Source organism: Pedobacter sp. GW822-FHT03F06, assembly GCF_058801365.1.
The window spans coordinates 115344-173014 of the sequence record NZ_JBXANE010000003.1; the positions used below are offsets into that span (position 1 = coordinate 115344).

46 protein-coding genes and 1 tRNA gene (2 of these 47 cut by a window edge) are annotated in these 57671 nt (G+C 38.4%); 21 read left to right on the plus strand and 26 right to left on the minus strand.

The genetic code is table 11. The features are described 5' to 3' along the window. The 6 genes from AC1RJ8_RS05955 to AC1RJ8_RS05980 all read right to left on the minus strand — a co-directional run. Positions 1–972: the 5' portion of a sulfatase family protein gene (locus AC1RJ8_RS05955; protein WP_492953184.1), read on the minus strand. Its footprint begins 396 nt before the window's first position; 972 of the gene's 1368 nt are visible here — the first part of the coding sequence; it begins with the start codon at positions 970–972; its stop codon lies beyond the left edge, outside the window. Positions 973–1005: 33 nt separating this feature from the next. Next, on the minus strand, positions 1006–2880 hold the full coding sequence (locus AC1RJ8_RS05960; protein ID WP_492953183.1) for a RagB/SusD family nutrient uptake outer membrane protein: 1875 nt from the start codon (positions 2878–2880) through the stop codon (positions 1006–1008). A 31-nt stretch (positions 2881–2911) separates the two neighbouring features. Continuing rightward, positions 2912–6079, minus strand: coding sequence for a SusC/RagA family TonB-linked outer membrane protein (locus AC1RJ8_RS05965; RefSeq protein WP_492953182.1), 3168 nt, complete (start codon positions 6077–6079; stop codon positions 2912–2914). A 34-nt stretch (positions 6080–6113) separates the two neighbouring features. Continuing rightward, positions 6114–7034, minus strand: a complete 921-nt coding sequence (locus AC1RJ8_RS05970) for a ferritin-like domain-containing protein (RefSeq protein WP_492953181.1) — start codon at positions 7032–7034, stop codon at positions 6114–6116. 11 nt (positions 7035–7045) lie between these two features. Beyond that, positions 7046–7768 carry a ferritin-like domain-containing protein gene (locus AC1RJ8_RS05975; RefSeq protein ID WP_492953180.1) on the minus strand — a complete coding sequence of 241 codons (723 nt, stop codon included), beginning with the start codon at positions 7766–7768 and terminating at the stop codon, positions 7046–7048. A 505-nt stretch (positions 7769–8273) separates the two neighbouring features. After that, entirely contained in the window at positions 8274–9215 is a 942-nt protein-coding gene (locus tag AC1RJ8_RS05980; RefSeq protein ID WP_492953179.1) for an ROK family protein, read from the minus strand. A gap of 489 nt (positions 9216–9704) precedes the next feature. On the opposite strand from AC1RJ8_RS05980, the gene AC1RJ8_RS05985 reads away from it, so the two are divergent. The 3 genes from AC1RJ8_RS05985 to AC1RJ8_RS05995 all read left to right on the plus strand — a co-directional run bounded on the left by AC1RJ8_RS05985 (position 9705) and on the right by AC1RJ8_RS05995 (position 14614). Beyond that, positions 9705–10925, plus strand: coding sequence for a glycoside hydrolase family 88 protein (locus AC1RJ8_RS05985; RefSeq protein ID WP_492953267.1), 1221 nt, complete (start codon positions 9705–9707; stop codon positions 10923–10925). A gap of 10 nt (positions 10926–10935) precedes the next feature. Next, entirely contained in the window at positions 10936–12945 is a 2010-nt protein-coding gene (hepC, locus tag AC1RJ8_RS05990; protein ID WP_492953178.1) for a heparin-sulfate lyase HepC, read from the plus strand. A 109-nt stretch (positions 12946–13054) separates the two neighbouring features. Next, on the plus strand, positions 13055–14614 hold the full coding sequence (locus AC1RJ8_RS05995; protein WP_492953177.1) for a heparin lyase I family protein: 1560 nt from the start codon (positions 13055–13057) through the stop codon (positions 14612–14614). A 115-nt stretch (positions 14615–14729) separates the two neighbouring features. Here AC1RJ8_RS05995 and AC1RJ8_RS06000 read toward each other — a convergent pair whose 3' ends face one another. From AC1RJ8_RS06000 to AC1RJ8_RS06020, 5 genes are all read right to left on the minus strand, one after another. Beyond that, the gene (locus AC1RJ8_RS06000) at positions 14730–15632 is read right to left on the minus strand and encodes an alkaline phosphatase family protein (protein ID WP_492953176.1); all 903 of its coding nucleotides are present in this window, start codon (positions 15630–15632) and stop codon (positions 14730–14732) included. 163 nt (positions 15633–15795) lie between these two features. Further along, complete coding sequence (locus AC1RJ8_RS06005; protein WP_492953175.1) at positions 15796–16722, minus strand: sugar phosphate isomerase/epimerase family protein; 927 nt, start codon at positions 16720–16722, stop codon at positions 15796–15798. A 224-nt stretch (positions 16723–16946) separates the two neighbouring features. Further along, complete coding sequence (locus AC1RJ8_RS06010) at positions 16947–18053, minus strand: AAA family ATPase (protein WP_492953174.1); 1107 nt, start codon at positions 18051–18053, stop codon at positions 16947–16949. Further along, positions 18037–18747 carry an RNA ligase family protein gene (locus tag AC1RJ8_RS06015; protein ID WP_492953173.1) on the minus strand — a complete coding sequence of 237 codons (711 nt, stop codon included), beginning with the start codon at positions 18745–18747 and terminating at the stop codon, positions 18037–18039. The genes AC1RJ8_RS06010 and AC1RJ8_RS06015 overlap by 17 nt, the downstream gene beginning before the upstream one ends. 267 nt (positions 18748–19014) lie before the next feature. Beyond that, positions 19015–19578 carry a porin family protein gene (locus AC1RJ8_RS06020; protein WP_492953172.1) on the minus strand — a complete coding sequence of 188 codons (564 nt, stop codon included), beginning with the start codon at positions 19576–19578 and terminating at the stop codon, positions 19015–19017. Positions 19579–20030: 452 nt separating this feature from the next. On the opposite strand from AC1RJ8_RS06020, the gene AC1RJ8_RS06025 reads away from it, so the two are divergent. Then, positions 20031–20204, plus strand: coding sequence for a hypothetical protein (locus tag AC1RJ8_RS06025; protein ID WP_492953171.1), 174 nt, complete (start codon positions 20031–20033; stop codon positions 20202–20204). Positions 20205–20342: 138 nt separating this feature from the next. Further along, positions 20343–21941 (plus strand): solute:sodium symporter family transporter, encoded by a 1599-nt coding sequence (locus tag AC1RJ8_RS06030; protein WP_492953170.1) that lies wholly within the window; start codon positions 20343–20345, stop codon positions 21939–21941. Here the strand turns inward: AC1RJ8_RS06030 and AC1RJ8_RS06035 are convergent. Further along, positions 21934–22182 carry a helix-turn-helix domain-containing protein gene (locus AC1RJ8_RS06035; protein WP_492953169.1) on the minus strand — a complete coding sequence of 83 codons (249 nt, stop codon included), beginning with the start codon at positions 22180–22182 and terminating at the stop codon, positions 21934–21936. The genes AC1RJ8_RS06030 and AC1RJ8_RS06035 overlap by 8 nt on opposite strands. Before the next feature lie 256 nt (positions 22183–22438). Then, a complete protein-coding gene (locus AC1RJ8_RS06040) occupies positions 22439–22888 on the minus strand; it encodes an SRPBCC family protein (RefSeq protein ID WP_492953168.1) in 450 nt (149 codons plus the stop codon). A gap of 366 nt (positions 22889–23254) precedes the next feature. On the opposite strand from AC1RJ8_RS06040, the gene AC1RJ8_RS06045 reads away from it, so the two are divergent. Continuing rightward, on the plus strand, positions 23255–24088 hold the full coding sequence (locus AC1RJ8_RS06045; RefSeq protein WP_492953167.1) for a M57 family metalloprotease: 834 nt from the start codon (positions 23255–23257) through the stop codon (positions 24086–24088). A 108-nt stretch (positions 24089–24196) separates the two neighbouring features. Here the strand turns inward: AC1RJ8_RS06045 and AC1RJ8_RS06050 are convergent, their stop codons facing one another. Both AC1RJ8_RS06050 and AC1RJ8_RS06055 read right to left on the minus strand, forming a co-directional pair. Further along, entirely contained in the window at positions 24197–24898 is a 702-nt protein-coding gene (locus AC1RJ8_RS06050) for a hypothetical protein (RefSeq protein ID WP_492953166.1), read from the minus strand. A 378-nt stretch (positions 24899–25276) separates the two neighbouring features. Then, positions 25277–25350: transfer RNA gene (locus tag AC1RJ8_RS06055), tRNA-Ile, on the minus strand. Between the two features lie 225 nt (positions 25351–25575). Here AC1RJ8_RS06055 and AC1RJ8_RS06060 point away from each other — a divergent pair. Then, positions 25576–27669 carry an HRDC domain-containing protein gene (locus AC1RJ8_RS06060; RefSeq protein WP_492953165.1) on the plus strand — a complete coding sequence of 698 codons (2094 nt, stop codon included), beginning with the start codon at positions 25576–25578 and terminating at the stop codon, positions 27667–27669. Positions 27670–27676: 7 nt separating this feature from the next. Here the strand turns inward: AC1RJ8_RS06060 and AC1RJ8_RS06065 are convergent, their stop codons facing one another. Next, positions 27677–28645 carry a ligand-gated ion channel gene (locus AC1RJ8_RS06065; RefSeq protein ID WP_492953164.1) on the minus strand — a complete coding sequence of 323 codons (969 nt, stop codon included), beginning with the start codon at positions 28643–28645 and terminating at the stop codon, positions 27677–27679. A gap of 152 nt (positions 28646–28797) precedes the next feature. On the opposite strand from AC1RJ8_RS06065, the gene AC1RJ8_RS06070 reads away from it, so the two are divergent. Next, the gene (locus tag AC1RJ8_RS06070; protein ID WP_492953163.1) at positions 28798–30066 is read left to right on the plus strand and encodes an Hsp70 family protein; all 1269 of its coding nucleotides are present in this window, start codon (positions 28798–28800) and stop codon (positions 30064–30066) included. A gap of 1159 nt (positions 30067–31225) precedes the next feature. Here AC1RJ8_RS06070 and AC1RJ8_RS06075 read toward each other — a convergent pair. The 8 genes from AC1RJ8_RS06075 to AC1RJ8_RS06110 form a co-directional block, all read right to left on the minus strand. Further along, complete coding sequence (locus AC1RJ8_RS06075; RefSeq protein WP_492953162.1) at positions 31226–32644, minus strand: arylsulfatase; 1419 nt, start codon at positions 32642–32644, stop codon at positions 31226–31228. 2 nt (positions 32645–32646) lie between these two features. Then, a complete protein-coding gene (locus tag AC1RJ8_RS06080) occupies positions 32647–34149 on the minus strand; it encodes a RagB/SusD family nutrient uptake outer membrane protein (RefSeq protein WP_492953161.1) in 1503 nt (500 codons plus the stop codon). Between the two features lie 6 nt (positions 34150–34155). Beyond that, entirely contained in the window at positions 34156–37299 is a 3144-nt protein-coding gene (locus AC1RJ8_RS06085) for a SusC/RagA family TonB-linked outer membrane protein (RefSeq protein ID WP_492953160.1), read from the minus strand. A gap of 566 nt (positions 37300–37865) precedes the next feature. Then, a complete protein-coding gene (locus tag AC1RJ8_RS06090; RefSeq protein WP_492953159.1) occupies positions 37866–38642 on the minus strand; it encodes a helix-turn-helix domain-containing protein in 777 nt (258 codons plus the stop codon). Between the two features lie 129 nt (positions 38643–38771). Then, a complete protein-coding gene (locus AC1RJ8_RS06095) occupies positions 38772–38981 on the minus strand; it encodes a S1 domain-containing protein (RefSeq protein WP_493008033.1) in 210 nt (69 codons plus the stop codon). A gap of 105 nt (positions 38982–39086) precedes the next feature. Then, entirely contained in the window at positions 39087–39284 is a 198-nt protein-coding gene (locus tag AC1RJ8_RS06100; RefSeq protein ID WP_492953157.1) for a cold-shock protein, read from the minus strand. A gap of 7 nt (positions 39285–39291) precedes the next feature. Beyond that, positions 39292–39477: a cold-shock protein gene (locus tag AC1RJ8_RS06105; RefSeq protein WP_492953156.1), complete on the minus strand. Its 186-nt coding sequence runs from the start codon at positions 39475–39477 to the stop codon at positions 39292–39294. Between the two features lie 716 nt (positions 39478–40193). Next, a complete protein-coding gene (locus AC1RJ8_RS06110) occupies positions 40194–40418 on the minus strand; it encodes a cold shock domain-containing protein (RefSeq protein ID WP_492953155.1) in 225 nt (74 codons plus the stop codon). Between the two features lie 276 nt (positions 40419–40694). On the opposite strand from AC1RJ8_RS06110, the gene AC1RJ8_RS06115 reads away from it, so the two are divergent. The 4 genes from AC1RJ8_RS06115 to AC1RJ8_RS06130 all read left to right on the plus strand — a co-directional run bounded on the left by AC1RJ8_RS06115 (position 40695) and on the right by AC1RJ8_RS06130 (position 44798). Then, positions 40695–43403, plus strand: a complete 2709-nt coding sequence (locus tag AC1RJ8_RS06115; protein ID WP_492953154.1) for a PQQ-dependent sugar dehydrogenase — start codon at positions 40695–40697, stop codon at positions 43401–43403. A 205-nt stretch (positions 43404–43608) separates the two neighbouring features. After that, on the plus strand, positions 43609–43743 hold the full coding sequence (locus AC1RJ8_RS06120) for a hypothetical protein (protein ID WP_492953153.1): 135 nt from the start codon (positions 43609–43611) through the stop codon (positions 43741–43743). Positions 43744–43833: 90 nt separating this feature from the next. After that, positions 43834–44469 (plus strand): HAD family hydrolase, encoded by a 636-nt coding sequence (locus AC1RJ8_RS06125; protein WP_492953152.1) that lies wholly within the window; start codon positions 43834–43836, stop codon positions 44467–44469. Positions 44470–44477: 8 nt separating this feature from the next. Continuing rightward, positions 44478–44798, plus strand: a complete 321-nt coding sequence (locus tag AC1RJ8_RS06130; protein ID WP_492953151.1) for an Mpo1-like protein — start codon at positions 44478–44480, stop codon at positions 44796–44798. 689 nt (positions 44799–45487) lie between these two features. Here AC1RJ8_RS06130 and AC1RJ8_RS06135 read toward each other — a convergent pair. Further along, positions 45488–46672 (minus strand): proline dehydrogenase family protein, encoded by a 1185-nt coding sequence (locus AC1RJ8_RS06135; RefSeq protein WP_492953150.1) that lies wholly within the window; start codon positions 46670–46672, stop codon positions 45488–45490. A gap of 93 nt (positions 46673–46765) precedes the next feature. On the opposite strand from AC1RJ8_RS06135, the gene AC1RJ8_RS06140 reads away from it, so the two are divergent. The 9 genes from AC1RJ8_RS06140 to AC1RJ8_RS06180 all read left to right on the plus strand — a co-directional run bounded on the left by AC1RJ8_RS06140 (position 46766) and on the right by AC1RJ8_RS06180 (position 55998). After that, a complete protein-coding gene (locus tag AC1RJ8_RS06140; protein WP_029275915.1) occupies positions 46766–46972 on the plus strand; it encodes an RNA-binding S4 domain-containing protein in 207 nt (68 codons plus the stop codon). Beyond that, complete coding sequence (gene aroB, locus AC1RJ8_RS06145; protein ID WP_492953149.1) at positions 46972–48030, plus strand: 3-dehydroquinate synthase; 1059 nt, start codon at positions 46972–46974, stop codon at positions 48028–48030. The genes AC1RJ8_RS06140 and aroB overlap by 1 nt, the downstream gene beginning before the upstream one ends. A 1-nt stretch (position 48031) precedes the next feature. Continuing rightward, on the plus strand, positions 48032–48994 hold the full coding sequence (locus AC1RJ8_RS06150; RefSeq protein ID WP_492953148.1) for a sterol desaturase family protein: 963 nt from the start codon (positions 48032–48034) through the stop codon (positions 48992–48994). Between the two features lie 687 nt (positions 48995–49681). Then, positions 49682–50515, plus strand: coding sequence for a prephenate dehydratase (locus AC1RJ8_RS06155; RefSeq protein WP_492953147.1), 834 nt, complete (start codon positions 49682–49684; stop codon positions 50513–50515). Between the two features lie 123 nt (positions 50516–50638). Further along, positions 50639–51778, plus strand: coding sequence for a chorismate mutase (locus AC1RJ8_RS06160; protein WP_108201600.1), 1140 nt, complete (start codon positions 50639–50641; stop codon positions 51776–51778). Positions 51779–52007: 229 nt separating this feature from the next. After that, positions 52008–53276: a 3-phosphoshikimate 1-carboxyvinyltransferase gene (aroA, locus tag AC1RJ8_RS06165; protein ID WP_492953146.1), complete on the plus strand. Its 1269-nt coding sequence runs from the start codon at positions 52008–52010 to the stop codon at positions 53274–53276. A gap of 124 nt (positions 53277–53400) precedes the next feature. Then, the gene (gene aroC, locus AC1RJ8_RS06170; RefSeq protein ID WP_029275921.1) at positions 53401–54498 is read left to right on the plus strand and encodes a chorismate synthase; all 1098 of its coding nucleotides are present in this window, start codon (positions 53401–53403) and stop codon (positions 54496–54498) included. A 10-nt stretch (positions 54499–54508) separates the two neighbouring features. Beyond that, a complete protein-coding gene (locus AC1RJ8_RS06175) occupies positions 54509–55117 on the plus strand; it encodes a DUF1684 domain-containing protein (protein ID WP_492953145.1) in 609 nt (202 codons plus the stop codon). A gap of 125 nt (positions 55118–55242) precedes the next feature. After that, complete coding sequence (locus tag AC1RJ8_RS06180) at positions 55243–55998, plus strand: LytR/AlgR family response regulator transcription factor (protein ID WP_492953144.1); 756 nt, start codon at positions 55243–55245, stop codon at positions 55996–55998. A gap of 1 nt (position 55999) precedes the next feature. Here the strand turns inward: AC1RJ8_RS06180 and AC1RJ8_RS06185 are convergent, their stop codons facing one another. Continuing rightward, on the minus strand, positions 56000–57671 hold the 3' portion of the coding sequence (locus AC1RJ8_RS06185) for a tetratricopeptide repeat-containing sensor histidine kinase (protein WP_493008034.1). Its footprint extends 554 nt past the window's final position; 1672 of the gene's 2226 nt are visible here — the last part of the coding sequence; its start codon lies beyond the right edge, outside the window — the gene reads right to left on this strand; its stop codon occupies positions 56000–56002.

The window sequence follows — 57671 nt, forward strand, 5'->3', positions numbered from 1 at the left end:
TGTTCGGCTTTTTATAGAACCATCCATTTTCGCTATAATGAAAGGTATTTTAGCCGATTCTTCGTACAAAATCTGCTTTTGGTTCCAGCTGTGGCCGGCATAACCATCGCCATGGTCGGCCGTGAAAATGATGATGGTATTTTTCTCTACATCATATTTTTTGAGTGATGCCATTACCATTTCGATGTACTTATCTACTTTTTCTACCAATCGGTTATAGGCCCATCGGTATTGGCGCCATTTCTCTGGCGTATAGTTTACTGAGGGGTAGGTACGTAAGCCGACCGTTTTTTGCTGCTCTCGAACAATTTCAGGTTCATTAGCTGGAATTTTCCAGTTGGCTGGTAATTGTGGACATTGATCAACAGGGGGAACATCTTCCAGCACATCCATTTTTAAAGCTTCACCCCTTGCCCATTCGCAAATATCGTGTGGATTTAAAAAAGAGGCCACTAACAAAAATGGCTTGTCTTTATTTTCTTTAATAAAACGGGCGCAGTAAGAAGGGGTAGCACCATCATTATAATCTAAAAAATTGGTATTCTCTATATATTCAAAGCCGTGTTGACTTACTTTGGTTGTAGGCACAGGCAAATGCCACTTGCCTACATAACCTGTTTTATAACCTCCATTTTGTAAGATTTTGCCCATCATCAGCAAGCTATCAGGCCATTGACCGTCTTTTTCGGCGGCATTACCTACAAAGCCCGTTTCGAAAGGCATTTTACCACTAAAAATAGCAGTGCGCGAGGGTGTGCACAATGGCTGTGCGCAGTAAGCTTTAGTAAAACGAACCCCGTTTTTTGCCAGCTTATCCATAGCTGGGGTATGCAGATCTTTATTACCGGCAATACTCATCGCATCAGCAGTTTGCTGATCGGTCATGATGATGAGGATATTGGGTTTATTGGTGCTTTGGGCGTTGGCTACTGCAGCTAAAAAAAACAACAGGCTAAGGATGTTATATTTCATTTCTCGGATTATTTCTGATAAGGTTATTATAAATCAAAATCCCGGGTTTTGTCTGGTTATTTTTTTATTTACATCCATTTCGTTTGATGGAAAAGGATATAGTTCGTGTTTCCCTTTTTTGAAATTTGTAGCCGCTTCATAAGCATACTGTGTACGAATAGCTTTAACAGCATCCTGCGTGGCTTTAATTTTATCGCCCAATAAATTCCATCTGATTAAATCGGCACGGCGCATTCCCTCAAAACATAATTCCCAGGCCCTTTCATTCTGTATTCTTTGTAAAAAAGCATCTTTGCTCAATCCGGTAGGTAAATCAACATCAACGTTGTTTTTCTTTGGCAAAAGCGTTGCAGTAGCAGTAGCTCCTGTACCTTTGCCTTTAACATCGGTAATGGTAATGGTTGGTGCCGATGTATAACCACCACCCTGGTTAAGCACCGTTATTGCAGTAACTTTATCCCCAACTACTGTTGGTACTGCGTAAGCATCTGTACCTCCGCCTCCGCTAATGGTGATAGTGGTATTACTTAGCGCAGTGGTACTGAGTGAGTATCCTGTTCCACCAGTGGCGAGTGTAATGTTAATTCTGCTTCCAGCGGTATTAGTGCCGTAAGCCCTTCTTCTTACTGTATTTATGGCATCGTAAGCTTCAGCTGTAGGCCCATTGTTCAGTTCATTTTCAATTTCGGCTTTCATCAACAGCACGTCGGCATAGCGCATGGCTACATAATTAATATTGGTGTATGTTTTTTCCAATGTCGAATTGTTCTGATATTCCCTGCTCCATTTTCCCGGGCCCCACCGTTCATCGTCTCTATTGGTTAACAATGGTAATTTATTCCCGTTAGCATCTAAAATATATCTTGCTATAGAAAAATCGCGTCTTAAATCTCCGTCTGCAAAGCTGCTATAAAACGAAGAGGGTACAAAAACGCGGTTTAATGTACTGCCAAAAACTCCCGCATTGGTAGGTGGGGCATTAAAAGTACCCCAGCTAGAATTACTGGTATTAGTAACTGTAGGTGTATAAAAAGACATTTCGAACAAACTTTCTTTTGGTTCGAATACTTGCTGTGATTGGTTTTTGAAAACCTGGCTATAGCTATCATTCAGTTTATACAAACCTGAAGTTAGCACATCGTTTACCTGTGTTTGCGCTAGCTGATAGTATTTGGTATAATCAGTTGCCCTTTGCATCGTTCCATCTGGTCTTAAAGAATATCCACCTGCAAACAGGGCTACACGAGCCAACATCGCCTTCGCGCCAAACTTATTTATTCTTTCATTGGTAGCAATGGTTGCCGGCAAAACCGCAATGGCCTCCTGCATATCTTTAATTACCTGCTCGTAAATCGTAAATCTATCGGTTAGTGGCAAACTCAGGTCATCACCGGGGGCTGAGCTTTTGGTTTTAAAAGGCACATCACCCCACAAGCGTACCAGTTCTGAATAAAAAAATCCGCGGAGAAATTTAGCCTCGCCAAGCATACGGTTTAAATCGGTTTTTTCTGCTGCATTACCATTGGTATATTGGGTCATTTGTGGTATCCGCTCAATAACTAAATTGGCCCGGTCTATACCACTATATAAGGTAGTCCACGTACTGTAAAAATATGAATTGCCCGCCAGGTAATAATAGTGTGAAACCTCTCTAAAATCGTTTGTGGTAGTTCCTGCACTTAAAAATTCTACGTCAGTATCGGCATCATAAACCAATGGAACATACCAGGCGTAGGTATTTGGGCTTTTTAGTGTTTCGTAAACACCCAAGGTTGCCGCATAAGCCTCTGGCAATGATTTGAAAAAGTTATCGGTCGTAAATGAAGAGTAAGGGTCGGTTTCGACTGTTTTTTTACAAGAAACAAGTGTTGCTAGTATGATTAAGCCAACAAAAGTTGCGTTTTTCATATATATAAACTTAGCTTTCATATTGATTTTTTTATAACGATAAATTTAAACCAGCAATAAAAGACTTCCCTCTTGGGTAAGCACTAAAATCGACTCCTGGGGTTAAAGGGTTATTAATTACACTTACTTCTGGATCGTAGCCAGCGTATTTGGTAAATACATGTAGATTATATGCTGTAAAATAAATACGGGCATTGCTGATTTTTACTGCACTTAACCATTTTTTCGGCAAGGTATAACCTAAGCTGATGTTATTTAACCTTAAAAAGGACCCGTCTTCGATTGCAAAACGTGTTAACCGGCCTGTAGTGGTACCACCTATGGATGCAATGGTATTTTTTCCCTGATTTAATGCAGCAAGTTCTACCGGACTGGTTGTTAATTGCCCCGTAGCATTCACATTTGTCCACCTGTTTGCCTGAAAAGCCAGGTTACTGTTAAAATCGCCTGAAATACCCAGGTTATTTTGCACATTGGCATTATAAATATCGTTGCCATAAGTGAAATCTAAAAACACACTTAAATCAACCCCTTTATAACTAAAAGTATTATTGATACCACCTGTAAATTTAGGGTTTGCATTGCCAATAGCCGTTCGGTCGAAATCATTGATCAGGCCATCTGGTGTACCACTAGGACCGCTGATATCTTTGTATTTGGCATAACCGGGTTGCGCTACGTTACCATTATTAACCACTCCTGGTTTTAAAGTATAAGCATTGCTGGTTGGGTTATAGTTAAAATCGCTAACCTGATATAAACCATCGCTAATGTAACCATACATGATGCCTACTGGCTGTCCTACCTGTAGTATATAATCGTTAAATGCCGAATTATAACTGCTAGCCAGCAAAGAACTTTCGCCACTGCTTAACTTAAGTACTTTTGTTCTGTTAAACGCAATATTGAAATTGGTGTTCCATAAAAAATTGCTGTTTTTAATGTTAATGGTACTTAGCGTAAGCTCTACCCCTTTGCTAGAGGTTTCGCCTACATTTTGTAGTTGATTGCTAAAGCCCGAACTTGCAGGAATCCTGGTATTATAAAGCAAATCTTTTGATCTGTTATCATATAGTTCGGCGGTTAACATAATCCTTTGTTTAAACAAGCCAATGTCTAAGCCGACATTGCGTTGTACCACTGTTTCCCATTTTAAAAAAGGATTTTCAAGATTGGTACGGTACGCTGAAGAATAAACCTGGTTCATCAGTGGATAATTACCAGTAACAAATGTAGCTAGCGCAGCATAATTGGCAATACGGTTATTACCCGAACTACCATAACTTAAGCGAAGTTTTAAATCGGAAATCTCTTTAATGTTTTTGATGAAAGCTTCTTCTGAAATTTTCCACGAGAGTGCTGCTGAAGGGAAATACCCAAAAACGTTTTCTTTACCAAATTTGGAAGAACCATCTCTCCTGATAGAACCACTTACAAAATACTTTCCTTTATAAGAATAATTTGCCTTGGCAAAAAGAGAAAACAACTTATCATCTTCTGTATATGAAGATGGGAATGTAGCAATGGTACCTGCACCTAAATTATCAAAACCATTGTTAAAAACCGGAACACCGTTGGTGGTGGCAGCAAAATTTTCACCATAATTATAGATGTATTCCTGCCCTACCGATACGTCCATTTTATGGTCTTTTGCAAAAACATTAGCATAGGTGATTACGTTGTTATAATTTAAACGTTTGGTTAAAGCATCACTTATACCACCAAATGCCCCTCCGGTACGTATGGCCTGGATATTATTGGCATCTATAAAAGTTTTTATCTTGTTGGTCTGGTTGGTAAAGCTAACCAAACCATTGTAGCTTAAGTTTTTAGCAAAATTATATTTAACGGTTACACTTGCGTTTAAACTTTTTATCGATTGCTCTACTTTACGCGTGTTTAGTGCAAGCACCGGGCTTTGAAATGCAGGACTACCCTGGTTATCCAATGCATCTACCGCATCATTCAGCAGGTCTAGATCATTTCCATTTTTACTGGTGATTGGTCTGTATTGTAATAACGTTTGTAAAAAACTCAAACGGGCATTCCCACCGGTTTGTGTACCACCTGTGCCATAAATAAACTGATTGGAATAATTAACAATTCCGGTAACTACTGCCTTTTTACCAATGTTATTAGTTACACTTAATTTGGCAATATCCTTGTCTGCACCGCTGTTTAGTACTATACCCTCGTTTTTGTTCTTAGAATAAAACACATTGTATCTCATTTCGCCTGTACCCCCGTTAATACCTATCTTATGGTATTGGCTAATTGCTGTTTCGCCCATAACACGATCTTGCCAATCAATCCCTGGCCTATCGCCATATTTAACCTGTAGAGAATCGAACGGACCATAAGTGTTTAAAAAAGTTGCCTGCCTGCCAGCATTTGGTAATGCGTTTTCATAAACATACTTAACATAATCGTAGGTATTTAGTACCGGCAGAAAACGGCTGATAGATTTAGCACCAAAATATCCATCATAATTTATAGTGGTTTTACCGTTTTTTATCTTTTTGGTGGTTACCAAAACCACCCCGTTAGCTCCACGGGCGCCGTAAATTGCTGTTGCCGATGCATCTTTTAATACATCGATAGATTCTACATCGGTTGGATCTAAGAAAGCCAGTCCTTCGGTTTGTGGCACTCCATCAACTACATATAATGGTTCATTACTTTGGGTAATAGAGGTACCTCCCCTGATTTTAATCGATGGTACTTCGCCCGGATCGCCACTGCCCATTGTAACCTGCATACCTGCAATACGCCCCTGTAGGGCCTGTGCAACATTTTGTACAGGTACCTTTGCAAGCTCGGCACCACTAATTGAAGATATGGAACCTGTTAAATCGCCACGTTTTACTTCTTGACCATAGCCTACAACCACAACTTCGTTCAGGTTATTGGCATCGTCCTGCAATTTTGCGTCGATGGTAGTTCTCTTATTTACCTTTATCTCTACACTTTTAGTCCCCAAAAAGGTAAATACCAGGGTGGCATCGCTTTTAACCTTAATCTGGTATCTGCCATTGGTACCGGATACTACAGTATTTTTGGTTCCTTTTTCATAAATTGTTGCCCCAGGCATGGGCTGGTTTGTTTCGTCTCTTACTAAACCTGATACAGTAATTATATCCTGTGCAAAAAGCGTTTTACAGGTGCTGAATAGCAATAATAAGATTATAATTCGTTTCATATGATTTCTCCCTTATCGGTGAATTAAGTTGTCATTAGGTTAGTTGAAATCCCGTTTTAATAAACAGGTTGGCTGCTGTTTTAACTGTTGCAGTTAAAAGATATTCATCAAAAGACTCCGCTGCTGGTCCGGCGGTTAAATTGATATTTCCTCCGATGCCAATTAATTCTATACCTGCCTGGATAGTTTTCGTTTCTCTGTTCAACAAACCCGTATCAATATCATAAATAGGGTTTAATACCCCGATCATCGAATCGTTCCCTGTAATTGGAGTAACATTAGAACCATCGGCATCGTTTCTCCTGATACTTACCCATGGACGCATGTATTTCAGTGTTGCAAGCTGTAATTTATTCACCATCTGGCGCAATTGGGCCGAATGGCGGGCTTCTATTGTTTGTATGCGTACAATGGTGGCCAACACTGTAGTCCCCATTAATGTAATCAATTGGCCTTTATAAGCACGTTCGCTTAAATCTTCCAGCGCTACAGCGGTTCTTAAAAATGTACCGTAGTTGGTGGTTACGTTAGCATTAACCCGAGTATAGTCGAAATTGGCATAGGGCATTAAGGTCCTGGGTGTACCACCCAAATCGGTAATGGCTTTGGTTAATACATTAATATGTGCTTGCTCCTGATCGCGTAAGGTGGCAATAATGGGCTTATCGGCAACCGGTATTAAAGTTGGGGTAGCGGTTAGTGCATTATTATAAAATTGAAACTGCATATAACCTAAAGCCAAAACCAGATTAAGCGAATCGATTGCTGCTGTATTTGGTGTAGTTTGGCTGTATGCTTTTTGGAACATTGTACTTAATGTTAAAGGTATTGCTGCTAACGAAATTTTCTTGCCAACATTTAATAAGTGCTGCAATGCGCTGCGCCTTTGGCTCAATTGCTCGTAAACCGCTCCATTTACACTTTCCATTTCCTCAATGATATTTAAAATATTCATATTCGTGCGGTTTAAAGATTAATGATATTAAGTTTGGTTTTGATATATTTTGAAACCTGTTCTAAAACTTTGCCTGGTGCGAGCATAACATCAAGTGCATTAGTGGCATCGGCACCTAATGGAACAAGTTCCGTAAGATCCGCAAAACTCAGTGCGCTTACCTGACTGCGCACATAAGCCGCATGGCGTGCCTCTACTGTAGCCACCTGGCTTAAAAGAATCAGGTTGTAATCGTTTTTACATCTAACAATTGCATCGTTATAAGCAGCGACGCCCAAATCTTCTAATGTTTTGGCAGCATTTAAAACAGCAGTGGCATCGGTAAAATCGATACCCGAAAAATCCATTTCAAGCACGCCAATCGCTGCAATCCCTAAAAATCTCTTAAAAAATTCGCAGTGGGCAATTTCATGAAGTTTAATATCGTTAAAAAACAAAATCTGTGTAGGTGTAAAACTAGCTGGTAAACTTGCTGTCGCTTTAACATAAAAGGCAGTTTCAATCTGCTCCAATGCATATATATAGTTTAACAGCCCAGTGTCGTCTTTAAAATCTATGGTATTATCCGTATTAATATAAGGCGTAGTGGCAGGTATTTTTTCTTTTTTACAACTGATCAATCCCATTGTTAAAGCCGTAGAGGCACCTGCAAATTGCAAAAACTGCCTTCGCTGCATGTTGCTGATCGAAAAAGAATCTTTTTCAGCTATCGCTTCAGAATTATTTTTAGTCATTTTGTTAGTTGATTTATAATGTTCGGTTAGTCTCTTCTTATCAATACTTGGGTAGGTTAATCCCCATTTATTTTATTCGGTTATTTTTAAATCTTTTCAGGTTTGCTTAGTCTGTAAGCTTTTTAGGAAATTATAGGTGGGGATTCTTTTCCACAGATCGATTCCCATTCATCTTACTGTAACGAATTTAGCATTAGGGATATAAAAAGAGTTTCAAATTTGGCTAAAATACTATCAAATTTGGCTAAACATGCCTTAAACGGCTTATTTTGGCCTTTTATAAGGTTGTTTTGAGCAAAATAAAGGCAAAACGAACAAGATAAATGCTTAAAAATTTTGGTCGATTTATATTTTCCTGTAAGCGGTATCCTACATTATTCGACAGAAAAAAAGGATATTCTAAAAAATTAGAATATCCTTTCTGTTTAAATTCAATAATTTTGTTTCCTGCTAATCCTCGAAAAACAATGCAGATTTAGATTTGTACTATTCTTTTTCTGACGAACTATTTCACTGCATAATCAAAAGCTTTAAACTTTTGAAAAACATTTGCTGCACAGCCCAGTAAACCTGCTTTATTGCCCAACTTAGCAGCAACCACCAATTCGTTACCAGGTGCAATAGGTACTGCTAAAGTTTTTATTCTTCTTTCTATCTCGCGAACATAGAAGGCACCAGATTCGCTTATGCCTCCGCCAATTACAATTTTTTGCGGACTAAATACATTTATAAAACTAATAATGCCTGTAGCCAGATAATCGAAATGCGATTCCATAGCTTCAACGGCATATTCTTCTCTAGCCAGGTATTTTTCGACCATATATTTACCATCAATCTCTTCTGGTGGATTAGGATGGATAGACTGATAATGGTTAAGCAGGGCCGTTACTGATGCGTAAGCCTCTAAGCAACCACGTCCTCCACAGGCACAGGCAACCCCACGGTGCTGTACCACAATATGTCCTAACTCTGTACCTCTATTTCTAAATCCTCCGTAAAGCTTGTTATCAATCATCACAGCACCGCCTATTCCCGTGCCTACAGTAAGAAAAACCACATCGCTACAATCTTTGGCCGCACCATAAGTCATCTCTCCTAACCCCATTAAATTGGCATCGTTATCCATTACAATATTATAACGCGTTACTTCTTGCAGGATTTCGCCTAAAGCCAGTTGTTTAAATCCGGGTAAATTATCGGCACCGGCAATAATCTTGTTGTTATAAATAATCCCAGGAAAACCTATACCTACTCCCAGAATAGGGTTTTTAAATTTTTTAGCACAGGTATTGATCGCTTCTACAATAAGTGCAATAATGGCGCCCTGTGTTTTTGCATTTTTTAGTGATACAATAATGGAATATAAAATTTCGCCATTTTGGTTTACTACTCCACATTTTAGTGAAGACCCACCAACATCAATTCCGATAGCATACGATTGTTCCATGTTGAAATTATTTAAAGTAACCATATACCGAACCTAGTTTAAATCTCATTTGCATTTCTTTGGACATGTTTTTTCAATATCATTTTATTATTCTAATCTAATATAGGCTAAAAATAGAATTCGATAAGCTTCTGCCCGTTAGATTTCAGCTTAAAACCTTTTAATATTGATTAAAAAAGGAAATAAACTGCTAAGGCTATCCATTTTTGCCCTAAAAGAATCAAAACCGCAATGCCTGTTAGGCATTAACGACAAACGAAAGCTTAAACACAGATAAAAAGGATAAGCACAGATTCTATATTAATATCTGTGCTTATCTGTGTCCATCTGTGGTAAAAAGCTAAACGAACAACACTCCAGAAAATAGTCTATTAAAATGTGCTTTTAACCAAAATCAAAATATTTCTGATAATAATCAAAAGTGTTTTTGTTTCAACCCCCATAACTTCACTTTACAAAACAATTATCAAAGAATCAAACCACAACATGATGAAAAAAGCTTTTTGCTTAGTATTACTAACAGCCACATTTATACTTAACTGTTATGCCAGGCCAATACAACACAACCCGCCGCAAACCTGGTTAAAGAAAGTAAGTGATGTAATTGCATTTCAATTAAATAAAGCGGCAGCTACCTATAGGCCAGGGCAAAACCCACGTTCTATTAACCCTAATGGTACAGTAAGAACAGCAGGTGTAACCGATTGGACCACGGGATTTTTTCCGGGCAGTTTGTGGTATGGCTATGAACTTACAGGCGATAAAAACCTGGCCGAAGAAGCTAAAAAATTCACACTCGCACTTGATACCGTCCGCAACATTACCAATTCGCACGATTTAGGTTTTATGCTTTATTGTTCTTATGGAAATGCTTATCGTATTACCGGAAATAAAACCTATTTACCTGTATTGGCCGATGGCGCACAACACTTGTACAACCGTTTCAAGCCAAAAGTAGGTGTAATCAGATCGTGGGATTTTCCCTGGTGGCACTATCCGGTAATTATAGATAATATGATGAACCTTGAATATTTGTACTGGGCTGGTAAAGAATTTAAAAAACCAGGTTATATAAATGCAGCCAGCACCCATGCCACTACAACCATGAAAAATCATTTCAGGAAAGATTTCAGCTCGTACCATGTAGTTGATTATGATCCTGCAACGGGTAAGGTATTGGCCAAAAGAACTCACCAGGGTGTTACCGACGAGTCGGCCTGGGCACGTGGCCAGGGCTGGGGACTATATGGCTTTACCATGTGTTATGCCAATACTAAAAACCCTGTTTTTTTAACACAGGCAGAAAACATAGCTAAATTTATCATGAACCATCCACGTATGCCGAAAGATAAAGTTCCGGTTTGGGATTTAGACGTACATAATGCGATGGATACTGCAGAACGGGCACCTAGAGACGCCTCTGCAGCGGCAGTAATTGCATCGGCTTTATTGGATTTAAGTACACAGGTAAAAGATGGAAAAAAATATGTTGATTATGCGGAAGATATTTTAAAATCGCTTTCTTCTGATGCATATTTAGCCAAACCCGGCGAAAACCAATATTTTTTGTTGAAACATAGCGTAGGTGCATTTTTATACAATTCGGAGATTGATACACCGCTAGATTATGCCGACTATTATTATCTGGAAGCCTTAAAACGTTATGTAGCCATTAAAAATATAGATTTAAAAGATTTACTGAAATCTTAATTTATAACCCATGAAACTAAAATATATCATAAGCTTATTCGTATTGGTTTCTGCCTCTTTAAATACAAATGCCCAGGAAGTGGCCATTACTAAAGAAAGCTTCGACGAAATTAATCTTGCTTATCCGGGTTTAGAAAAAGTAAACAAACTCTTTAATGCCGGCGAATATAACGGTGCAGCCAAAGCACTGTTAACCTATTACCGTAACCGGAAAACGGTAAAACACCCTGATTTTAATGTTGGCGATGAAGCCCGCTTTAGGGGGAAAGATATTGGTAAAGCCAACCAGATAAAGGCCGACAATGCCCTGGAACACAAATTTCAGCCACAAAAAGGTTATGGCTATTATGATTATGGCACTGATATTAACTGGGATTTTTGGCCGGTAAAAGACAATGAAGTACGTTGGCAGTTACACCGTGTTACCTGGTGGCAGCCCATGGGTATGGCCTACCGCAGCAGTGGCGATGAAAAGTATGCTAAAGAATGGATTTTTCAGTTTAGAGATTGGGCCAAGAAAAACCCTTTAGGTAAATCGAAAGAAAACGACAGTTTTGCCTGGCGTCCATTAGAAGTATCAGAACGCACCCAAAGCTTGCCGGGTACCTTTAATTTATTTGTAGGCTCGCCGAACTTTACGCCGGCCTTTTTATTGGAGTTTTTAAACCTTTTTAACCAGCAAACCGATTACATTCTAAAAAACTACAGCAAAGAGGGCAATCATTTATTGTTCGAAGCACAGCGTGTTTTAGGTGCTGGCAGCATTTTTCCTGAACTTAAGGAAGCGGCGAACTGGCGCAAAAGTGGTATCGAGGTGCTTAACCGAGAAATTAAAAAACAGGTATATCCAGACGGAATGCAATGGGAACTTTCGCCAACTTACCATGTAGCCAGTATTGATATTTTCCTTAAAGCCTACAACTCGGCTAAATTGGCGGGTGCAGAAAAAGAATTTCCAGAAAGTTATATCAAAACGGTAGAAAATATGGTTGTAGCTACGGCCAATATGTCGTTCCCTGATTATAACAACCCAATGTTCGGCGATTCGTGGCCGGTCGAAAAAGCCTCAAGGATAAAGGCATTTGCGGCCTGGTCTAAGACTTTCCCAGATAATGAGGAGATAAAATATTTCGCTACTGATGGCGCAAGTGGTGCTTTACCCAACTATTTATCGTATGGGCTAACAACTGCCGGCTTTTACACTTTCAGAAATGGGTGGAGCGATAAATCAACCGTAATGATCTTAAAAGCCAGTCCTCCGGGAGAATTTCATGCCCAACCCGATAACGGAACTTTCGAACTGTGGATTAAAGGCAGAAATTTCACTCCTGATGCAGGATGTTATTTATATAGTGGTGATGCAGAAGTTACCAAAAAACGGAACTGGTACCGCCAAACCAGGATACACAGTACACTAACTTTAGATAACCAGAACATGGTAATTACCAAAGCGCATCAGGATAAATGGGAAACCAGCCCACCCCAACCCTCCCCTGGAGGAGAGGGAAAAGGAAAACTAGATATACTAACCTATACCAACCCTAGTTATGCCGATTTGAATCACCAGCGCAGTGTACTATTTATTAACCAAAAGTATTTTTTGATTATTGACAAAGCCATTGGTAAAGCTACCGGAAACCTGGGTGTCCATTTCCAACTAAAAGAGGATAGTAAACCTGTTTTTGATCAGGTTAAGAATAAGGTATATACTACTTACAATGATGGGAATAACCTATTGTTCCAATTGTTAAATGTGGATAAAGTTACGCTTAAGGAAGAAGAAGGTAAAGTTTCCTATGTCTATAACCAGGAAATGCCTCGCCCGGCTTTTGTATTCGAAAAGGCAAAAAAAGACGCCAATACACAACAATTTGTTTCGGTACTCTATCCTTTTGATGGAGATAAGGCTCCAGAAATTACCCTAAAAGAAAACGCTGGCAATAATTTTGAAAAAGGCGAAATTAACCTTGCGCTAACCATTGATGGTAAAAAGACTGAGATTAAAACAACTATTAAATAATAAACAGAGCGGTAATGATTAAAACATTACCGCTTTTTATTTACCTACTAAAACAGTTTACATGATATCATAAACATAATCAACCTTCAACTAACCAAAAAAGAACCACATGAAAAAAAAATCAGTTTATCTACAAAAGTATATGGCAATAGCCATATTATTTTTGGCTAGCGCCTGCAGTAAAATTGAAAATGGCCTGACCAGCCGAACCGAGACCGCAAAATTCTCTATTTCGAAAATGGCTACCGGCCCACAAGCAAATCTGGGCTATGGCGATACAATATTAGACGTAAATTACGAAAATGGAGCACTTAACTCTGGTATCACGGGCATAAATCCTACCAATGCCACTGCATCAGATGCCGCTTATATTGTATCACCCGGTGCATCACCATCAAACCATGCAATAGCGCATAAAGTAGTATATGGCGATTCGGGCTATAATTCAGACGGCAACTGGAGAAGTGAGAGCGATGCTCAACAATTTTTTCCAGCCCGTTATTTCCCTGGCGATGAACGCCGCTACGAATTTAGTGTGATGTTAAAAGATTGGCCGGTTTGGAATACCGGAGATCCAACTAACGAAAGCAACCTTTTTCAACTTAAAGTATCAGGCGGGGAAAATGTTCCTCTGATGATACGTGCACAAAGAAATGCGGTGAGGATTAGGTATCAGGACGTATCGACGAAAGACATCATAACTGACTTGCAGCCATATGTAAACCAATGGCTCCAATTTAGAATAGACGTACTCTGGGCCACTTCTACTACCGGCTATATGAGAACTTATATGAAACTCCCAGGACAAAGCGACTATGTTTTGGCAGATGAAAAAACAAACTATTCTACCTTTACTGGCAACGTTAGTGATGGAAACATAGGCTACATTAAATGGGGATTATATGTAGTACCGCCTAATAGTACCCGTACCGTTTATCATGATGATATCAGGATCATCAACCTTAATCAGCCACCCACTGCAACAGGCCTGATCTGGGGCAACAGTATTCCAGATGCTAATCCGGCTTATCTGGATGGCCCTTATACAATTGTATCAAACATTACCAATCCTACAGCTTATAATAATACCAGTCATGTTTATATCCATCCCAACATAAAATACCAGGCCCCACAAAACATTGTATATATTAACAGTACCAGTCCTGCGCCAAATGCAGTTGATAATGTTGTGGGCACACCACGGTCTGATTTTTCACGTTCAACGCTATCGGCAGCGGGTATATCCAGCGGTGCACCAGGCCCGGGTGGGCGATACCTGGTAAATGGATGGGTAAATGCCATATCTGCAACAACACCATCAGCCTTTGATGCAACAGAATATTACGAGCTGCACTTAGAACCAGTAAGTGGCTACTATTTTAACTTTAGCGACATTAAATTTACAGTACTAAGGGGCGGTACCACACACCCGAACACATTTGTGCTCCGCTCCAGCATTGATAATTTTGCCAGCAATATATCAGCCCCTGTTACAATCAGCGGCACCACTACGCCAACCATGATCTCATTCAATGCATCGGCACTTACCAATATCAATACCGCTGTTACCTTTAGGTTATATGCATATGGCGCCACTGCAACCAGCGGGAGTACCAGTGTTGGTGTTAACGATTTTCAAGTGAATGGGCAGGTTTTACCTATCCCTTAAATCGCCAAAAGGAATAGATCTCAATGTAATTAACCAATAAAAAACCGGGTAATGAAAATCCATTATCCGGTTTAATCTTTTGCTACCTTATTATACAGATCTTCTCCTTGTAAATCTATTTAAATACATTTTTTGGCACCGTTCCTGTCCATGCATCTGGCAATTTAGTGAGTCCGAAAATTTTTGCCAATACTAAACTCGTATTTTTATTGCTATTAAAAGAGGTAATTAATCCAACTTTTTTAATCTGTGGGCCAGTAATTGCCCAAGGCACCTGCATTTCTGCCATCGATACACCTCCATGCCCTTTATTTACACCTCCGTGATCGGTAATTAACAAGAAATGAGTGTCTTTATAAATGCCAGCGGTTTTTAATTTTTCCAGTAAAGTACCTATTGCAACATCAGCCTCTTCAATAGCCTTAATATATTGCGGGGTCATCCAACCAAAACCATGCCCTGCATGATCGGTGTGTACGCTGTACAAAAAGGTAAGTGTAGGGTTCTGTTTGTTTTTTACCATAAAATCATAAGCTTTCTGGTAGTTCTCTTTATATTCATCTTTTTCTTCAAAAGATACTTCATCCAGATATTTCTGATTAATTGGGTTAATCAGTTCTTTCCAATTATAATAATAAGCTGTTTTAACAGTAGGAACCCCGTCTTTTAATACTTTAAATATAGATGGATAATAGCCGTCCGCATCTGTTTCTATTGGCTGCAGAGTGTGTTTCTGCAGCGTCCAATCGTTGGCTGTAATTCCATGCTCCTCCGGTCCGGAACCCGTTACATGGCTTGTCCAATTTGGTAAGGTAACCGATGGCATTACAGGCCTTGTAGTTAACGAGAGTACACCATCGGCGAATAACTTATCAAGATTTGGATGTTTAGCCATTTTAAACCCTTCGGCACTAAAGCCATCAAGGCCGATAATTAATACGTGCGGAGCTTTACGCTGGGCCATTGCCGGTAATGATAGTAGAGATATTACCATCATGTTGAAAAAAACTGTTCTCATAAAAACCTTAATAATTTATCGTTATAAAGATGCATAATTACTAAACATTTGTTTAACTAAATTAAACAAATGGTAAAAAAGTTGTTATCAACACCATATCGACTAATCAATTTAAACTAAGGCAACTAGTATTGTAGCTTAAGAAATTTTGTTCTTGGGAAACCTACAAATATCTTTTTCTCCAGGTCTGCATCATATATACGTTTATTTCCCATTGATCGGCAACTGGAAGGTTGGTAAACGGAGTTGTTGGCATATAACTGGGCGGGCCAAATTCCGTTAACATGGTCAGGACTTTACCTTGTTGTTTCTTTATGGCAACAACTTTGTCCCACCAGGTAAAATGTGCTTCAACTGCCTGCTTCCATTCCGGAGCTCTTGGATCGCTTACTTGTGGCCCTTCTGCATGGCCAACCCTGGAATGAACATGATCGGTACGTGAAATGGCAAGTGCCACAGTTTCCGGTTGATCTTCGAGTAAACTTTCGCTCACATTGCACCAATGAGAAATATCGAGCGTTAGTCTTAGATCAGGGTTTTGCTGTAAATATTGTAGTGATGCCGGAGCCGAATAAAGCATACGCGACCGATGGGTTTCATGATAAATTGGAACCCCTGTTTCTTTAGCATACTGAACAGTAAAATCAATGAATTTTTTATTGTCCTGATATTGAAAAAAATCCTTTCCGGAATGAACATTTATATACAAAGGTTTTTGATATCGATGCTCAATGGCTTCTTTAAGCACTTTTTTAAAAGTTGCAAAGTGCGGTGCTGGAAGGGCTTCATCTCCGCGGCAAAGAAAACCAACTTCTAATTGATATTTTTTTAACGCTCTAAATAACTCCTCTGCAATTTCTGCCGACCAAAGGATTTCTATTCCATCATAGCCTGAATCTTTTGCTTTTTTACAAAAATCGGTTACCGAGCCATTAAAGCCCCAATACGGCGCCATGATTTTTAGGGCGAAACCATTTGTCCATTTTTCAGTTCCGGAAGAAGGTGTGCTAAATGTTTCCAATGGTGTTAAAAATAAAGCAGATGTAAGGGCCATGCTACCGCCTATAAAATCGCGTCGGTTATATTTCATTTTGATATATGTTTTATGGATTCAAGTTACACATTTTTAGTTTTTAAAGAATTTAGCCCATATTAAAAGGTGATTTCATTTATAAATTAATGGAATAAAAATCCAAAATACTGTCAGAGGCATAAAAAAGCCCTTCAGAATACGCTGAAGGGCTGTATTAGCAACAGGATGTTTTCCCAATGATTTCTACCATAGCTCGCGTAATTGCGAACTTAAAACAGCTGTTATCGAATTTGATAAACGACCTGATGTGCCTCCCACTGTGCGGGTACTTCGAGTTTGTGCGCCAATTTATTAAGTATTCCCGCAGGTACAATAGCAGATCTATTTTTATTCTGAACGTGCAAATGTTGGTAAGGCACTTCAATATAAACAATACTTACTTTTGCCCTGTAAATACTAAACAGATCAATTAACTGCATGCGCATCTGACTTGTTGTATTGGTCGCATTCCAAACAAATGATTGCTGTTTACGCAAATAAACCCTGGCTTGCTCTTTTGCTTCTTGTATTACCCTCCCATTACCTGCTTTATCTGTTGGAGATATGCCCTTTTCCTTACGGATACTGTCTAAAGAGATTATTAGCCAATCTGCGTAATGTGTTTTAATATAGGTGTCTTTTCCGGCACCGGGCAAACCACTCATCAAAACAACTTCCGTTACTGGTTCATCAAATGGGATGTAATCTAAATAAGCATCATCATGTTGCATAAAATACATTTGTGCAGCGTCTGATTTAAACCTATATGGATTTTCCCAACATTTTTTTTCCCTGCAAAACTCTTCGAAACAAGCTATTCGATATAACATTTCTTCCTGATCATCACAAATACGACCAAGCATATCTGCTTTTGCCAATAAACATAACCATTGCAGATTAACTTCCATGCTTGCTTTAACTAAAACTTTCACAGGATCGGTTTTTTCGAACAACCAAATTGGCAAACCATGATGCCTCACCAAGCCTACAATTTGCTCACGGATGGCAAAAGGCGTTGGTTCAACCTGATACAGAAATTGCCTAGCAAACTGAGCTCCTTTACGCGCATGTCCTTTTGAGGTAATACTTCCGTCTGCTTCAAAAACAGTGGTACTGTATTTTTCAACATCGTGCAATAAAGCAGCTGCCCATAAAATTTCCTGATCTTGTTCAGATAAATCTTTAAAAGCAGGTTCATTTTGTAAAGCGGTTAACACCATTTGCGTATGTATGGCCACGTTACCTTCTGCATGATAGCGTGAGTCTTGTTGAACACCTGCCATTCGCTTTACCCAGTCAAAGCGAATTTCAAGATCAGCCCATTGTTTATTTTCACTTAATGTCCACATGCTTACCTCCTTCATTTAGCAGTGATGCACGTTTCCAGCTTCTGGTCCAATGCTCATCAGTTTTAACATGGCCTTTGCGTACGTATTTGAACACATTTTGGGTAAAATCATCAACGGCATAAGCATCGGCATTCCTGCTAACAATTCCTTCCATGGTAACCTGGGTCTTATCGTAAAAATCATAGGCATCAAATTTACCTGTACCCTTTACCAGCTCGAGTATTTCTTTTTCGAATTGCTGTTGATTTTCTGGTTTTTGTTCTATTTTAATCACAGGAACGGTGGGCAAATCTAACATATTTGCATAAAACTGCGTTTCGTCCCAACTGAGCCAATGGTCGCCTTCGCGGATACCGAATACATAAAAATGATGTTCCAGATTCCGGTATTCAATAGAATGGATGGCATATAAATTTTCCAGGAAGATTTCTAAATCTCCCAAATCATGTTTTGCAAGTTGCCAAAAACGCCTAAGACTTTCAGTCCATGGTGATGTTGTTGGTGCCGCATGTGAGCGGGCAAACACGCCGTATTTAGATAGGCAATTATTCTCGCCATCGAGTTTTTCGGTGTGTATAAGTGTAGGGATTTTTTGTAAATATTCCCAATAGTCGTGCTGGATCCTGTCATCGCTGGTTGTTCCCGGCGAAAACGGATAGTGATAAGTACGACCATATTTTTGTGAAATAGCCATATTGTAATAAGTAAAGTAAAAAATAAACAGTAATTACTCCCTCCCCGGGTGGGAAAGGTCATTCAACATTTATATGCAAATGATATTACATGACACAAGACTTAAATAGTTCGTTTGGCAACAAAAGTAATAAAACTAATTTAGTTTCTTTTAACTAAAGAAATGTTATTTAAGAAGTTAACAAAAAAATCCATTTTTCTTTAGCGAAAAATGGATTTATGTTCTTTCAATATTTAAACTTATGAACCAGAGAAATAAAGAAGTGTCTTAAAACAATTTAAATCCCACAGATAGATTAAACAAACCGGTTTTTTCATTCAGGCCTTTATTAATTTTGGTAAGGCCTCTACTGTATCTGGCGTCGATACTGATATTGCCAATATCTACCCCAGCATTGATCACTCCACCGAAATTAAGCTTTTTATAATCAAACCCAACTGGCCCTTTTGCTTCGTTAAGGGTATAATTAACATCAGGCCCGGCAGATACCCTGAAATTTAAGGCCTCCGTATCGATAAGCTTATATCCAACCATAAGCGGTAAGTTAAGTTGGTTAAATTTAGGGCTATAAGTGTTAGCTGCATAAACATATGAACTATTAAAGCTAACATAGTTCAATTCTGGCTGAAAATATAGCGATTTCCCAACCCGTGCAAATACCCCAAAATTATAACCTACCTTTCCTTTTTTATCTGTTATGGCCTTTAAACTTGTTGGCAATGTTCCATAGTTTACACCAGCTTTTACACCAAATACCAGGTCTGCATCTTGTGCTTTTGCCAATCCCGCTGTAATAACCATAACAGCAACTAATAAATAAAACTTGTTCATTTTCATACTTTTTGTTTTTAAATAATTGAATATTTATTGTGTTTTGAAAGTATGACAACAACATTTGTATTTACCCCTACGCCCAATGTCATTAATTTTTAAGGAGAAAACGAAAAACATTGTCATCCTGAGCCTGTCGAAGGACAAATATTTTTCCGTTTTCGACCATAGAAAAGTCTTCGACAAGCTCAGACTGACAATGGCATAGTACTTAACTTAACCACATTGCCTACGCCATAAAAAAAATAAAATAAGCATATGATGGAATGAAGTTAATCTAGTCTATTTTGTGTCTTTATCGTTACAAAAACTACCTTTACAGATCAATATAAAACAAAATGAGGCCTGAAATATTTTTTTTTCGATTATTGATTAGCTGAATTTTATTACCTTGTAATCGAAAGGCGAACAAGAATTCAAAACCTATAGACTAGTGTAGTCCAATCTACTTTATGATCACTATTTTCGAAAAAATACCCTCTTATTCAAAACATGAGCAGTTTGTTCAGGGATTTATTTATGCCATTGATGAAAGGATTATTTCTAAAGGAGAAGCGCTGCCTTCTATCAATGTTTTGATTAAAGAACTTGGTTTTGCCCGCGAAACGGTAATGAAAGACTTATAGGTGGAGGCATTACCACTTATTCGGCCGATTTTGGTTAATGGGCAAAAAAGTCGCACAGGCGGTGCTAAAAAAAGAAAAAAATACAGGAAATCATTCCAACAGTACTCATCAAAAGAAATTCTCCATAAGCTAAAGCACATGAATACTACGGCGTTCGTTACTTTTATAGTGGTAACCTTTCTGGTTGCATTAATTTCGTGGATTAAAACCCGAAAGCATAAAATTACGACCTCAGCAGGGCTTTTCCTGGCCAACCGTACCTTAAGCTTTACCGCTGTAGGAAGTGCATTATTTTTCACCAACATCAGTGCGGCCGAATTTGTCGGCAGTAGCGAATCGGTGTACATAAACAATATGACGGTAATGGCATGGGGTGTAAGTTCTGTATTTGCCATGTTATTGGTTTCAGAATTTGTGATTCCGGTTTATTTGAAGGGCGCCATGTCTACTACCCCCGATTTCCTGGAAAGTAGGTACGATCCGCAAACCAAGAAACTCGTATCTTTTCTTTTTCTGATCAGTTACCTCGTTAACCTTTTGCCTATTGTACTCTATAGTGGTGCTGTGGCGTTAAATGGCTTGTTTCACTTTTCCGATATCTGGAAAATCAGTTATGGCAGCAGCATCTGGATTTTGGTTTGGTGCATCGGGCTTGTAGGCAGTTTATATTCTATATTGGGCGGCTTAAAAGCCATCGTTATTTCTGACCTGGTATTGGGTGCCTGCATGTTTACCGGAGCATTATTATTGGCCTATTTTGGGGTGAGACATGTTGGAAATGGTGACCTGCAAAATGGCATACACACCATTCTTACCTCAAAAACCGAACACTTTAATTCTATAGGAAAAACAGGCGATGCCATTCCATTTTCGACCATTTTTACCGGCATGATTTTGATGAACCTCTTTTATTGGGGCACCGAACAGGTAATTGTGCAACAAGCGCTGGCTTCATCTGATCTCAAAACCAGTCAGAAAGGAATTGCACTGGCCTGCGCAGGAAAACTCCTTGGGCCCCTATTATTTATGTTACCAGGGATTATTGCCGTTCACCTATACAGCAATATGCAAAATACCACCGAAGTTTTTTCGAGGGTGGTAAGCGATGTATCGCCCCCTGTGCTCAGCGGTTTTATAGCTGCTGTTATTTTTGGCGCTGCCATTACCTCATTTTCCCCAGGACTAAACAGCGCAAGTACATTGTTTATCCTCAACATTTACAAACCAGCCCAAGAAAAGAAAGGTATTGTGGTTACCGAGGCCAAGATGTTAAAAAGCTCGAAAAGATTTGAAATGTTTGCCTCCTTATTGGCCATGTTCATTGCACCCTTATTTATATTTTCCAATGATAGCTTTTATACCTTTATGCAAAAGATAAATGCGGCATTCAGTATCCCCATCTTTACCATTATGTTTGTTGGCTTTGCAACCAAAAAAGTTCCGCCAATTGCCGCGAAAATAGGTTTGGTATTCTGCTTTGTTGCCTATATCCTTACGCAAATGGTTTTTGATACCGGCATCCACTTCCTGCATGTACTGGCTATTCTTTTTGTTGTTACTACCGCCATTATGCTCATCATAGGAAGATTATATCCATTGAAAACTCCCTATTTTGCCCAGAACAAACAGGTTGTTGATTTAAAGCCCTGGAAAAATCGTTATTGGGTTAATGGATTCTTATTGTTGATTATGGTTTTATTGTTTTTATTATTCTCCCCTGCATACCTCGCTAATTGATGATCGGGCCCCTCTCATATTTTCGTTTGTATTCCATAGGCGATAGCCCCGTAATGCGTTTAAAGATTTTCCTGAATGCTTTCAAATCGTTATAGCCTGTATCTTCCATAATAAATGGCAGATCTTTATGGTTCATTTCGATGGCTTTTTTGGCTGATTCTATCCTTACCCTTTGCAGATATTCGAAGGGTGTGTTATGGGTAGCGGCCTTAAACCGACGGATAAAATTACGCTTACTCATATTAACCAGACTGGATACCCGAAGCTTTAAAAGTGGCACCGTATTGTTGAGTTACGAGGCAATATAATTAAGAATCAATATCTAAATACCATAATTATGAAATATTAAAATGGAAATAAAATATACAGGCGGCCGCTTTGGCAAAATCGCTTAATATCAGGTAAGCGCACGAAAAACCCCTCCAAAATTACTTTAGAGGGGTTTAAGCTGTGAGATTAGCTGGAGTGATGTCTTTCAAAAAAATATTTTCCTTTAATTAAGCATCTGGTATTTCTGGTTCGACGAGCTTAGCTAACTTTTCAAGCGATTCCTGCCAGCCCAGATAACACATCTCTACAGGTATAGCTGAGGGAATTCCTTCCTGAGTAATTTTAATTTCTGTACCAACTAATGTCTTTTTCAACCAAACTGAAGTAATCATTTCACCAGGCAGATTTGGATCATCAAACTGATCGGTATACTTTAAAAACTCATTTGGTGTTACTTCAAGGTATTTTCCGCCGAATGAATGGCCATTGCAGGTAGAAAAATTATGAAACGACATTTTAAAAGAACCTCCTAATACTACTGTCATTTCGTGAACAGTACAAAGAAAGCCGTATGGAGGTAACCATGAAGCAATTGCCAAAGGTTCGGTAAATGCACGGTATACTTTTTCTGGCGACGCTTTTAAAACTCTGTGCAATGAAACGGTGTTGTTTGACATAAATTTTTTTTTTAATTTCCTACTCTTAAGGCTTTTCAGTTTCGCCCGTTTTTGGAATGGTAGCTGCTCCATTAATTTGTTTTTTTAAATATTAATTCCTTACTGTACAAAGATGGCAGGTAAATTCGAGTTTGCCGGTGGTGATATGCGACAATGTTGAAGGGGCTTTACGGCCAGGTGAAATGTCTTAAGCGAAAACACTTTTTATTAAATCATCCACCACTGCTAAATGATCAGGCAAGCTCTTTTGAAAAACAAAACCATAAGTGTTCGTTTAAAAAAACATTGTAACTATTTGATTACATATAATTTGTTTATATATTAGATTCATCTGATCATTACACATTAACCTAAACTAACTTAAACATGAAAAACACCAAATTTTTATCATTAGGCATACTATGCGCTTTATTTCTCGGCGTATCTTCATGCAAAAAGAACAATACTTCTGAACAAACTGACAACAAAGCCGAAATATCAGCAAATACTTTACAACAAATAAAAAGCCTGGGATTTAGTGTCGAAAATGCACGTAAAGTTGATAACGGTTACCTGGTTGAAGGCGACATCCTTTTAACAGACGCCAACTTAAATGAAAAATCTTTAAGTCCTAATTTAAACATTGCTGAAACCGAACAGTACCGCACAACAAATCTTGTTAAAGCACTACCACGTGTGATTACCATTTCGGTTACCAATTTACCACAGGTATATAGTGATGCTGTTGACCTCATGATTTCAAGATACAATTCGTTAGGCCTGCGTATGACTTTTCAAAGGGCAAGTACAGGCACTACAGGTAACATTGATGTATTTGGATTTAACGAAGGACCAAGTGGGGGTTATATCACTTTAGGTTCGTCTGGTTTTCCTACTTCAAGCGGCGAACCATTTAACCAGGTTAAAATGAATACGAATGTTAATGCCTATGGAACAAATCCTAATTTATTGTACGTAGCTTCCGTTTTACAACATGAAGTTGGACATTGTATAGGATTCCGCCATACAGATTATATGAACAGAGCATATAGCTGTGGAGGAAGACGTTCTAATGAAGGAGCAGCGGGAGTTGGTGCGATACAAATCCCAGGAACACCTTCAAAAGCAGATGCAGAATCTTTTATGCTTGCTTGTTCTAACGGCGGTGACCGCAGCTTTAACGCAAATGACGTGATTGCTATGAATTACCTTTATAAATAAACAAAATACAGATCAAATAAAAAATACAGATCAGATAAAAAAGAGGGAGCTGAAAAGTCTCCCTCTTTTTTTATGCTTTTAACGAAAGCGCCTTATTTTGTTGCCATCCTATGGTTTACTGCTAATGCTATTTCTTTCGGTAATCATAGCGGTTTTGCTATTAAAATCTGTAGGTCCAGAAATATAATCGCCATCAAAGGCAACTCTGCCTTGCCCCTCTGCAATGGTATTAGGTCCAGTGTGAGAATCATCGATGTTTATGATACCTGCAATTCCGTTTTTAATATTATTGCCATCTTTTTCTCCAGACATTAAAAAAGCGTAAAAATTATAACCACCGTTTCTGTACGCTTTTACCTTTCCGTAAACGGTAAATTTATTTCCACTTCCACTAACGGCGGTTACAACACTGGTATCTGCTGTACCAATAAAGTTTTTGCCCAACATTTTTATGCTGAAATCGCTGGTACTTTGCTCATAAAGTTTAACTACGCCGTCAATAAGCACATAACCAGGCTGATAGCTATCGTATGGTATATTACTGCTTTTTATGGTGAAAGGCTTAAATAAATAAGAACCATCGATATTTGGGGGCGTAGTACCCTTATTTATAGTAAAACCCAGTTTGGTCAAGCTATCTACATACTGTTGCGGAATAATATCTTCTATTTTCTTACTCAAGATTTCTTCATCGGTCGGATTAATATCTTTGTTTTTAGAGCAAGCCGCAAATTGCAGCACGACACCTACTATTAAAGCAAAAGCACATCCTTTGACTACCATAGTTAAGTTTGTTGTTGTTTTTTTCATTATGCAATTTTTAATTCTAAATTTTAAAATACCCAGATGCAACTGCAGTGCCAATATCCAATAATTTGGCTCAAATAGATTAAAACAACTATAAACCACTATATAGATCTACCTAAAACCAGGTATTTCCATTAATTTTTAAACAAAACTGCTGTCCTTTTTTCTTACGGTCTTTTTGTAGTTGCTTAAATTTTTGAAAAGCAGACTTTATTGATTTTGATAAGGTCTGAAAATGTTATCCAAGTGGATATAGGAGGGAATATATATAAGTGAGTAGCAGTTCTACTATTGCAGAAAACAGCCTTTAAATAACCTGTAGCATAGTTTCCTGCGCAACAAAAAACCCCTTCAAGTTATCCTTAAAGGGGTTTAAAGCAGTGGGCCCACCTGGGCTCGAACCAGGGACCAAAAGATTATGAGTCTTCTACTCTAACCAGCTGAGCTATAGGCCCGGAAAAAAGGTTATCCTTTTTTGCGAGTGCAATGTTACAAATTTGAATTGAATTTTCGAAAATGTTTTCGGCATTTTTTCTTAAAAAGGAAGAATATAAACTCATTTTCAAGCGCTTAATTTTACTTTTCATTTTACCGAGCTTCTTTTCAGATTAAAATTGTGGATAAAACGCCTGTTTATCTATCCTCAAATCCATTTCGAATAGGTTAATTTTGTAATTGATATGAATACGCCCGATCCGGACAACCAGCTTCTTTTAGATTTTTTAGCCACCACCAACCAGCCAGTTTTTTTAACCGGTAAAGCCGGAACGGGTAAAACTACCCTCCTGCGCAAGATTAGGGATACCACTAAAAAGAATTTCGCTATTGTTGCACCTACCGCTGTTGCGGCAATAAATGCCGGAGGTGTAACGCTTCACTCCTTTTTTCAGATTCCCTTTGGTCCTTTGGTTCCGGTTGTTGATGAAAATGCGGAAACGAACTTTAAATACTCCGATGAAAAAACAAGGTTATTACGCTGCCTCGATTTATTGATTATTGATGAGATTAGTATGGTAAGGGTAGATCTGATTGATTTTATCGACCGTACTTTAAAGCGTGTTAAAGGCTCTAACCGCCCCTTTGGTGGTGTGCAGGTATTAATGATTGGCGATCTCTACCAGCTCTCTCCTATTTTTCATGATGCCTGGCATATCCTGGGCAGTTATTATTCCAGTCCCTATTTTTTCGATAGCCTGATTTTCAGGTCTACGCCAATGCTTACGTTTGCCTTAGATAAAGTTTATCGCCAGTCAGACCCCATATTTCTGGATATTTTGAACGGCATGCGCGAAAACAGTCTTGATGCGGGTTTACTAGCGAAACTGAATGAGCGTTACGATCCATCTTTAGATCAGGAATGGAAAGATGATTACATTACTTTAACCACACACAACCAGCTGGTTAACGAAATTAACCAGGGCTGTTTAGAAAAATTACCTGGAGAAATTTTCGAATTTAATGCGGAAGTAAGTGGCGATTTCCCGAAGGATGCCTATCCTACCGACGAAAAACTCCAGTTAAAACTGGGTGCGCAGGTCATCTTTATCAAAAATGATTCTTCGGGCAAAAGGCAATTTTACAACGGAAAAGCGGCAAAAATAACGGCTATTAATCAGGATTCGATAAAAGTAACCTTCACCAATGGCGGCAGGGAAATTGAAGTGGAAAAAGAAATCTGGCAAAATGTTAAATATAGCCTGAGTGACGAAGAAAATAAAATCGACGAAACCAGTACCGGATCATTTTCACAATACCCTTTTAAACTGGCCTGGGCCATTACCGTACATAAAAGCCAGGGATTAACCTTCGACCAGGCGATCGTGGATGTAAGCACTGCATTTACCCACGGACAGGCGTACGTAGCACTCAGCCGTTGCAGAAGCTTAGAGGGGCTCATCCTAAAATCGCCTGTGGTTGCCGAAAACATCATTACCGATGCCAAAGTAATCAGTTTTACAAAAGCCACTCACCAGGATAAACCTACGGCTGAACTGCTGGCACGTTATACGCAGCAATATGCCTGGGGATTGATCCATGAATTGCTGGATTTCTCGCTGGTAGCCAAAGACTGGGAAAAACTCGGCCGGTCTAAACTGATCGACAAAGATGAAAAGAATGCCTTTTTGTCCATTTATGAGCAAGGCAACCAAATCCTTCAGCATGAAATATTTAAAGTCGCCAGGAATTTTATTGCCAAGGAATTTTCGAAAATAAGCACCGATGAAAATCCGGCAAATGAAAGTGCTTTTATGGAACGTTTACAGAAAGCATCTGATTATTTCGTTCCAAAACTCGAGCAGTTGATTAGCTTAATGGCAAAAATTGTGGCCATCAACTTTTATAACGATACCCACTCCGACAAACTGCTTACGGTATTAAACGACTGTAAAGATGCACTGCAGATAAAACTGGCCTTATTTAAAATTTCGTGGAATCCATTTTCGATCAAAGATTATATCAATACTTTGCACGCGGCAGGCAATAAACAACCGGAGAAAAAATCAGTTAAATCGAGCATCAAGCCAAAGGAGATTTCCAATCCACAGGTTTATAAAAACCTGGTCGAATGGCGCAAAACAATCGCGCTGCAACGCGGTACGCAAGATTATGCTGTACTTTCAGATTTAGCACTACTTTCTATTGCAGAAAAAATGCCCAGAACTACCGATCAGCTGGCAGCACTAAAAAGCGTAGGAATTGGCAATGCAAAAGAACTTGGCCAACAGATTACCCGCATTGTAAACGCCCATTTGGGTACAAGTGAGTTATTTTAATCTTCGGCTAAGCATTTATAGCTTTTACAATAAAGAAAATATTTAAAAGAAGGTAAACGGTTAAAAGCGAGATGGAGAAAAACCGATCAAACCTTTCCGCTTTTTTCTCCTCTCCTCTTTTGATCATTTTTAAGGAAAAGGCTGTCAGTACAATCACGATCAAAATAAATACCAGGGTAATTCCGTGTAAGGTATCTACCAATGTAAAAGTGGTCGATTCGGGGAGCGAACCATCTATAATGTATTTATTACCGATTACGGCAAAAAGAGAACCTACACTTAGTCCAAAACGCGAATCGATGCTATCGGCATGGATATAAAAGCACATATAAGCGATAAAAAAAGCAACATACATGCCTAAAAACATTTTCCAGAATAGTCCAAAAGCATCTCTGCTAATCCCGATCCTCACCTTATAACTACTGTATTCGGTTCTTGGCACTTTTATACCTGGATCGCCAAAAGCTGTTTCATAAATTTTATTGGCTGCAGAAGTTTTTAAACTGTCGATATTCCATCCGCGAAGGGTAAACCGCGGATCAAATTGTTTGCCCAGGGTATCAGGAACAAATACCAAGGCTGCTGAATCAAATTGAGAATTTTCTACAGAAAGCCTCAGCAACTGGTGATCGAACGGAAAATTATTGATCGACCACGAATCTTTCATTACACATTGCAGTTTCATGAGCATATACACTTCATTACCACTACTATCGATCGTAGAAAATGATTTGCTAACCGTTTTGGCCTGCGGTATCTCCAGGTTATCGGCAAAATTAAATTCCTTGTTTTTATATTTTAGCCATAGCCAAAAATTAACGGTGTATTCTTTGTCTTTAAAATCTATATCATGGATGCTCGTTACATAAATTCCTGTCTTTACAGTATCAGGTATATTTTTTTGAGCGAAAGAAACAGTATTGATGCAAAAAAGCTGGAAAATTAAGCCCAGTAAAAAGAGTATAGTAGTTTTCAACTGTGATTTAATTTAAAGCGTGAATGTTTTTTAAATATAGTGAATAAGGTTTTATATACAAGGTATATTTAAGCTTAAAAAGCTTTCAGACCTCGCTTTTTTTTAATACTTTCGCAACCCCATTTTAGCCCCCAACCACAACATACCCGGCCATGAGTAAGTTTTTATACGGAATCGATTTTGGAACAACCAATTCGGCGCTTTCTATTTATGATGAAGAAAAGAAAGAAATTGTAGATACGATTTCTATCCCTTCGTTGATCTATTTTACCGAAGTAAAAAGCATGGTTGATGGTGAAAGCCATATTGTTGGCGAAAAAGCAATAGATGCTTACCTGAATGACGGCATGAAAGGCCGCTTTATCAAATCCATTAAACAGATCCTTTCGAGAACTACTTTTACCGAAACCCGTATTCACAATAAAAGATACACAGCATCTGATCTGGTTACGCTCATTCTTAAAGACCTGAAAGAAAAAGCGGATCTGATTACGGGCGAAGATTGCCACAAAGCCATTATCGGCCGGCCGGTTTTCTTTGACGATGATAATACCATGAAAGATACCCTGGCGCAGACCAGGTTAAAAAAAGCCGCTGAAAGTGCAGGTTTTACTGATGTGCGTTTTCAATTCGAACCTATCGGGGCGGCCTTTGCCTACGAAAAAACAATCAGGAAAAAAGAACGCGTGTTAGTAGCCGATTTAGGTGGGGGTACAACAGATTTCACCTACCTGATCCTCGATCCGGATAAAGTTGGCAGCAAAAACCGCAAAAATGATATGATAGCCTCGGGCGGTATATACATTGGCGGCGATAGTCTGGATTCCGCTTTCATGTGGGATAAAGGCACACCATATTTTGGGAAGAACACCATGTATGAAGCTACCCCTGGCAAAGTTTTAAATGTGCCGAAATCGCTTTTTGCCAATATCTGCACCTGGGATAAAATGAACTTTTTTAATGGTTTAAAAATCCAGAAAGAGATTGAGGAGTATTATTATTACTCTGGAAACGATCCGAAATTTAAAAACCTGATCACCTTGATCGAAAATAATCTCGGTTATTCCTTGTTCAGATCGATTGAGAAAACGAAAATCGAACTTTCTGACCAACCTGTTTCTACATTTGCCTATAGCAATATGGGGATCGAGATTGATGAAAATATTTCGCTCGGACAATACAATGCGATTATAGAAAAAGACATCAACAAAATCGATGCTTACCTGGATCAGTTTATGGAAACCTATAAAATCAAGCCAGCGGAAATTGACTGTTTATTTTTAACCGGAGGAACATCGATGGTTTCGGCCGTACAAAATCTGTTTAAATCCAAATTCCCACACATTCCATTAAACTCTGGCGATAATTTTAAAAGTGTAGCCAAAGGATTGGCTTATAGTGGCTATCTATTTGAGGATTAAAGATAAATCTTCAACATAACAGCACTTTCTGCGTACCTCATAGACCGAGGAGAAGAAAACTGATTTGGATTTGGAGCGCAATGCCTGTGCAAAACATTCTTTTCCTCCCGTTTTCCGCTTCGCTTCCTCGTATCTTGTTGCTGCAGGGCAACGCTCAATGTTATTAAGTTAAGCATAGTGGTCGTCAGTCTGTCCAAAGGACTCCTGTGGAGAGCGTAGTCGAAGACTTGTTGAGATCGATAAAACGCAAATAAATGCCTTTCGACTACGCTCAGGGTGACATCTTTTTTATGATTTATCTCTTAACTTAATGACATTGGAGTAACGCTTCAACCAGGGCTAATAGGCCAAAACAGTATTTCATATTTGTGGTTGCTAGGTGCACCTTATACCATGGTCTGTGTCCTCACAGACCATTTAATTTAGATTTCGGCCTGTGAGGACACAGGCCGAGGAGAAAAAACACCAATTTCCATATGGAGCGCAATGCCTGTGCAAACATTCTTTCTTCCCGTTTTCCGCTTCGCTTCCTCCTATCTCGTTGCTGCAGGGCAACGCTCAATGTCATTAAGTTAAGCATAGTGGTCGTCAGTCTGAGCGTAGTCGAAGACTTCTTGAGATCGATAAAACGCAAATAAATGCCCTTCGACTACGCTCAGGGTGACATCTTTTTATGATTTATCTCTTAACTTAATGACATTGGAGTAACGCTTCAACCGGGGCTAGTGGACAAAAACAGTATTTCTTTTTTACGGTTGCAAGGTGCAGCCCCCTGTTCCTAAACCCGATTGCAATGAATCCCGACGTTAAGTCGGGAGTAATGTAAAGCGGGGCTGCAAACCGCCAAAAACCACAAGCCATTCATTTTCTGTTAATTAATGAAAATAATTACCCCTCCACTATACTACCAACATCAGATTCAAAAAAAAAGGTTGGTGAGACACCAACCTTGGAATTCATTTTACAATGATTTTTTAATCTGTTTATCGCCGAATGGGCTAACGTTACCCGTCGCTTTTATACCAAAGCGTGATGGCAGATTAGACGAACAACACGCCGCGGGCTTATATTTCACTTGAGTATTCTGCTTCAACGTACCATTTTTACAGGCAAAAATCAAAGTACAGCTCAAAACCAGCATTGGCTTAATCCTCTTCATCTATTTTTCAATTTCCGACCAATCAAAACGTGGATTTTCTGAAGGTGTTTTAGCCTGTTTCATTAAAGCATAAAGCGCCTTTACCGTATCAGGGTTTTTGGCTGCTATATTATTTTTTTCGCCAATATCAGCCTTTAGGTTATATAGCTCCAGCTTCTCGGCCGTGCCTTTATTTTTAAACCGGATCAATTTCCAGTCGCCTTTGGTTACAGCTTCTTTTAGACCGTCTTCGTTAAACTGCCAGTAGAAATATTCATGTTCTTTAACTGCTTTTTTTCCACTCAACAATGGAGAGAACGACAGCCCATCAATATTTTTTGGCGTTGCTGTTCCGCTAAGTTCGCCAAGGGTTGGCAATACATCCCAAAATGCCCATGGTGTTGGATTAACCTGCCCGGCTGCAATTTTACCCGGTGCCCTTACAATTAACGGCACGCGGATCCCACCTTCATACAGATCTCTTTTTACTCCCCTAAACTCGCCACTGCTGTTAAAAAACACGGGGTCGGCACCACCTTCTTTATGCGGACCATTGTCACTGGTAAAGAAAATGTAGGTATCGTTATCCAAACCTAACTTTTTGATCAGGGCTACAATAGTACCCACATCAGTATCAAGTTTATTTACCATGGCAGCAAAAGCAGCATGTGGCTGCGCCTGACTATCGTAGTTTCCTTTTTTCTCAAAAGGAGTTTCTGGTGGAAATTTACTCGAACCATCTGCATGCTGGAATTTCTTCAATAGTTCTGCAGGTACTTTCAGTTCCGCATGTGGAACCGTTAAAGGCAGATATAAAAAGAAAGGCTGATCTTTATTGGCATTGATAAAATCTACTGCTTTATTTACAATCAGGTCTTCGGTATATTTTGTGGTATCAACAGGCACCTCAACTGTTTTACCGCCAACAATTTCGTACAAACGATTGGTATAATAATCGTGCGCATGCGATTGATCCAGATAGCCGTAAAAACTATCAAAGCCTTTTAAATGTGGTGCACCTTTGCTGTCTTCATCGCCTAAACCCCATTTACCAAACATACCTGTTTTATAACCGTTTCCTTTTAAACGTTCAGCCAAAGTAGTATCCTGTGCACGTAAAGCCGCAAGTCCGTCTTTTGCTTTTGCATTACCTCTAACCCAGGCATGGCCCATGGTGTAACCTGTCATCAAAGCACATCTTGAAGGGGCGCAAACCGTGTTTCCAGAATAGAAACGGGTAAACTTAATACCTTCTTCAGTGAGCCTATCCAGGTTCGGCGTAGGGATTTTAGAATTCGGGTTAAAACTGTGTACATTACCATAGCCAAGATCATCAGCCAGGATAAAAATAATATTGGGTTTCTTTTTGCTTTGTGCCTGTGCCACAGCTACACTGCCCATCATTGTAGCAAAAGCTATAAATTTTATTACATTCTTCATTTCTATTTATTATAGTTGGGATTCTGTTTTAATGCTGGATTATTCTGGATTGCTATTGAAGGCACGGGCCATAAATAATCTTTATTGGCATCGAACAGGCGGCTATCAATCCTTGCACCTGCACTGTTGGTAATATTTCCATTTAATAACTGGTCGGCAATTCTCCACCTGCGTATATCGTAATAATATAAACCTTCTCCTGCCAGCTCTACTCTCCGCTCATGCCTAATCTCCGCCCTCAGTTCTTCCTGACCTAAGGTAGATGAAATATTTGGCATCTTAGCTCTTGCTCTTATTAAATTCAAAGCATCAAAAACCGATTGATCTGGCCCAGTATCTTCATTTTTTGCTTCAGCATACATCAAGAGCACATCAGCGTACCGAAGTAAAATTAAATTCAATTCAGAGGTTCCGCTGGTTGGTGCCGCTACAGGTTTTTCATTGTCTTTAAAAATAGTATATTTTTTTAATCCATAACCTGTACTCGGGTATTGAATAGCGGTTACCGTAGCCCCTTTAAATGTTGTACCGGGTAAAATTACCGTTGCCTGCAATCTGCTATCGCGGTTTTCGAAAGGTTTTGCGGCATTGTAAACGGCCGAATTGCTGATTGGCTTACCATCAGTTGCATAATAAGTATTGACCAGATCGGGCAAGGGTGCTGAACCCAATTGTTGATCTAAACTGATATCGAGCGAATGGGTAAACTCGGGGTATTTATATTGCACATCAAAAATGACTTCGGCATTGCCTTCGTTTTCCAGATAGAACAAACCGCGGTAATCGGGAAACAAGCTATATGTTTTTAAATCGATAACTGCTTTTGCAGCTTCTGCAGCTTCTTTCCAACGTTTGGCATATAATAAAACCCTTGCTTTTAACGCTAGGGCCGCGCCGCGTGTTGCTCTTCCTTTATCAGCACCAGAGTAGGTTAAAGGCAATGCAGTTCCTGATGAGGCTTCGGTTAAATCTTTTAAAATCTGCGCCAGCAATTCATCGGCCGTGTTTCTTGGCAAATTGGCCTGGGTTTCGTAATTGGTGGCATCGGTAATTAATGGCGCCCCACCAAATAAGTTCCAAAGGGGAATATAATATAAGGCACGCAGGTATTTAGCTTCAGCTTTATACCTTTCTTTTAAGGCGCCATCCATACTCACTTTATCGATATTGGCCAATACATTATTGGCCCTGCCTATACCTTTATAACTCCCATTCCAGGTTTCGTTAAAATAAGCAGTTGCCGCATTGTGCAAGCCTCTCGAAATGATGTTATAATCGTTATTGTACTGGTAAGTATTCGGACTTAAGGCATCCAAATAGATGGAATTGGCAGCATAAACATTATAATAAATTGCGGCATAGGTTCCGTTCAGCGCCGCTTCTGCCTGAACTTTTGTATTCCAATAGGTGTCTTGTGTAAAACGATCGGTTGGTGTTACATCCAGATAATCTTTACAACTAAACAAGAACACCGAAATTGATATAAATAGAATATATTTTCTCATGACCTGTTATTTAAATGATACATTAATTCCCGCACTGATTGTTTTCGCATTCGGATATTCGATTAGATCGGCTCGGGTTAAATTCCTTTCCGGATCGCTAAACTTGAAGTTTGAAAAGGTTAAATAGTTTTGCGCATTAACAAATACCTTTAACACGTCAATTCCGGCTTTATTTAACCATTTATTGGGGAACGAATAACTGATCTGAACATTTTTGAGCCTGAGATAAGAAGCGTCCCTTACCCAAAAGCTCGAAGTCTGGAAGTTTTGCGGATAACCATTTGATGTAGTTAAACGCGGTAAAGAAGCGCTGGTATTGGTTGGAGTCCACGAATCGGTGAGCCAATCGTTGGTTACTCCTGCACCATTTTTAAACGGTTGCGCTAAATTTCCGGTTAAATAAGTATCCACATCCTGCAGGCCCTGGAAGATGAAACTGAAATCCCATCTTTTATAGCCAAAACCACCAGAAAAACCATACACGAATTTCGGAATACTGTTGCCGATTACCACACGGTCGTTATTATCAATCACACCATTACCATCTACATCTTTATATTTCAAATCGCCGGCAACCGTACCTGCATTTTGAAAAGCATGCGCTTTCACCTCGTCTGCAGTTTGGAAAATTCCTTCCGCCTGTAATCCAAAAAAGCTATCAATTGGCGATCCTTCCTGAATAATGGTATTACCGCTATAATATTTCTGACCGTTTACATTGGTTACTTTATTTTTTACATAGGTAAGGTTCGCATCGATGTTGTAGCGAAAATCTTTTACCGAATCTTTAAAGCCAAGCGTGATTTCGAAACCACGGTTGTTTACTGCCCCAATGTTTTTTACAGGTCCGGCTAAATTACCCACCTGCCCGGGTACACTGATCTGTCTTAAGATTTTCGAAGTCTGTTTATCAAAAAAATCGACTTCAAAAGTTAACTTGCTTCTAAAAAAGCTACCTTCTAAACCGATATCGCTCATGGTAGTTGTTTCCCAGGTAATGTTTGGATCGCTTAACTGCGTAATGGCCGCTCCACTAACAATGGTTCCATTAAAATTATAATTCTGTCCCAGTGCGATGGCATCTACATAACTGAATAACGACACATTTTGGTTACCCAACTTGCCGTATGATGCCCTAAGTTTTAAATTACTAAAAACATTTAAGTCTTTAACAAAATCTTCTTCACTGGCTCTCCATCCGGCAGAGAATGAAGGAAAAAAGCCCCACCTCTTATCTTTGGCAAAGCGCGACGAACCATCATACCTAAAATTGGCCTCGAACAGGTATTTTTCGTTGTAATTATAGTTGAAACGGCCAAAGTACGATTGTAACCTCGAAGCCCCCGAAGTACCCGTAACCTGAGGTGATGTACTCCCCGCATTAAGTTCTGTTAAATCGTTGCCCAGATAGCCCTCGTTATAAGCAGAAAAGTTACCATCGTCAAAACGTTCTAAACTAAAGCCCGCCAAAACAATAAAATGATGTTTATCCAGTGAACCTTCCCAGTTTAACGTATGAAAGTTGGTAATATTAATATTGTTCTGACTGATTTGCCGAACCCCTCGCGCAGGTGTATTGCCAATTGGACTTACTACGCCAGTTTTTGGATTGGTTAAGTTAATGGCCGGATAAGAATATTTGTTGATACCATAAAGCAGGTTTGCCCCCAAAGTGGTTTTATATTTGATATTGAATGGCAGTTGATATTCTAAAAACACATTGGCCAGGGTGCGGTACTGGTTATTTTTGTTAAAACCTTCGTTTGCCAGGGCAACAGTATTTCTGAAAAAGTTATGCCCGGGTACCCGAATCCACTGATCGGCATAGGTACCATCTTGTGCATATGGTGTTTGAAAAGGCAAACCACGATAGGTTAAACCCATTAAACCACCTTCGCCATTACCATCATCTGCACTATAGGCACTTTCTTTACTGTTCCAAAAATTAGCGGTTAAACTAGCACCTACCCTTAGTTTTCTGGTAATATCGGAGCTGACATTCAAATTTAAGGAGTAACGTTTACCAGATGAAGCAATTAAAATACCATCCTGATCTAAATAACCCAGCGAGATAGAAAAAGCTGTTTTTTCCGAACCACCAGAAATACGGAGATTATGTTCCTGTATGGCTGCATTTCGGAACATAATATCGAACCAATTGGTATTTGGATAAATAAACGGATCAGTACCGTTTCTAAATTCGTTAATCAGTGCTTCACTACTTTCAGCGGGTTTGCCCTCATTAGCCAGGGCCCGGTTTTTACCGATCATGTAATCAACCGTATTGCTTACCACATCTGGAAACTTTGTAGCCTTTTGTACGCCCGCATAAAAGTTATAATCAATAGAAAATGTGCCTCTTTTGCCAGTTTTCGTTTTTACTAAAATCACGCCATTTGCTGCTCTGTTACCATAAATGGCCGCAGAAGCTGCATCTTTTAAAACGGTTACACTCTCAATATCGTTTGGGTTAACATCGCCCAAGGGAAATTCAATCCCATCAACCAATACCAAAGGGTTGTTGTTATTTAAGGTACCTGCCCCGCGGATGCGGATGGTAGCTGCATCGGCACCAGGCCTGCCTTTGGTTTGATTGGTAAAAACACCCGGCACATTTTGAAGTGCCTGAGTAGCATTGGTAATCGGTCTGTTGGCCAATGTTTTGGCATCTACTGTGGCCAACGATCCGGTAAGGTTAACCTTTTTCTGTGTGCCATAACCTACCACAACCACATCATCCAGTGGATTGTAGTCTTCTACAAGTTCAACCGTAATCTGACTTTGCGTTACCACCACTTCGGTTTGTTTATACCCGACGAAATTAACCAGTAAAGTAAAAGGGAACTTTTGCCCGGTAATTAAACGGAATTTGCCTTCCCTATCAGTTGATGAGCCATTGGTTGTCCCTTGAATTTTAACTGACGCGCCAATTAAGGTTTCTTTGGTTTTTGCATCGATTACAGTTCCTGATAAAGTAGCATTGATTGTAGGTTCTGTTGGGGTTTGTGCCTGCAACAGCAGCGGTAAGTATAAAAATAATGCAGGTAATAAAATGCGGCATGTTTGCCAGAGGTACAACCGAAAATTGAACGTAATACTTCGTAAAGCCAAAGCCCCTTGTACAGGATTGACTTTCTCAAAATTTTGCATAACTTTGAAATAGGTGATTTGAACTGATTTGAAACAGGTGCAACGCCAATTGAATTCCTGTTTCGTTAATTTTGCCTAGGGAAAATACTTTTGTATTTTCCTTTTTTTTGCCTACTGCACAGCAGAAACAAACTATTCTTTTTAGATCAACAGCAACAGTACATCCTATTTAACGCTATAAATAATGGGCCCTGTACGAGAAAAAATTTCGTAAACTCTTGTTTCATAATGATTATATTTTTGGCAAATATAATTTTTTTTGAATAGACTACAAATTCACTAGACTTTTTATTTTACCCGCTCAGAATTAACGTAGATGCAGGGTTGTAAGCGCTTAAATACAGCTATGTAACATTATTAAGAATATTTTTTTTCTTTAGACCAAGATTTTATAATTTAGCCAATGCAAAATTGGTGCGGCTGATAAAATAGATGCAGTAAGCAAAACTTTACGCGTTAGGCGTGCAAGCAATTAATGTAGTGAGGTCTGGAAACCTGTTTTCTAGAAGAGATGAAATCGAACTGACGGACATTTCTTTGGCAGAAGCACCAATTTTTCAGTCAATTTAAGTTAGGCGGCTAAATTGAAGTACAGACATGCCTTTATGCCGTTTAAAACTGGTGCTAAAATTAGTGGTTTGTTCAAACCCCAAGAGTTCGGCTATTTCATCAACTGTATAATCGCTATGTAGTAACAATTCTTCCGCTTCGCGCATAATCCGATCTTTTATAAGCACTGTTAAGCTTTTTCCAAGTACACGGTCTAAAAATTTATTCAATTTGCCGGTGCTCATCCCCATGCCCTCCGCATAAAACTGAATGGACCTTTCTCGCTTATAAAATTGCTCCAAAATGGCCCTAAACCGTAATACCTGCTGTAAATCATCTAAGGTTAAAGCGGCAAGATAACCATCTAACCCAGCCGTAAAACCTAGAAACAATGATAAGTATTGCGCTAAAAAGGGCATATCTTTTTTGATATTGATTTCTTTTTTTAGCTGATCGAGTAAACTATAAGTTTTAGTTGATTTGTGCGAATCGAGATCCCTGAAAGACAAATTTAAGAAGAGATTCTTAGCTTGGGGATCTAAGTGCTGAAGTAAAAATTCGGCATATAATAAACTGCTAAAACTGAGCCAATAACCTGAGGTTATTTCTCCTTCGAGCCTAACCAGACCTTCTTCCGGAATAAAAAATACCCTGCCATTTAACAAGGGGTAATCACCAGAATTCATGCACAAAAAACCATTCCCCTCACGTACAATCAACACACGCATAGGGTATATTGCCTGCAACGCACGTTCTCTTTTAAAAAAACCGGTAATTGGCTCGAGCTGTATCATACACTTAAGAATAAACAACAGTAAGACCAAAGTTATCAGATTTGGTTACAAGTTGCTAAAATAATCTATCATAATGATTAAATTCTATCTGTAATACAGGCTATAAGAATCAAAAACATTGAACAATTATTAATCTTTTGGTTCAATAATCAGCACATTCATTGCTATTGATAATGTTTGATGCAATTCGAAAGAAACCTTTAAACCCTTTTTTAAATCAGCTCCATTTATTGGGCCGCTTTGATAAAACAGAACTTCTTCTCCAATATCGCTCCTGATTTTCCCAAAGCCTTCAGTTTCACTATAATAATCTATTGTTCCCATTTCTTTTGTCACCATTTTGATCCTTTTGCGTTAACTAATATATAGCTAAGCCAAAAAACTGTGCCAAATATTAACAGATCGGTAATACGATACAAAAAGAACTTTCTTTAAATGGCCTAACTATGCAGATAGCACCATCACCTTAATGGCCTCGATGCCACCTTGTGTAAATTCAATATCAAACTGAACAATATTATTGGGCTTTATCGGATCGATTACACCGCGGGCAAAAACACTCACTTCGCGCCCACCATTTGATGGTGTAATACTGCCAACACCTTCTTTAGGGTTATAAAACTTTACTGTACCTAATCTCATTGCAGCGTTAAATCAGTTTAACATTAACAGCATTGGGACCTTTTTTTCCTTGAGCGATTTCGAACTCTACCCGATCGTTCTGGCTTATTTTATCAACCAAGCCTGTAACATGAACAAAAAGTTCTTCGCCGTCTTCTGTTATAATGAAGCCAAAACCTTTAGATTCATTGTAAAATTTCACTGTTCCTTGCATTTAATTTAGATTTAATACAACAAACATACAAAAACTCAAAAAGTTTTGGCAATTAAATAGATTTCGATACTCAATCTATAGATTAAGCGACAATTAATGATGATTTTGACATCTGAGCAAACAAAGCACCTCTAAATAAAAAAAGTCGCGAACCGAATCAGTAATTTCTCTATTTTATTGCGTTACACTAAGCGTAAAGCTGACGAAAGCAAGTACGCTTTACCAGCATCGATATTGCAATTGGCACAATAAGGTAATACAAGGCCTTAACAGAATAAATTTTGTAAAAACTGCTCCTATTAATAAGCACTCAGCTTACATTTTATTTTTGCACATTCCAAACAACCCTAAATACTACAAGGCTGTCGTAAATAACAGAAAATGAATTCTTTTTTTTTATTCGGATACCGAATTTTGCCGCATCATCAAAATAAACCATTCGAAGAGAAAAATTTCTCTTGAAAAAAGTATTTGAAAATTGAACTAACCCTTTTTTCCGCTAAAAATCACAAAGAAAACACTAAAACCACCCAAAAGGAAAACTATTCCAAGAATCAAATTTACTTTATCGCCCATTCTGTAAGTTACAGATTAAAATCAGAATGACAATAGGCTGACACAAAATAATTCAAAAAACAACTTGAAGTTGTATGATTTTTAATTTTTGTAGCTTTTTACACTGATTGAGATAAGGCCTGCCGATTTTAAATCGAATCTTATATTAAACTTTTTGGCCTCACTTTAAGTTTAGCTATCCCCATTATATTCTTAGCGACTACTCCTCTTTTCGCAATAACAGTATCAAATTCGACAGTACTTCCAACATACAAACCTTTCGCTTTGCAGTCTACTATATCAAAATAGATGCTTTCTAAAACCAAATATTGAGAGATTAAACCAAAACCTCTTTCTTTATTGTAAGCTGTTATTACTCCGGTCATGGTAATATTTTTAGAGTTTATACCTATATAAAACTAACATTACCAGCACAATACCTATTGAACAGTAGAGATTCTTAAACAAAAAATAGATCATCTCAATAAATTTGTTGATGTATGAATTTTGGCCGAAAACTTCTTATCACTTCATTTTGAACCTATTCAATATACAACTCGATCATCCAATCCTATTTCGACCTGATTCGCATAAATTTTGATACAATACTGCAGGCTATAAAACTATATCCTATATTTATTCAAAATACTTTAATCAAATAAATGAAAACAACTTTTACCCTGCTGTTATCTGCGATAGCATTAGTATTAATATCGGCAACAACACTAAACAAAAACATTTACGAAGGCAACGCTTTCGAATTTTTCCCTAAAAATACAATAGATACACCAGATCAGGACCGTTTTGTAAAAGTTACCCTTGCGCAGGGCGAATTTACAGAGCCTACCGAAATGACCATCCTTCCTAACCTGGATATTTTAGTAGCACAGCGCAGAGGTGAAGTATTGATTTATAAAAACCAGACAAAAAAAGTTAAAGAAGCTGGTAAACTTGATGTTTATTTTAAAACCAGCACCCCTAATGTTAATGCAGAAGAAGGTTTATTGGGTATGGCCGCCGACCCAAAATTTGCAGTTAATAAATATATTTATCTTTTCTATAGCCCTTTTGATAAATCGGTAAACCGATTATCCAGATTTAAGTTAATTAACGACCAGATTGTAAAAGAATCAGAAAAAATCGTTTTAGAATTTTATTCTCAACGCGAAATCTGTTGCCATACCGGAGGATCTATCGCCTTTGGATCTGATAATTTATTGTATGTTTCGACAGGTGACAACTCTACTCCTTTTGATGTACCCAAAGAACAATATGTGAACAAAGGTTATGCCCCGCTCGACAACAGAAAAGGTTTAGAACAATACGATGCCAGAAGATCTGCAGGAAATACCAATGATTTAAGGGGTAAAATTTTAAGGATCAAAGTAAATGAAGATGGAACTTACAGCATCCCAGAGGGTAACCTTTTTCCGAAAAATGATCCAAAATCTAAACCCGAAATTTATGTAATGGGTAATAGAAATCCTTACCGCATTTCGGTAGATCAAAAAAACAACTTTTTATATTGGGGAGAAGTTGGCCCCGATGCCAGTAACGACGATGCTTTAAGGGGCCCCAGGGGATATGATGAAGTAAACCAGGCCCGCAAGGCCGGTAACTTTGGCTGGCCGCTATTTATAGGTAATAACTACCCATATAAAGCTTACGATTATACCAACGGAGCCAATGGCAATGCTTTTGATCCTGAAATGCCAATTAACAATTCGCCAAACAATACAGGTTTAGAACAACTTCCACCTGCACAACCTGCTTATATCTGGTATCCGTATGGCGAATCGGCAGAATTTCCACAGGTAGGTTCAGGTGGGCGTACCGCAATGGCTGGACCAGTTTATTATGCAACTGCAAACTCACCTTACCCTGCTTATTACAACGGAAAACTGATTATTTACGAATGGGTACGTGGATGGGTTAAAGCCGTAACCATGAATGCACAGGGTGATTACCTGAGCATGGAACCCTTTATGTCTAATGTTTCTTTGGCTGCACCTATTGATATGGAATTGGGGCCTGATGGGAAATTATACATCCTCGAGTATGGTAAAGGTTGGTTTACTAAAAACCCTGATGCCGCAATTACGAGGATTGATTATTTAAAAGGAAATCGACCTCCATCAATTGAAAGTTTAAATATTGCGAAAACAAGTGGATTACTCCCTTACAAATTAAACGCAACTGTTACGGCTAAAGACCCAGACGGAGATGCCTTGACTTACATTTGGAACCTGGGAAAAGGAATTACTAAAACTACTACCACACCAAATTTACAATACACCTTTACTAAAGCAGGCGAATATCCGGTAAGTGTTACCGTAATGGATAAAAGTAAAACTTCGGCGAAGAGCCAGGTAGTATCGGTTTTTGCTGGTAATGAACACCCTAATGTAAGTATAGATTTAGCAGGCAATAAAAGTTTTTATTTCCCGAATAAACCGGTTGATTACAAAGTTTTAGTGAGTGATAAGGGTGCAAAAGTAAATAATAGCCGCATTTATATTTCCAACACCTACACCGAAGGAACCGATTTAGCGGGCGCGCAATTGGGCCACCAACAAGCGGCACAAACCCTTGTAGGCAAAACATTAATGCTAAAATCTGACTGTAGCACTTGCCATAAAGAAGCAGCTGCTTCCATTGGTCCTGCGTTTAACAAAATTGCTGTTAAATATAAAAACGATAGCAAAGCGGTTGATTACCTGGCCTCGAAAGTGATTGGCGGGAGCCATGGCGTGTGGGGAGAAGTACCGATGCCGGCGCATACCGCAATGAAAGAAGCCGAAGTGAAAAAAATTACAGAATGGATTATGACTTTGGGCAACAAGGAAGCCGTTAAAGCATCACTTCCAACAACCGGAAAAATTGTTCCTCCTGCAACTATTGATAAAAAGAAATCGGTGTTAACCTTAAAGGCCACTTATACTGATGCAGGTGGTACAGGTTTAAAACCTTTAACTACAACCAACGCCATCAATCTTAAAAGCAGTATAATTGATGCTGATGACATTAAAGTTTTTGAAGGTTTTCAGCGAAAAGATATTTACGGCGGTGAAAAACTTGTCCTATCCAAAGAAAGTGGTTGGATAGCAGTTAAAAATGTTGATTTAACTGGTATTTCAGGATTTGGTTTTTCATTTTTAAATCTTGATCCTGGATCAGATGGCGAAATCGAGATCAGGTTAGATGATAGCAAAGGCATTATGATAGGCAAATCTACCTTTAGGAAAAGTATCCCGATCAACATGCTTTCAGATGGAAAATTCCATTCCATTTATTTTGTGTTCAAAGAGTTAAAAACAAGTGATAAAAAAAATAGACCAATTATTCAATCGATAACGGTAGAACCTAAATAGGTCTATAAATAAAATCATTTTGATGTTGCATCATTCCCACGAAGGCGAAGATGCAATATCATGGAGTTAAGCACAGTTGCTGTCAGTCTGAGCTTGTCGAAGACCTTTTGGTAGCGAAAACAAAAAACATTTGTCCTTCGACAGGCTCAGGATGACAATGTTTTTTGTTTTCTCCTTCATTTAATGACATTAAGCGGAAATCTTAATGCAAATAGAAAATACCACTAAAGCATTAAGATTATCTTTGATGAACACTTCGTGGTTCCCAATCACCCCGATAGCTATCGGGGTGGGAATGGCCACATCGCAAGATATTATGCCCGAAACTTACTTACAATAGGTTTCGGGTTTTTTATTGTAAAAAAATGCCGTTTAATACCCGCCATTAAATTAGCAATAATATCTTTGCAGCAAATGCTAAAGGATTTCCATGCAAAACATTAAAAACATTATTTTCGATTACGGAAACGTAATATTTGATATCGATTTCAGAATTGCGCAAGCATCTTTTCAAAAGTTGGGCATTACCGACATCGAAAATTTCTTTGCCCATAAAGCTCATAACCGATTATTTGATGACTTTGAAACCGGGGCAATTTCTCCGGCCGAATTTAGAGCAGGAATTAGGAAAGCAGCTAATAAACCCGAATTAACCGACCAGCAGATTGATGATGCATGGAACAGTTTATTAATTGGTACCATACAGGAAAACCACGATTTATTGCTTCAGCTAAAAGAAAAATACCGTACATTTTTACTGAGCAACAACAACGAAATCCACTACGACTGGATCATTGATTACCTGAAAGCAACCTTCCAGATCAACAATTACGATGCTTATTTTGAGAAAGCTTATTTCTCTCAGCATATGAAACTGCGCAAACCCAACACCAATATCTTCGAACAGGTATTAAAAGACAATAATTTAGATCCTGCTGAAACTTTATTTATTGACGATAGTCCGCAACATATTGAAGGCGCAAAAAAAGTAGGATTAAATGCATTATTAATGACCGAAAAACCAGCGCAATTGGGTACCTTTTTAAAAGCGAACGGAATTTTGTAAATTAGTGTATGTCAGAAAAAAAGTTTAAGTCGCTTAAAGAGTTCTACCCTTTTTACTTGTCAGAACACACCAATACCACATCACGTATTTTACACTTTATTGGTACGGGATTGGTTTGTCTTGCTTTTTTCACAGGATTTTTGTTTCACAACTGGCATTTCTTTTTGGCAATTCCAATACTTGGATATGGTTTTGCGTGGGTTGGTCACTTTTTCTTCGAAAAAAACAAACCTGCAACTTTTCAATACCCCGGTTATAGTCTAATAAGCGATTTTATATTGTTCTACGATCTCTTGACCGGGAAACAGTCTTTTGTAGTGAAGAAATAATACTGCGTGATTAAAAACAACCACTCAACCTAAACTCGTTCCGATAGCTATCGGATGAAGCGGCATCTTTTTTGGCTGTCACCCTGAGGGGTAATTTATTTTATAAAAATCAATATAAATGACGTTTAAATTTCAAGTGGTATATATTCCCCTCTTTTAGAGGGGAGTCCTCAGGACGGGGTGTTTTATTAGTCCTAGCCGGACAGGCTTCTTTCTTTTTGATGTCAAAAAGAAACAAAAAACACCGTCTGAAAATTTATTCATTTGTTGTTTATAACTTTCAGCTGCATTCATGAGGGCTTCGCCGTTTTCTTTCGAAGCTAGTAGATTGGCTTGGGCAGTGCAGCCCGAAAAATTTGTTAGGCCGGATTTAAGTAGAACGGGGATATGGTGCTACGGCCTAGTTGGGTGGAAATACGAAATCGATATAAATTGTTCATATTTAATTGATTACAAAAATAACGTCATTGATAGCGAAGCCGAAGGGCAGCCAAAAAGATATAGCGCAAAGCGAGACTGCATGCCCCGAAGGACTACTGCATGCTCATTTTCAAAAAAATAATGGATTAATAAGACGCTGAAATAAATTCAGCATGACGCACAAAAAGAAAAAACAGTTGACAATTTTCAGTCGGCAGTATCAATCACCATCCAAAACTGAAAATTACCAACTGTTAACCGAAAAAGAACTACAGTTTCCTTCTTTTCAATTCTCTTTCAATCAAACCCAGCTCACGACCTGTTTGTCCGGCAACCGATGTATTTTCCTGTGCTCTTCTGAACAAATAAGGCATTACCGCTTTAATAGGTCCGTAAGGAACATATTTTGCTACATTATAATTCGAATCGGCAAGGTTAAAGCTCAAGTTATCACTCATCCCTAACAACTGGGCAAAATATACATGAGGGTGATTATGTGTAATATTTTTTTCCTCCAAAAGATAAGTCAATAAACGGCTGCTATCTTCATTGTGCGTTCCGGCAACGATGGCTATTTCTTCGATGTGATCTACACAATAACGTAAAGATTCGTTATAATCACGATCAGACGCTGCTTTATCTGGCTGAATTGGAGAAGGGTAACCCATTTCTGCAGCGCGTTTACGTTCTTTTTCCATATAAGCACCACGAACCATTTTCACACCCAAAATAAAGCCATCAGCTTTGGCAATTAAATGATCGGCTTTCATATCAGCCAGTTTATCATGGCGGTACATTTGGTAGGTATTGTAAACAATAATACGTTCGCGGTTAAATTTACGCATCATATCCAAAGCCAGTTCATCAATGGTATCCTGGATCCAGGTTTCTTCTGCGTCGATCATAATCGGCACACCTTTATCGAAAGCCGTTTTACAGATCATTTCGCAACGAAGTTTTACTTTATTGTATTCTGCCTGTTCTGTTTCCGTTAAAACTTCTTTGGCATCAAGCTTCTGCAATAAAGCAAAACGGCCAATACCCGTTATTTTGAAAACCGTGATCGGAATTTTGGTATCACCATCAGCACGAACAATTGTACGGATAATTTCTGCACAGGTTTCATCAAAAACCTGTTCTTCCTCTTCCCCCTCAACCGAATAATCTAAAATGGTACCTACACCGCCTTTATGTAATTGTTCAATGGCTTTATCGCATTCGGCAATGGTTTCGCCTCCACAAAATTGTTGAAATATAGTGGCTTTTATTGCACCTTGAATTGGCAAACCGATATTTAAAAAGAAATTGGTAATGGCTGGACCAACTTTGGTAAGGAAATTACTGCCAATCATTTTAAAAAGCCAATATGCTTTTTTTAGTTCGTTGTTAGACTTTTGACGGAAAGCAATTTCCGTATTATCGAAATTTGGTTGTTTGTTGGGGGATAAATCCATTTTTATTTATTAATAAGTCAGATTGGTGCAAAATTATAAAAAGCATTGGTTGTTAAAACTAAAAACCTCTAAATAATCGTATTTTTGCACAAAATGATACAATTCAAATTAGAGGGCGAATTTATTCCATTAATCCAGCTGTTAAAAGCAAGCGGATTAGTTGGGAGTGGCGGCGATGCCCAAACCGTGGTAGAAGATGGTTTAGTAAAAACTAACGGCGAGGTCGAATTTCGTAAACGTTATAAGGTTAGGGTTGGCGATATTATTACTTTTGGCGAAAACAAAATAGAAGTTATTTAATGGAACCACTAACAAGCGCAGGTCACACCTTATATTTCGAAAGTAATTTAAAAGCGCTAAAAACACTTTTGGAAAGCAACAAATACAGCAAAGTTTTTGTACTTGCAGATGAACATACCAGCGAAATCTGCTTACCGCTTTTTCAATCACTTTTAGATGATTACGCTGAATTTGATCTGATCGAAACTTCGGCAGGTGAAGAAAACAAAAACATCGATTTTTGTATCGGAATCTGGAAAACGCTTTTGGATTTTGAAGCAGACCGCAAAAGTTTAATGATCAATTTAGGCGGCGGTGTAATTACCGATATGGGCGGATTTATTGCCTCCACCTATAAAAGAGGAATCGATTTTATCAATGTACCTACTACCCTTTTATCGCAGGTTGATGCTTCAGTAGGTGGCAAAACAGGGATCGATATCGACAATGTAAAAAACATGGTAGGTACCTTTACCTTACCACAGATGGTTTTTATCGAAACTGCATTCTTAAAAACATTACCACAGCGCGAACTTTTATCGGGCTTTGCCGAAATGATCAAACATGGCTTGATTTATGATAAGCCATATTACGAAAAATTAAAAGAAAGCAATTACCTAATCCCTTCGGCACAAGATATTTACCGATCAGTAGAAATTAAAAACGAAGTGGTTACCATCGATCCACATGAAAAAAACCTGCGTAAGATTTTAAACTTTGGGCATACCATTGGACATGCTGTAGAGGGGTATTCTCTGGCGAATGACGAAAATCCGTTAACACATGGTGAAGCCATTGCCATCGGTTTTGTTTGTGAGGCCGCATTATCGATCAAAAACAGCACCTTAACTCAGGAGGAACTGAAGGATATTAGTGGATATATTTTATCCTTATACCCTAAATACCACATTAAAAAAGAAAGTTTCGATACACTTTTGGAACTGATGCAAAGTGATAAAAAGAATGAAGATGGAAACATTCTCTTTTCACTTTTAGAAACAACAGGTAAATGCACATTTAACTGCCGTGTAAGTACCGCCGATATTTTGAGCAGTTTAGATTATTACAATAGTTTATAAAATGAATTTTACCGGAAGTGATATTTCTGTAGTAGGCCTATTTGGTTTCGTAATCGTTTTAACCCTGGTTGAAATGTATTTCAGCTATGCGCACGACAGAAAATTATATACCAAACGCGATACGTGGACCAATATCTACCTGATGACGGCCGCTATTGTGATTAATTTAGCAACAAAAACAGGTACTTTTTTTCTGTTGCAATACTGTTATCAATTCCGTTTGTTCCAAATCCCTAATATTTGGCTTTATTGGTTTGTTTTGATTTTAGCGCAGGATTTTCTGTATTGGTTTTTACATACGGTTGGCCATTATGTACGCTTTTTCTGGGCGATGCATGTTACACATCACTCATCTGAACACTTTAACCTAACTACTGGTTTCCGTTCAACCGTTTTTGAACCACTATACCGTGTTTTCTTTTATCTGCCCTTAGCATTTATGGGTTTCACCGCTGTTGATATCCTTTTTGCTTACCTGGTAACCCAAATTTACGGTAACCTGGTGCACACACAATACGACATTAAACTTCCAAAATGGTACGGGTATATTTTCGTAACGCCATCACACCATCGGGTGCACCATGCCAGCAATGTACGTTACTTAGACAAAAACATGGGTATGGTTTTAATTCTTTGGGATAGATGGTTCGGCACTTTTCAAGAGGAATTACCAGAAGATGTAGTTAAATACGGTTTAACTACTCAACCAGAAGATACTGGTGCGGTTAACATTATTTTCCATGAGTTTATTGCATTGAGTGCTGACGTTAAAAAAGCACCAACTTTTACAGATAAAGTGAAATACATTTTTAACCCGCCGGGATGGAGCCATGATGGAAGCACCAAAATTGCTAAAATTATGCAACAGGAATTGCGCGAGGAGGAACAGAAAAGATATGAAACCTTACAACAGGATAAAGTAAAAGGGCTTAACGATAGAGGTGAATTAAGTTCTACAGGTTAAAAAATATTAATTTGTTTAATCTAAAGGTCTGTGTCTCCACAGACCTTTTTTTTGTTAACATTTCATATACTTTTTTAACCACAGATGCACACAGATAAACACTGATGAAGTTTTCATATTCGAGTATCGTCATTGCGAGAAGGCTTTTTCAGCCGACGAAGCAATCTTTAGCGCAAGGATCACTGGCATGAAAGATTGCTTCGTCGTTCCTCCTCGCAATGACGACTTTTCTTTTGGAATCTTCATGCCCAATCATTTTTTGGTGCCTCACCAAACAATATTTTTAATCAAGATATAATCCGCCCTTCAAAATAAAATTTATTTAAAATGAGAGATTAATAACCAAGTGCTACATAAACTACCTGACACAAAAACCATGTTACAACAATCTTTTCTACTAGCTTTATCTAACCGACTCAAACATTACATACTCACTTAAAAAACAGTCCAAATCAAACAAAATTAAATTTTATTAAAAATATTTTCAATTTCCTATTGACAAATAAAATTTTGTTACTACATTTGGCTCAACAAAAAAAGAAATGCAAACTACAAACACATATTACTTTGGTTACTTTTACTATTTTAGTGAGAGCCGGGGCTAATATGCAAAAAGATATATAACAATATTAAAATGTATAAAAAAGTCCCGGCAAACAGCCGGGACTTTTTTGTTTTAACGCAAAAATGGAAACGACAAAACGAGTAGCAATTCAGGGTATTAAAGCATCTTTCCACGAGGAGGCCGCCTACAAATTCTTTGGTAAAGACATTGAAACTGTTGAGTGTAATTCTTTTAAAGAAACCTGCGACAAGCTAGAGAAAAACGATGCCGACTTCGTAGTAATGGCGATCGAAAACTCTATTGCAGGCAGTTTATTGCCAAATTACACACTGATCAGAGATTTTGGCTTTTCGGTCGTAGGCGAGGTTTACCTGCCTATCCAATTGCACTTAATGGCGCTACCAGGCGTAAAGTTTGAAGACATTAAAGTGGTTACTTCTCACCCTATTGCCATCCGCCAGTGTATCGATTTCTTTTACGATTATCCACAAATTAAAATCGTGGAGAGCAACGATACTGCTGCTTGTGCAAAACGCATCCAGGAAGAGCAATTAACGGATACCATGGCCATTGCAAACAGTTTAGCTGCTGAGCTTTACGGCTTAAACATTTTAGAACGCCGGGTAGAATCGAACAAGAAAAACTATACCCGTTTTCTGATCCTTAAAAAAGACAAAACGGATGAAGGAAAAAAAATAAACAAAGCATCAATCTGTTTTCAGGTTGGGCACAAAGCAGGCTCGCTGGCCACAGTGTTAAACATTTTCGCCGAACAGGATGTAAGCTTAACAAAAATACAATCTATGCCGGTTTTAGGTAAGAGAAATGAGTATTACTTTTACGTCGATTTAGAATGGCCAAGTACAGAGAAATATGATAAGGCCATTAGAAAGGCATTAAAATATACATCGAACTTTAACATATTAGGAGAATATCAGAAGAACGATAAAGTATAAAGAGTCGGGACTACGAAGTCAGGAGTCCGAAGACAAAGGGAACATTCAAACTTGTAATAAAATAATTAAAATATAACTCCGGACTTCCGACTGCGGACTAAGGACTTAAACACCCCCATCATCATGAAACTTAATTTAAACATCCAACCCTTAAACACCTGGTTAAACGTAAACAACGAACCATTAATCATTTCTGGTCCTTGTAGCGCAGAAACTGAAGAACAATTATTAACTACAGCACATTTATTGGCTGCTACCGGTAAAGTATCGGTATTGAGAGCTGGTATCTGGAAACCACGTACCCGTCCGGGAGAATTTGAAGGTATCGGAAGTATCGGTTTAGAGTGGTTAAAACGTGCTAAAGCAGAAACTGGTTTACCAACAGCTGTAGAGGTTGCGAATGCAAAACACGTTGAAGAGGCTTTAGCAGCTGGTGTAGATATCCTTTGGATCGGTGCACGCTCTACTGTAAACCCTTTCACTGTTCAGGAAATTGCTGATGCTTTAAAAGGCCATGATGTTCCGGTATTGATCAAAAACCCGGTTAACCCAGATTTACAGTTATGGATCGGTGCAATTGAGCGTATCAATGGCGCAGGAATTACTAAAATCGGTGCTATTCACCGCGGTTTCTCATCATTCGAGAAAAGTTCTTTCCGTAACGAACCAATGTGGGAACTTGCTATCCAATTAAAAACACTTTGCCCTGAATTACCGATCATCAACGATCCAAGTCACATTTGCGGTAACCGTGAATTAATTCCTTACATCTCTCAAAAAGCATTAGATTTAGATATGCAAGGTTTAATGATCGAATCTCACGTAGATCCTTCAGTTGCCTGGACAGATGCTAAACAACAAGTTACACCAGCTGCTTTAGCTGAATTGGTAGATCGTTTAACTGTTCGTGAACCAGAGGTTGCAAACGAAGCTTCTGCTGATAAATTAGCTGAATTACGTAAATCAATCGATAAAATTGACGATATCTTATTGCAGAAACTAGGCGAACGTATGTCTATCGTAGCAAAAATCGGTGAATTTAAACGCGATAACCAGGTAACTATTTTACAGGTTAACCGCTGGGATGCCATCATCCAAAAAGGTCAGGCTTTTGCAAAAGCTTTAAAACTAGACCTAAACTTTACGGAGAAATTCTTAGAATTGGTGCATGGTGAATCAATCCGTAAACAAACTGAAATTATGAATGCCGGCAAAGCTGAACAAGGTATTGCTGCTGAACAGCATAATGAGGTTAAAGCGTAATAAGGTGGAGGGTTTAAAGGTTTAGGGTGGAGGGTAAAACCGAAACGCTTAATCAAGCTTAACGCTGAAAGAGTAAAGCTTAGTGCAACCTCTAATAGCGATGTCATCCTGAGCCTGTCGAAGGACTTATGATAGTTTTCGATAACTCAATATGACATTAAAAAACAAATGTAATGTGGTGTCAGGTGTTTCATCTGACACTTACATTTAAGAATAAAAACAGAATAAAATGTCGAAAAATGCCTTAGTTTCTTTTAAAGGAACCAAGAATATTAATACGGAAATCCAATTAACAGGCTCGAAAAGCGAATGCAACAGGGCTTTAATTATTAGCGCCTTAAGCAAGAAACTGGTTAAAGTTGAAAACCTTTCCAATGCTGCCGATACGGTAACCTTAAATGGCATCCTTAATAATCTTGAAGAAGAATTAGAAGTAGAAATCCAGGAATCAAAAACAGTTGATGTTGGCCCTGCCGGAACCGCTATGCGTTTCTTATCGGCTTATCTTTCGGCTAAAAACGGCAATTTCTTACTTACCGGAACCGAGCGGATGAAACAGCGCCCTATTGGTATCTTGGCAGAGGCTTTAAAAACCATCGGCGCTGATATTTCTTATGCAGAAGCTGAAGGTTTCCCGCCATTAAATATTGTTGGCCCCTTAAATCAAAAAACAGCTGAAGTTAAAATAAAAGGTGACATAAGCAGTCAATATATTTCTGCCTTGCTGATGATTGCCCCTATCCTACCTCAGGGTTTAACTTTAGAAATTGAAGGCGAGCTTACCTCTAAACCGTATGTAGATATGACTTTAGATATGCTGGCTGAAGTTGGCATTGCGCATTCTTGGAACGGAAATTCAATTTCCATCAAACCACAGGTATTTAAAGCTGGTACTTTGGTTGTTGAGCCCGACTGGAGCGCAGCATCGTATTGGTATAGTATTGCAGCATTAGCTGATGAAGCAGAAATTAGTTTACCCGCTTTAAAAGAAAAAAGTTTGCAGGGCGATAGCCAGATTAAAAATATCATGAAGGTTTTTGGTATCGCTACCAGTAAAACCAATAATGGAATAGCTATTAGCAACTTAGGCCTTTCTTTAGATACAAAAGAAGTTTTAGACTTAAAAACCTGTCCGGATTTAGCACAAACTATTGTAGTTATTGCAGCTGCACTAGGTAAAAACATGGTTTTTACTGGCCTAGAAACGTTAAAAATTAAAGAAACAGACCGTATTGCAGCGCTTCAGAACGAATTGGCTAAAATTGGTGTTACTTTCACAGAAGATAATCTGGTTTATACTTTAAACACAGACAACCTTCATTTTCCGGATAAAGTTACTTTCGCAACCTACGAGGACCACCGTATGGCGATGGCTTTTGCACCACTTGCTTTATTGATTAACGAAGTTGAAATTGAAGAAATGCAGGTAGTAGAAAAATCTTATCCGTATTATTGGGAAGATTTGAAAAAAGCAGGGTTTGATGTTAGTATCAAGTAGCGAGAAGAAAGTATCAAGAACCAAGTATCAAGAACCAAGTATCAAGTATCAAGAACCAAGTATCAAGATTGAGTGTTAAAATCCATTCAATAATTTAATCAATCTATAATTCAATCACTAAATAATGGCAGGCAACTCATTCGGACAACTATTTCGCATCACAACCTTTGGCGAATCTCATGGCGTAGCCATTGGGGTCATTATTGATGGCTGTCCGGCACAATTGGATATCGATATGGATTTTATCCAGTCAGAACTTGACAAACGTAAACCTGGTCAATCCAAAATCACCACGCAAAGAAAAGAAAGCGATACCGTTCAGATTTTATCGGGTGTATTTGAAGGAAAGAGTACAGGTACACCAATTGCACTTTTAATTCCGAACGAGGATCAACGATCAAAAGATTACGGTCATAATGTGGATGTTTACCGTCCCAGCCATGCCGATTATGTTTATGATGCAAAATATGGCATCCGCGATCACCGTGGCGGAGGTCGCTCTTCTGCCCGCGAAACTGCTGCCCGTGTAGCTGCCGGTGCTATTGCAAAGCTATTTTTAAAGCAACAGGGCATTGAAATTTTCGCACATGTAACTTCAGTAGGTACAATAGAAGCCCCTAATTTGGAAAGCAATGATTTATCAGCTTTATTACAAATTAGAGAAGAAAATATTGTGCGTTGCGCTGATCCTGCAACTGCACACGAAATGATTGAGTTTATTGATGCGGTTCGCAAAGATGGCGATACCGTTGGGGGAAAAATAGGTTGTGTAGTAAAAGGCTGTCCGGCAGGCCTAGGTGAGCCTGTTTTTGATAAATTACATGCCGATTTAGGTAAAGCGATGCTCAGTATTAATGCTGTTCATGGTTTCGAATATGGTTCTGGTTTTGCCGGAAGTGAATTAAGAGGATCGCAACACAACGATATTCCACAGCCAAAAGCAGCCGATTCAAAAGTTTTTAAAACGACAACCAATTATGCCGGCGGTATTTTGGGCGGCATTTCTAACGGGATGGATATTACCTTCAAGGTAGCTTTTAAACCTGTTGCTACCATTATGCATAATCAACAAACCATCAATGCTGCTGGCGAAGCCTCAGAGATTAAAGGTAAAGGCCGCCATGATCCTTGTGTGGTACCCAGAGCGGTAGTTATTGTTGAGGCCATGGCTGCATTGGTTTTAGCCGATCAGTTTTTAAGAAACAAAGCAAGTATTATTTAATTTTTTGTTAATGAGAATCATCACCTTCTTATTACTATTGATCAGCATAAATAGCTTTGCACAAAGTTATGCTGAACAGATTGCAAAACATCGTGAAACCTATAAACAGGATTTCATTAAAGACGAAAGGTCTCCACTTAAGAAAAACGACCTGCAAAACCTTCACTTTTATGAGGCAGACAGTACCTATAAAATTTTGGCTGATGTAGAAATCCTGAAAAATGAAAAAGTTTTCAAAATGCCTACTTTTAATGGCTCCAGTAGCGATTACTATAAATATGCACATGTAAACTTCGTTCTGAATGACAAAAAAATTCAAATGACTTTATATAGAAGTGTTGCTTTATCAACCAACCCGGTTTATAAAGATCACCTCTTTCTTCCTTTTACTGACGAGACCAACAATAAGGAAACTTACGGCGGTGGCAGGTACATCGATCTGGATGCAAAAGAAATTATAGCGAACCACATCGAAATCGATTTTAATAAAGCCTATAATCCTTATTGTGCCTATAGTGACGGCTACCGTTGCCCTGTGCCACCAGAAGAAAACGACCTGCCATTGGCCGTAAAAGCAGGCGAGAAATTATATACTGGAGAAAAGAAACACCAGAAATAAAAGTTAATGTTACGTTTATCCATAAAATGATACCTGGATTGTATTATAATCCACATTTTAACGTAAATTACAAACATTAAGTAATAATAAGTGTTCTCTAAATAAATTATATAACCTATCCCTAAATGACCTACAGCTGTTTAATTGTTGATGATAATGAAATTGAAAGAGATGCCATAGAAATGCATCTAAAAAAAATCCCGTCATTAAATATTATCGCAGTCTGTAGTAACGGTATAGAAGCTTCGCAAATTTTATCGAGCACTTCAGTAGATATTGTTTATTCTGATATTGATATGCCAGAGCTTTCTGGTATGGATTTATTAAAAAGCCTAAAAAAACAACCGCTATTTATCTTTATCACTTCATTTAGTGAGTACGCGGCAGAGAGCTTTAATCTGGATGCATTGGATTTTATTGTTAAGCCTGCAACCTTCGAACGCATATTAAAAGCCACCAACAAAGCGATTGAGTATATTGAATTAAGGAAACAGGTAAATAAACTTCCGGTCGAAAACCTAAACACCGACGATAAAAAAGACGACGATTATTTCTTTTTTAGAGAGACCAAAGGCATTACCAAGCTGAAATATAATGATGTGATTTATATTGAAAGTATGGGCGATTTTTCAAAGCTGTTTACCAGTATCGATAAACACGTTATTTTAGTAAGCTTAAAAAATCTAGAAAAACAACTGCCTTCAAAAATTTTCTCAAGGGTACATAAACAGTACATTATTAATGTCAACCACATTGTAACCTTAACCAATCATGAGGTTCATTTAGACCATAGCTTTCTGGTTCCGATAAGTGCTTCTAACAGGCAGGAATTACTGGAAAAATCAATTGACAAGAAAATCCTGTCGAGGTTTTTAAAATAAGTTATTTTTTCAGGATTATTTTAAAATAACTTCCTCCTGCAGGATTAATATCGGCACTAATTTTACCATCCATCAAGCTAATAAAGGTTCTGCAGAGCAATAAACCTAAACCCGTGCCTTTTTCTTTATTGGTGCCTAATGTGCTCACGCCCGCGCCTAAATAACCTGGCTTATTAAAATGCTCAATCTGTACAGGAGTTAAACCGATCCCTGTATCTGAAATTTTAATCTCCAGTACATTTCCGTTATGAGCGGCACTAGTGGTGATTGTACCACCATTTGGTGTAAATTTAATGGCATTACTGATGATATTTCGAATAACCAGCATGAACATATTCGAATCTGCTTTGCAAAATGTTTTGGCTGGCACTAAATTCTGAATAACTAAGCTTTTTTCGTTGGCATTATCCTGCAAAGAAAGAATAACTTCATTAATCAGCCCATGAATATCCAACGATTCTAAATATGGGTTAAAACCCTGCATCTGGCTGGCCGCCCAATTAAGGAGATTCTCCATCATTGTGGAAGTATAGGTGAGGTTGTTTTTTAGTGCCGCGGCATATCTGTTTAATTTATCTTGTTCAATATTCGACCCTTCTAACAACTGCATAAAGGAAATTAATGAATTTACAGGGGTACGCATATCGTGACTTACTACACTAAAGATACGGTCTTTAACCTTACTTAACTGCTCTAACTCCCGTTTTTGGGTATTGATAATTATATTCAGCCTTGTTGTTTTCCGTTGATTAAAAAATATAACAACAGCAATGATCAGAATCAGTGTAGCGGCTATGGTGAGGAATAATTTTACACGCTCATCAAATTTAATCTGTTGTACCTGTTTACTAATCTGCTTATCCTTTATCCCCGCGGCTAACTTTGCCTCAAATTTAGCATTAGCAAATTTACTATCCTGAGCCAAACGCTGAATATCGAGATCAGCTTTTGCCTTTTGAAAAGTTAAGAGATCCAATGCTTTTTCTTTATCACTCAACACTAATTGCTGCCTTTTTAGCTCAAGTTCTTGCTGTTGTCTTTTTAACTCGCCTTCTGTAAGTTTTTGCTTCAATAAATAGTTCCGTTCTTTAATGCCAAAATCGAGCTGCATCTGCCTTCGGGTAATTTCTTTTTCCTTTTCCTGGTCGAAAATCTTATCTCTAACGGCAATATATTGCCTGTAATAGGCTAACGATTTGTTATAGTCCTTTTGTTTTTCATATACCGTACTCAACCCTAAACTAGATTGTTTTTCTATATCTAATAACCTGTTTTCTTCTGCAATTTTTAAACTATTATTGAGTAATGGGATGGCATTTTCAAAATCATTTTCTTTTTGGTAAAAGTTCCCCAATGCGTATAAACTTGCGGCATAGGCTTCTTTATCTTCTCCCGACTTATTTAACTCAACAGATTTTTGATACGATTTTAATGCTGCATCCTTTTGTCCTATTGAACTGTATAAGCCGGCAAGATCTCGTTTAACAGTAGCTATTAAACCTATATCTCCAATGGCTTCCGATACCCGCAACGATTTATTGTAATACGCTAAGGCCAGTTTAATTTTCTGGTTAGGCAATACATTCATCTCAGTTAATTCGCGATCTGAAGCCTCAAAATAATTAGTCCCAATTAAGCCATAAACAACAGCTACACCTCTGCTATTTTCGCCT

What these genes read in the sequence shown, in the direction of transcription:
- AC1RJ8_RS05960 (WP_492953183.1), bottom strand. Translation starts at nt 2,880, where the DNA reads ATGAAAAACGCAACTTTTGTTGGCTTAATCATACTAGCAACACTTGTT.
- AC1RJ8_RS05965 (WP_492953182.1), bottom strand. Translation starts at nt 6,079, where the DNA reads ATGAAACGAATTATAATCTTATTATTGCTATTCAGCACCTGTAAAACG.
- AC1RJ8_RS05970 (WP_492953181.1), bottom strand. Translation starts at nt 7,034, where the DNA reads ATGAATATTTTAAATATCATTGAGGAAATGGAAAGTGTAAATGGAGCG.
- AC1RJ8_RS05975 (WP_492953180.1), bottom strand. Translation starts at nt 7,768, where the DNA reads ATGACTAAAAATAATTCTGAAGCGATAGCTGAAAAAGATTCTTTTTCG.
- AC1RJ8_RS05980 (WP_492953179.1), bottom strand. Translation starts at nt 9,215, where the DNA reads ATGGAACAATCGTATGCTATCGGAATTGATGTTGGTGGGTCTTCACTA.
- AC1RJ8_RS05985 (WP_492953267.1), top strand. Translation starts at nt 9,705, where the DNA reads ATGAAAAAAGCTTTTTGCTTAGTATTACTAACAGCCACATTTATACTT.
- hepC (WP_492953178.1), top strand. Translation starts at nt 10,936, where the DNA reads ATGAAACTAAAATATATCATAAGCTTATTCGTATTGGTTTCTGCCTCT.
- AC1RJ8_RS05995 (WP_492953177.1), top strand. Translation starts at nt 13,055, where the DNA reads ATGAAAAAAAAATCAGTTTATCTACAAAAGTATATGGCAATAGCCATA.
- AC1RJ8_RS06000 (WP_492953176.1), bottom strand. Translation starts at nt 15,632, where the DNA reads ATGAGAACAGTTTTTTTCAACATGATGGTAATATCTCTACTATCATTA.
- AC1RJ8_RS06005 (WP_492953175.1), bottom strand. Translation starts at nt 16,722, where the DNA reads ATGAAATATAACCGACGCGATTTTATAGGCGGTAGCATGGCCCTTACA.
- AC1RJ8_RS06010 (WP_492953174.1), bottom strand. Translation starts at nt 18,053, where the DNA reads ATGTGGACATTAAGTGAAAATAAACAATGGGCTGATCTTGAAATTCGC.
- AC1RJ8_RS06015 (WP_492953173.1), bottom strand. Translation starts at nt 18,747, where the DNA reads ATGGCTATTTCACAAAAATATGGTCGTACTTATCACTATCCGTTTTCG.
- AC1RJ8_RS06020 (WP_492953172.1), bottom strand. Translation starts at nt 19,578, where the DNA reads ATGAACAAGTTTTATTTATTAGTTGCTGTTATGGTTATTACAGCGGGA.
- AC1RJ8_RS06025 (WP_492953171.1), top strand. Translation starts at nt 20,031, where the DNA reads ATGATCACTATTTTCGAAAAAATACCCTCTTATTCAAAACATGAGCAG.
- AC1RJ8_RS06030 (WP_492953170.1), top strand. Translation starts at nt 20,343, where the DNA reads ATGAATACTACGGCGTTCGTTACTTTTATAGTGGTAACCTTTCTGGTT.
- AC1RJ8_RS06035 (WP_492953169.1), bottom strand. Translation starts at nt 22,182, where the DNA reads ATGAGTAAGCGTAATTTTATCCGTCGGTTTAAGGCCGCTACCCATAAC.
- AC1RJ8_RS06040 (WP_492953168.1), bottom strand. Translation starts at nt 22,888, where the DNA reads ATGTCAAACAACACCGTTTCATTGCACAGAGTTTTAAAAGCGTCGCCA.
- AC1RJ8_RS06045 (WP_492953167.1), top strand. Translation starts at nt 23,255, where the DNA reads ATGAAAAACACCAAATTTTTATCATTAGGCATACTATGCGCTTTATTT.
- AC1RJ8_RS06050 (WP_492953166.1), bottom strand. Translation starts at nt 24,898, where the DNA reads ATGAAAAAAACAACAACAAACTTAACTATGGTAGTCAAAGGATGTGCT.
- AC1RJ8_RS06060 (WP_492953165.1), top strand. Translation starts at nt 25,576, where the DNA reads ATGAATACGCCCGATCCGGACAACCAGCTTCTTTTAGATTTTTTAGCC.
- AC1RJ8_RS06070 (WP_492953163.1), top strand. Translation starts at nt 28,798, where the DNA reads ATGAGTAAGTTTTTATACGGAATCGATTTTGGAACAACCAATTCGGCG.
- AC1RJ8_RS06075 (WP_492953162.1), bottom strand. Translation starts at nt 32,644, where the DNA reads ATGAAGAATGTAATAAAATTTATAGCTTTTGCTACAATGATGGGCAGT.
- AC1RJ8_RS06080 (WP_492953161.1), bottom strand. Translation starts at nt 34,149, where the DNA reads ATGAGAAAATATATTCTATTTATATCAATTTCGGTGTTCTTGTTTAGT.
- AC1RJ8_RS06085 (WP_492953160.1), bottom strand. Translation starts at nt 37,299, where the DNA reads ATGCAAAATTTTGAGAAAGTCAATCCTGTACAAGGGGCTTTGGCTTTA.
- AC1RJ8_RS06090 (WP_492953159.1), bottom strand. Translation starts at nt 38,642, where the DNA reads ATGATACAGCTCGAGCCAATTACCGGTTTTTTTAAAAGAGAACGTGCG.
- AC1RJ8_RS06095 (WP_493008033.1), bottom strand. Translation starts at nt 38,981, where the DNA reads ATGGTGACAAAAGAAATGGGAACAATAGATTATTATAGTGAAACTGAA.
- AC1RJ8_RS06100 (WP_492953157.1), bottom strand. Translation starts at nt 39,284, where the DNA reads ATGAGATTAGGTACAGTAAAGTTTTATAACCCTAAAGAAGGTGTTGGC.
- AC1RJ8_RS06105 (WP_492953156.1), bottom strand. Translation starts at nt 39,477, where the DNA reads ATGCAAGGAACAGTGAAATTTTACAATGAATCTAAAGGTTTTGGCTTC.
- AC1RJ8_RS06110 (WP_492953155.1), bottom strand. Translation starts at nt 40,418, where the DNA reads ATGACCGGAGTAATAACAGCTTACAATAAAGAAAGAGGTTTTGGTTTA.
- AC1RJ8_RS06115 (WP_492953154.1), top strand. Translation starts at nt 40,695, where the DNA reads ATGAAAACAACTTTTACCCTGCTGTTATCTGCGATAGCATTAGTATTA.
- AC1RJ8_RS06120 (WP_492953153.1), top strand. Translation starts at nt 43,609, where the DNA reads ATGCAAATAGAAAATACCACTAAAGCATTAAGATTATCTTTGATGAAC.
- AC1RJ8_RS06125 (WP_492953152.1), top strand. Translation starts at nt 43,834, where the DNA reads ATGCAAAACATTAAAAACATTATTTTCGATTACGGAAACGTAATATTT.
- AC1RJ8_RS06130 (WP_492953151.1), top strand. Translation starts at nt 44,478, where the DNA reads ATGTCAGAAAAAAAGTTTAAGTCGCTTAAAGAGTTCTACCCTTTTTAC.
- AC1RJ8_RS06135 (WP_492953150.1), bottom strand. Translation starts at nt 46,672, where the DNA reads ATGGATTTATCCCCCAACAAACAACCAAATTTCGATAATACGGAAATT.
- AC1RJ8_RS06140 (WP_029275915.1), top strand. Translation starts at nt 46,766, where the DNA reads ATGATACAATTCAAATTAGAGGGCGAATTTATTCCATTAATCCAGCTG.
- aroB (WP_492953149.1), top strand. Translation starts at nt 46,972, where the DNA reads ATGGAACCACTAACAAGCGCAGGTCACACCTTATATTTCGAAAGTAAT.
- AC1RJ8_RS06150 (WP_492953148.1), top strand. Translation starts at nt 48,032, where the DNA reads ATGAATTTTACCGGAAGTGATATTTCTGTAGTAGGCCTATTTGGTTTC.
- AC1RJ8_RS06155 (WP_492953147.1), top strand. Translation starts at nt 49,682, where the DNA reads ATGGAAACGACAAAACGAGTAGCAATTCAGGGTATTAAAGCATCTTTC.
- AC1RJ8_RS06160 (WP_108201600.1), top strand. Translation starts at nt 50,639, where the DNA reads ATGAAACTTAATTTAAACATCCAACCCTTAAACACCTGGTTAAACGTA.
- aroA (WP_492953146.1), top strand. Translation starts at nt 52,008, where the DNA reads ATGTCGAAAAATGCCTTAGTTTCTTTTAAAGGAACCAAGAATATTAAT.
- aroC (WP_029275921.1), top strand. Translation starts at nt 53,401, where the DNA reads ATGGCAGGCAACTCATTCGGACAACTATTTCGCATCACAACCTTTGGC.
- AC1RJ8_RS06175 (WP_492953145.1), top strand. Translation starts at nt 54,509, where the DNA reads ATGAGAATCATCACCTTCTTATTACTATTGATCAGCATAAATAGCTTT.
- AC1RJ8_RS06180 (WP_492953144.1), top strand. Translation starts at nt 55,243, where the DNA reads ATGACCTACAGCTGTTTAATTGTTGATGATAATGAAATTGAAAGAGAT.